This is a genomic window from Bifidobacterium sp. UMB1197, from assembly GCF_030217745.1.
Taxonomy (GTDB): domain Bacteria; phylum Actinomycetota; class Actinomycetes; order Actinomycetales; family Bifidobacteriaceae; genus Bifidobacterium; species Bifidobacterium vaginale_B.
The window spans coordinates 230,687-288,357 of record NZ_JASOOL010000001.1 but is presented as its reverse complement, the minus strand read 5'-3'; the positions used below and the strand labels follow the sequence as shown (position 1 = coordinate 288,357).

Genomic DNA, 57,671 nt, shown 5'->3' with positions numbered 1-57,671 from the left:
GCAAGATAGTTTGCAAACAGGTTTCAAAAACACAATAGACAAAAACACAGTACACAAAAACAAAAGAACAAAAGATTCAAAAGATTCAAAAGAGGGAAGACTCACGCGAACTGAAAGGAGCCAAAATGGAAGAGACATTTAGCAAGCACGAAGACGATGAGATGACAACACTAGACCGCTTATCGCTATTGCAGGCAAGCTCAAACTCCGCTCCAATCGCAGCAAGAAAGCGCTGCGACGAAACAATGGACGCAATCAGGTCGCTTATATTAAGAGAGCGTTTGCAGCCAAAAGATATGCTTCCAACCGAGCCAATGCTATGCAATTTGATTGGCGCATCAAGATCGTCGGTGCGCGAGGCCATTCGCAAGCTAGAAGCGCTTAACATTGTGGAAGTTAAACAAGGAAAAGGCATGTTTGTTGGCTCCTTGTCTTTGGATCCAATGGTGGAAACGCTTGCATTCCGATCTTTAATCTCCATTAATAAGAATTTTGAAGACTTGAGTGACGTTGTGGAAATGCGCAAATTCCTAGACCTTGGATGCGCGGATAAAGTTGTTGAGTCGCTTAAGGGAACGCAGCATCCAGAGCTGGAAGCGCTTTCGGAAACAATGACTAAAGAGGCGCATGCTGGAAAAACGTTCTTGGAACAAGATATTGCTTTCCACACGGGCATTTTGCGCGCGGTAAACAATACGATCGCAGAGCAATTTGTGCGATGCTTGTGGCTTGTGCATATGGCTGTTTTGCCGCAATTGGGGCTGGAAGTTTCGGACGAGCTTGAAAAAACCGCTAGAGCGCACGAACTTATGCTTAAAACGGCTATTGCGGGAGATGCAGACGGATATAGGCAGGCTGTAAACAGCCATTACGAACCAATTCAGTCGATTTTGCTTAATAGACTGCAAAAGCACTGAAGCACATACATTCTATAAAATGGAAGAACCGCTCTAGTTTAAGGAGCGGTTCTTTCATCTTCAATGGTGATGCCTGAGTACTACAGCATCACGATTAATCGCAACGATACGATTTCCGTTACGAAATTTTATGGCCGTCGCACCAAACGTGCTCAACTGCCAAAGTTCCTGGATTAAGCAAAAGCAAATCGGCCGCGTACCCCTTTTCAACCAAGCCCAAAGGAGCGCCAGTTATAGCATTCGGCTTATCTACTCCAAGCACATGAGCAGGAACAACGGTTGCCGCAGCAATGGCCTCTGGCAATCCGATTCCAAGCTCTTTAACAGCGCGCTTAATAGCAACTTCCAGAATCAAAGTAGATCCCGCAATAGCGCCATTAGAAACAAGCCTTGCGTGGCCGCCCGTAACCGTAACGTCTAAAGCGCCAAGCTTATAAGCGCCATCCGCGCATCCTGTTGCAGCCATTGCATCCGTTACAAACGCAATCCTTCCAGCCGCCGCCTTAAACGCCATTCGCAAAACAGGGTTTTCAACGTGGAAGCCGTCGTTAATAAGCTCAATCGTTACTCGCGGGTCTTCCAAAGCTGCAGGAATTGGGCCTGGCTTGCGGTGATGAATGCCGTTCATAGCGTTAAACATGTGAGTCATAAGCGTAGAGCCAGCGTTAAAAGCCGCGCGCGCGGTTTTATAATCTGCGTCGCAATGCCCCACTGCTGGAATTACGCCAGCCTGTACAAAGCGCTTAATAGCCTCCATGCCGTGTTCTCGCTCTGGAGCCAGAGTAATCTGGCGCAAAGTGCCATCCGCCGCCTCAAGCAGCGCCTCAACACGCTCGGGGGTAGGGTCCACTAGGCAATTAGGGTCGTGCGCGCCTTTTCTAGAAAGCGCCAAGAACGGCCCCTCTAAGTGAGATCCAAGCACATCTGGTCGCGTTTGCATAACGCGCTTAACGGTGCGCAAATTCTCTTGCATTACGTCAAGAGGATTTGTAATCAAGCTAAGAACTTGCCTAGTTGTCCCATGAAGCATGTGATACGCGCGCGCAATGGCAATCCCTTCGGCACCGTCGTCAAACGAATGCTCCCAGGCTCCATGAGCGTGCAAATCAATATAGCCTGGCGCAGCAAAATAGCCGCCGCCGTCTACAACATTTAAGTCAGATGCGCGCAAGCCGCAAGCATTAATCGCCAGCGCAAGGTCTTCGTCTAAAATGCCCGTTTCTAAAATTACGCCATCTTTAACCAAAATCCAAGCGTTAGGAACAATTCCGCGCGCGTCTACAACGCTTACGTTGCGCACTACAAAACTGCGCCCCTCGTTTGATTTTAGTGAATCATCAATCTTATTTACGGCATCTAAGTATGCATTTTTTGACATTTAACCCACCTGCGTTTGTGCTTTTGACGTTTGTGCTTTTGAATACGTTACTTAATTTTAGACTTATCTATCAGAGGTATCGGATCCATAAGATGTATCGGATCTATCAGATTCCCTGCCAAGATGGCTTATTTGCGTACACCCAGCGATAGTAGTCTGCCAACTTAAGCTTGCTTGCTGCATCTTCGTCTACAATCACAGTTGCGTGCGGATGCATTTGAAGCGCGGAAGCTGGGCATAGCGAGCTTACTCCGCCTTCTAGCGTTGCCGCCACAGCATCTGCCTTATTTGAGCCAAACGCAAGAAGAACAAGATGCTTAGCGCGCAAAATCGTTCCAATTCCTTGGGTTATGCAGTGAGTTGGAACCTGGTTAATATCTCCGTCGAAGAATCTGCGATTATCTACGCGAGTCTGCTCGGTTAATGTTTTTACGCGCGTTCCAGATGCAAGCGAAGATCCTGGCTCGTTAAATCCAACGTGGCCGTCGGAGCCAATTCCCAAGATTTGCACATCGATTCCGCCAGCGGCCGCAATCGCAGCATCGTAGTCAGCTCCAGCGTGTGCAATCTTGCTGCCCTCGCTTAATGGCGCTCCGTTAAGAACATCTCCCGGAACGTGCACTAAATCTGGGTTTAGGCCGATTAAATCGGTTACGGTTCTGCGAATTGTGCTGTGGTAGGACTGCTCGTGCTCTAATGGCAATCCAATGTACTCGTCAAGCGCAAATCCGCGCACGCGACTAACGTCAACATTATTTTCTTTAACAAGCTTTGCAAGATGCTCGTAGGCCTTTAATGGGCTAGATCCTGTAGCCAAGCCAAGTACTGCGTCTGGCTTGCGTTCAATCAAATCTACAACTGCTTTTGCGTAGAGCTCGCCAGCTTCATCTTGATCTTTTACAATAATAACTTCTGCCATCTTTGCTTCTCCTTTAAAGCTTTAAGCAATTATTAGCATTGCGGCATGCGAATCAACGCACACCGCAACACTATTTACTTACTATGCACCATCAATAAAAGGCTTTATTAGATTATTTATGATTATTTATGATTTTTACTTAAGATACGCACCTAAGATACGCACTTAAGATACGCACTTAAGTCGCTACTTAGTGGAATCGCTCACTTCTTGCGGAGTCTTTGCCAAAGTCAAGCCAACTTCCTTAAGAACGCCAGCCACGGCTTCAACATTTTCTCCCTTAAGTGGGCAAACTGGATCTGGCATCTGATTTGTGTCAAACACACCAAGCAATGCCATTGCGGTCTTAAACGCTCCAACGCCAGCGCCAAAGCCTGCCACTCCGCTAGGAACAGTAACAATTCGCATCAAAGCAGCAAGCCAATCCTGCTCCTTCTTAACCGTTGCCCAATCGCCAGCCTGAGCAGCCTTCCACATACGCACGTAGCCAGTGGCCTCAACGTTTGCAAGACCAGGAACAGAGCCGTCTGCACCAGCCATGTATGCTCCGTCAACAACAACCTCTTGGCCCGTAAGCAAAGTCAATGGGTGGCCAGCCTTATTGTTGTCGTCTACAAGGAACCTAAACGATACGTCGTCGTTGGAAGAATCCTTAACGCCAGCAAGCACGCCATCTTTGCCAAGCTTTACAAGCAAACCGCCTGGAAGCTTTGTGTGCACGCAAACTGGAATATCGTAAGCAAACAGAGGCAAATCTGGAACAGCTTCGTGAATAAGGCGGAAGTGACGCTCAACTTCTGCCATGCCGCCGAGTGCATAGAATGGCGCTGTTGCAACGATTGCAGATGCCCCAAGCTCCTTAGCTTCCTTTGCATGCTCAATAACGCGGTTTGTTTCCGTATCGATGCAGCCAACCAACACTGGCACGCGGCCGTCAACAATGCGCATTACGGTTTCAATGATTTCGCGGCGGCGCTTATCTGTGCTAAATGCCACTTCGCCAGAAGATCCAAGTGTAAACAGGCCATCTACGCCTGCCTCAATCATGCGGTTAAGAGAGCGCTCAAAGCTAACAACGTCTACTTCGCCGTCTGCCGTTAATGGCGTAACTACTGGTGGAATAACGCCGTGGAATTTTTCTGCCATGATTAAACTTCTTTCGTATTTTTTATGACTTTTTATGATTTATGATTTATGATTTATGACTTTAGGTTTTGCAATTAATGGGCGGCCTGCATGGATTTACTGCAGGTCTTAGCAGACCGCCCGCGCATTTAAGCTAGCGACTAGCACCTGCCGCTTACTTGCACTCTTCTTCCGTTGGATGCAGCAGCGAAGGCGCCGCGCCCATCAGAATCTTTGTGTACGCATCCTGCGGATTATTAATCACCTGGTGAGTTTCGCCGCGCTCAACAATCGTTCCGTGATTCATAACAACAACTTCGTCAGATATGTATCGGATTGTTTGAATATCGTGGCTAATAAACACCATGGAAAGATTCAGCCTCTTCTTTAAGTCGGAAAGAAGATTCAAAATCTGAGCACGCACAGAAACATCCAAAGCGGAAGTTGGCTCATCTGCGATTATTGCATCTGGATTAAGCGAAAGCGCACGAGCGATTGCCACACGCTGACGCTGGCCGCCAGAAAGCTGACCTGGCAAAGCGCCAAGAACAGAATGAGGCAAACCAACCATTCGTATTAGCTCCTTGGCTCTAGCATCGCGCTCAGCCTTGCTTCCAATCTTGTGCACAACAAGCGGGTCAATCAGCTGATCAATCACACTCATACGAGCATTCAAAGCCATTGCTGGATCCTGGAACACAACGGAAACCACGCGTCCAATATCCATGCGCTCTTTTGCGGTTCGGTGCGTAACGTCTTGCCCTTTAAACAAAACCTTGCCGCTCGTAACCTGCTGGAGTCCGCACATAATGTTTGCAGTAGTAGACTTTCCGCAGCCAGATTCACCAACAATACCAATCGTCTTGCCTGGCATAAGCTTAAGATTTACCTTGTTTACGGCTGTAATCTTGTTCTTATGGAATAAGCCAGATCCTGCTCGAGTAGTGAACACCACTTCGGCGTCGCGCAGCTCGATGATTGGAACATCGCCATTTTCGTTCTGTACTTTGTTTGTTTCGTTAACATTCATGTTCATCGCACATCTCCTTGATCGGAGGCGGTCAAAATTGCGGAAGGTGCATCCGATTCAGGCTCTGGAGGCGCGGCGTAGAAGTGCCACGTTCCTGGAATGCGCTTCATTACTGGGCGCACGTCTAGTCCTTGATCTGGATGAGAAGAGCGAGGAGCGAATCGATCTCCCTTAGGGAAGTCGGATGGGCTTGGAACCGTTCCTGGAACCTGGTGCAATCTTGGAGCACCAGCCTCAATGGAGGTTACGGAGCCAAGCAAACCACGCGTGTACTCGTGATGCGGGTCGGTGAGGATTTCCTTGGTGGAGCCTTGCTCAACAACCTGGCCTGCGTACATTACGGTAATCGAGTGCGCAACCTTGGCAACAAGAGCCAAATCGTGGCTTACAAACACCATTGCAAATCCAAGCTTTTCGCGCAATTCGTTAAGAAGATCAATCACCTGCTTTTGAACAGTAACGTCCAAAGCGGTTGTTGGCTCATCTGCGATTATCAACTTTGGATCTCGCGTAAGTGCCATTGCAATCAACACGCGCTGACGCTGGCCGCCAGAAAGCTCGTGTGGGTAGGATTCAAGCGTGCGCTTTGGATCCAAGCCTACAAGCTCCAACAACTCTTCGGCGCTACGAGTGCCACCTCTAGAAGTTAGCTGCTTCATCTGCGTTTTAATCAGCATTGATGGGTTTAAGGAAGACAAAGCATCTTGGTAAACCATTGCAATCTCGTGGCCGCGCAAAGCATTGTGCTCCTTTGGGCTAAGCTTTACAAGATCCTTGCCATTAAACAGGATTTGTCCGCTAATCTTAGCTTTTGGATCAAGCAAGCCCATAATCGCCAGCGAAGTGATTGACTTACCGCAGCCAGATTCACCAACCAAGCCCATTGTTTCGCCTGGGCGAACAGAGAAGCTCAAGTGGTCTACAACGTTTACGCTGCCGTAGCGTGGGAACTGAATGCACAAGTCTTTAACCTCAATAACTGGAGGCTCTGTAGACGTTGGCTGCAAACGATCCGTGCGCTTTAATTCGGCCGCGCGAAGCTTTGCCAAAGACTCAACCAAAGCGTCGTGCTGCTCCTCGTAAGCTGCCACTGGGTCGGTAAGAATCCTATCTTCCTTGCGAGCTGCTTCCGCATCTGCAGCAGTCTTAGCTACTGGAGCGGTTGGAGCTGCAACCATTGCATCCGTAATGCCCTCAGAAAGAATGTTAAGGCACAAAACGGTAATCATGATTGCTAAGCCTGGGAACAATGCCTGCCACCAGTAACCAAAGATAACGCCTGCTTTAGCAGAAGACAAAATGTTGCCCCATGTTGGCGTTGGCTCTGGAATACCAGCGTTAATAAAGCTAAGGGAAGCTTCGAACACGATTGCGTCTGCCACAGAAAGCGTTGTGAACACCATAACTGGAGCTGCAATGTTACGCGTTACGTGCTTGAGCAAAATCCAAGGTGCGCGAGCGCCAGAAACGATTACTGCACGCACATAGTCTTTTCCATATTCGCTTATTATGTTTGCGCGCACAATTCTTGCGATTTGTGGAACGTAAAGCACGCCAATGGAAATGATGATGCCAATCATGGATTGTCCAAGAATTGCAAGGCACACAGCCGCTAATGCGATTCCTGGGATTGACATTACTACGTCAATCAATCGCATTATAAGCTCAGATATCCAAGTGCGGCTCACAGCTGCGATTGCGCCGATTATCGAGCCCATCACCAATGCAAAGATAACAGACGACAAGCCGATTACCAGCGAGTAGCGAGCGCCGTACATAACGCGCGAGAACACGTCTCTACCAAGGTTATCGGTGCCAAACCAGTGCGCTCCTGTTGGCGGCTGATAGTTTTGCGTAATCTTTACTGGGTCGCATGGCGCTAAGAAGCGTGCAAAAACAGCGCAGAACGCTAGTATTGCAATAACAACAAGCGAGATTTTAGAGCCTAAGCTCATCTTGCTAAATCTATTAAATTTGATGCCTGGTTTTGATGCGGCATCTACTACCTGATTCTTTCCAAATAGCATGTCACACCGTCCTAATTCTTGGGTTGATTAACACGTAGAGCAAATCAACAATAATGTTTATAAAGATGAATGCGATTGCAACAACCAAAACAACGCCTTGCACAAGCATCGGCTGGTTGCCATTAATGCCGTCGAACATTGCAGTACCCATTCCTGGTAGTGCAAAAATCACCTCAATAACGATTGCGCCACCCATAAGGTAACCAATCTTCATACCAAGAGTGGTGATTGGTGTAATCAAAGCATTGCGGAACACGTTTCTAGCAACCACTACGCTCTTTGGAATACCTGCGCCGATTGCGGTTCGCACATAATCCTTATCCAATTCTTCTACCATCGAGGTTCGTATGATTCGCGTAAGCTGACCTGCTACTGGAAGGCCTAGTGCGAAGCAAGGCATTGCCATTCTGGCCATGTATGCTTCTGGATCTTCAAAGAACGGCACAAAATCGCCAGAACCTGGGAGCCATGCGAGCTTGATTTGCAAAACGTAAATCAAAAGAACGCCGAGCCAGAAGGATGGAGTTGCGATTGCAATAATCGAAAGCACGCGAACCGTTTGGTCAACCCAAGTATCACGGTAAAGCGCTGCAAAAACGCCGAAGATTACTGCAAAGACTATTGCGATTAACAAGCCAATGAAGGTTAACTGCAAGGTGATTGGGAAGGCGTCCGCCACTCGCTGAGCCACGGAATCCTTGTTTACGCCGTAAACACCCATGTTTCCTTGGAAGAGTCCAACTATGTAAGACCCAAACTGCTGCCACCATGGCCTGTCGTAGCCCATTTCGTGGCGGAAGGCTGCCAGAGCTGCTGGAGACGAATTTTCGCCTAATGCTGCAACTGCTGGATCGTATTTAGAAAATGACATAAGGAAGAATACGAGGAACGTAACACCGAATGCCATGAACGGCAGGGCGATTAGTCGCCTACCTAAAAGTCTAAGAAAATTACTCATAAGACATCCACACATCCATTGAAGAAAATTGTTATTTTTGCATAACAAAACCGGCCCATCTGCACAAAGGCGAGAAAGGTAAACAGTTGGGCCGGTTTTGCGGTTAGAGGTTAGGGAAAATGAAGTTTGTTACTTTGACTTGCACCTACTTTGTTAGCTTTGCTTTTACAAGGTTGATGCCAGTGGAGCCGATTGCATTCCACTCAGCCAATGCACCCTTCTTTACAGCGGTCGTAGTCTTACGATGGAAGAGTGGGTACAGAGGCACTTCGTCGCTAATCAAATCGAAGCACTGGTTCCAATACTTCTGACGCTCAGCTGGCTTGCTGGCAGCCAAAGCCTTGTCCATAAGCTCGTGGAGCTTTGCGTATCCTTCGGAGTTCTTCCAGAAGGAGCGCTGACGGGTCCAAGCGTTGTCGCCGTACCACCAGCTCATCAACAAGTCTGGGTCGTTGCCGAACACGGATGGATCGCCTGGAGCAAGAACCATGGAGTAGTTTGCATCGTCGCGGTCGGTAATCTGTGGGTAGAGTGCGGAAGACTTCATAGACTTGATTTCCACATCCATGCCAATCTCAGCAAGATCGTTCTTGATTTGTGGAGCAAGCTGGGTAATCCAAGTGTGATCCGTGGTGTAAAGAGTGAACTTTAGTGGACCATTTACGCCAGCTTCCTTAAGCAAGCTCTTTGCCTTAGCAATGTTCTTGGTGTAAACGTTCTTTGCCTTGTGGTAGTTTGCGTAGTTCTTTGGCAAGAAGCTTGTTGCTGGCTCACCCTGGCCGCTCATCTGATTTGTAATCAGCTTGTTTACGTCAATTGCGTAGAGAGCTGCCTGGCGAACTCGCTTGTCGTCAAATGGCTTCTGCTTTGTGTTGAACATAACAAATGGAAGAGTAAAGCCCTGTGCGGTCTTAAGCTCAGATCCAGATGCCTTCAAAGTGTTGAATGCCTGTGCTGGAACCATTTCCATTACGTCGGTCTTGCCACCCTGCATTGCGGTTACGCGAGCAGTATCGTCAACGGTTACATTCCAAACCATCTTCTTGGCTTGTGCCTTGTACTTGCCGTTGTAAAGATCGTTGCGCTCAAACTTTACCTGGTTATCGGTAATAGAAACATACTTCCATGGGCCAGAGCCGATTGGCATGTTCTTAAGATCTGCATCAGACTTTGCAGTTGGAACAATCTGAATCAAAGCAAGGCGCTGCTTGAACAGTGGGAACGCCTTCTTTAGCTTAAAGATTACGTGACGATTGTCTTTTGCTTCTACAGAGTCAATAAAGTCGAGCATAGAGATGTAAAGGCTGCCCTTTGCGGTTGTGCGCTTAAAGGAAGATACTACGTCTCCTGCGGTTACCTCTGTTCCATCCGAGAACTTAGCGGCATCGCGAATGGTTACTTCGTATTCCGTATCGGAAATCTTCTTTGGCTCACCCTTTGCAAGAGCGTTGAAAACCTTAAAGTTGCTGTAATCAAGAGCGTAAAGTGGCTCCGTAACGTGCCAGTTTGCTGCCATTGGCAACGCGCCAGAGGTTGTAGATGGCGCAAAGTCGCGGCTTGCGTATGCAACCTGTGCTGTAATCGTGTCTTTAACAGCGGTCTTTGCTTTTACGGCCTTGTGGGTTTTTGCTCCACCGCAGCCAGAAAGCATCATTAATGCTGCCACACCAGCGGCGAGCGCCGCGGTTAGCTTCGAGTTAATTCGTGCCATATTTTCTCCTCACCATTGAGTTTGGGTTTTTTGCATTTCATCTTCGAATGCGAAAACATTTTAAATTATAGCGCGTGCATTATTTTCACGTTACTTCAAACATAAGAGGTCTGATGTCTGATGTCAAGTTATGCGTGTGTCGAATTTGTGAAAATTTTGATTATTTTTTAAATCGCGAAAAATTAGAACAAAATCGCACATAATCGACACACATATAACCACTATTTTTATTTATTTGTTACTTACGCACGCGTAGCGAATCTGCGGTTGCTTGCGACTTTTCCTTAACGCTCCCAGCCGCATCCGCCTACCCACTCGCCGCCTACAACTTTGCTGCAAACCAGCGCGTAATCGACGTTGGGTGCGTAATCGCCGTTCCAACAACAGCAGCCCAAGCGCCCATCTGCATAACCTTGTGCAACTGATCTGGAGTGTGAATACGGCCTTCGCAAATAATTGGATAATCTGGGAAAGCCTGCAAAATCTGGCCTAAAAGCTCAAAATCTGGGCCGTCCGTTTTTGGCCTTCCAGGCGAAGTGCCAGCCAAAGTGGTAGATATAATATCCGTTCCACAATCCGCTGCGCGCTTGGCATCATCGAAGTTGCCGCAATCGGCCATAACAACTATGCCTTCGTCGTGCAAAGCGCGAACAGTCTGCTCGTAAGTCAGCCCATCTGGGCGTGGCCTATCGGTTGCATCAATCGCAATAATATCTGCCCCAGCAGCAGCACAGCAACGCGCATGACGCAAAGTCGGAGTTATGTAAACGCCTTCGTGACCATCTTTCCAAATGCCGATTACAGGCACATCTACCTGCCCTTTAATCGCAGAAATATCCGACAACCCCTGGCATCTAATGCCAACAGCTCCACCTTCTACGGCAGCCATTGCCATTTGCGCCATTGTTTCTGGGTGCCTAAGCGGCTCCCCTGGGTATGCCTGGCAGCTAACCACTAGGCCACCCTTGATTTTTTCAATCACAGGATTCATAGCGATTCCTCCTTTTTAAAATGTGACTAAACTAAACAAAATTAAACCCGATTAAACGCGGCTAAACGCAACCAAACGCGATTAAGCGCGATTAAGCGCGATTTGAGTGAACAGCAAAAGCCGCGCCAATAAGCGGAGCAGATCCTCCAAGTTTGCCCTTAACAATCGGCGTACTTTTAATCAGCGTTAATGCCGAGTCTTCAAACCCGCTTCGCATAGCGTTCCACCAAATATCGCCAGCTTCTACAACAGAGCCAGAAAGCACAATCACATCTGGATCTATAAGATTCGCCATTCCCGCAACGCACTGCCCCAAGGCCTTGCCGCTCCTAGCAAGCGTTTCTTTAGCATGCGCATCCTGCCCAGAATTTGCGCGCACACAAACCTCGTAGCCGTTTTGTGCAAGCTCGGTGCCTTGTGGAAGATTGCTGTTGTAAAGAGTTGCCAGCCCAGTTCCAGAGGCCACTGGCTCAATATGCCCCGCATGCGCTCCGCACGAGCAGTCAAAGCCAACTCCCAAATCGCTAACAACATGGCCAGCGTGCCCAGCAACTCCGTGCGCTCCTGTAAATAGCTTGCCGTTTATAATAATCGCGCCGCCGATTCCAGTGCCTATGCCAACGGAAAACACAATCGACTTTCCGCGGCCAGCACCGTAAATCGCCTCTCCAAGGCCATGACCGCCAACGTCGCCAATCATATAAACCGGCAAGTCGGTTACGCTCTTAAACGCGTCGTAAATTCGCTGACCTCGCCAACCTGGAAGAATGTCTGTAGCTGCTACGATTTCGCCAGTTTTGCTATTTGGCACTCCTGCAGCCGCTATTCCAATTCCGCTAATTTTTTTGCCACTTTTCGCCGCATCTTCCAATATTTGCTTTGCGCGCGCTACTAGGCGATTCTTTATGTCTTCTCCGCCTTTTGCAGCTTCCGTTGGCATAGAGCCATAGTCTTCTACTGTTGGAGAAGCACAGTCTGCGCTTTCTTTGCCAAAGCTAGACCCTGCAGATTCTAAAGACCCTGCAGACTCCAAAGACTCTGGCAAAGTCACCAATCCGTATGCGATTTTTGTTCCGCCTATGTCAAAAGCAAGATATGTAGAGCGAGAATCTTTTACTTCGTTCATAACAATTTCCGTTTTCTACTCGCGTTTGAGCTTTCTTTTACTGTTTATCCAGCCTGTTATTCAGCCTGTTACTAAGCCTGCGCTCCAGCCACAGCATCGTGAATGCGCGCCAAATATCCCAAGCGCTCCTCAACGCTCGCATCTTGTGGAACACATACTTTTGCGCCCAAATAGTCGATTGCGTAATCGTCTTTTAGCGCCTCGCGAGTGGTTTCTTGAATTTCTTTAGACGTCATTAACGAAGTCGGCTCATCTGGGTTCATTGGCAAATGGCCATCAATCCACTCATATCCGTATTGCGTTGCGTCTGGACCAGCTCCCGAGAACATTAATCCTTGCAGAACACCCGCTTGCCTTGCCGCGCGCACGTGCTCTACTGCCGCTTGAGCATTGCGCTCTTCTACAACGCTTCTACCCCAGTTGATTGTAATTCCAATTCCCGCTTCTTTTGCAATCTGAATCTCTTCTTCTAGAGGCAGGAATCCCTTTTCTGGATTTTGGCCTTCAATGTATCTATCGCAATGCTCAATCACCAGCTTTGCTCCACACCAATCGAGCTGAGCGAGTTCTTCTAACGACTTCTTCATTGCATCCGCCTGAGCTAAGCGAGTTGGCGCCGTGTGTATTTCTACATGAGATATATCGCAGCTATCTCTAATGTCTACAACGTTTGCGATTGCTTCGCGAATATCCTTAAAGAAAGCCAGCGCACGATGTCTGCCTTCTTCGCTTGGGCTTGCAAGTCCAAATTCTGGATCTGGGTCAAAGTTTATGTGACGCATTGTTCCTGGAATTGCTGTAATCGTGTTTGCATGCCAATGCGCTGGTATTGCGCTTGCTAGCCATGCGCGGTTTTGTGCATCTGCCAAATCACCTGGGTATGGAATCTCTGTTCCAGCAATCCAGCTTTGCTTGCCCAGCAAATCGTAGTATTTTTCTTGATCTTCGCGAGTTTTTGGCAACGATGCGTATGCGCCTACAACGAATTTAGCTTTCAGCATGATATCCTCCTTGAAATCGTCGCTGATTTGTCTTTTGATTTGTAGACTACACCAATCACACTACAATTCGTCAGACGTCTGATAAATCTTTGTACTTGCGACTACACTCGAGCAAAGCTCCTATTCATACTAACAGTGCTCAAATCTGGGGTTTCTTTTTGCACCTACCCCCCCCCCATATTTACATTATTTACATTAAAAAATGTCATTTTGTATACGACGCTTCATTGGAAAATATACACCACTGTTACAAATAACATCATCAATTATATGAGCTGTTTTTAATACTGCTCTATCTCCACGAGAAAGCTGAGATGGTTCCAATGATTTATCAATCATCGCAGCGCGCGAAGAAATAAATAATGCCATATCAATCATTTGTAATCCAAAGTATTGTTTTGAGTCTTCCCAATGGAATGGCATAACAATATGAGAAAGATTTGAATTATAAAAACCCTCTGTATTTCCATTCTTTTGGTATTGCTTAATGCGGCCTTCATGTGCCTCAGGATCAGCCACTTTATCAGCAACAATAGTTATATCAGTTTTATATGATTCAGCAATAAAATTAACTCGTTCAAGACAATATTGAAGCGCAACATCATGAGGTGTATGAGCATGTTCTTTATATCGTTGCTTTAATTCAGCAGCAGCAACACCGCGAATAATAACTTTTGCACACGATTTTGCCAAAATGCGCATTGCAGATCTATAAATACCAGTAGATTGTGCATATAGACCATTCATACATTTCCAATCGCCCTTGAACTGGAACATACAATGACCATGAAATTCAACATCACTTGGAACATTAAATTTTTGTATGACGCTTTCTTTTAATTCTTCAAGACCCTGTTCTATAAATTCTTTTTGCTGCTCGTCAACAATTAACGCGCCGATATAATATATATCTCCGCCAATTTTTCTATCTACAGGAGAATGAGATTCATCAATATAAGCAGTTAACATAGCATTATTATTGCACATGAGTATTTCAATCATCAAACTAGAAAAATAATGTGCATAACCCATATAAATTAAGTCTTTATTTACTACAAATTATTGCGCAAAATAGTAACAATATTAAAAACAACTTCACATTTGTGCTAGAACTCTATAAGTATATTCTTCTAAATTTAATAATTACGTTTAACATGTTTTTATATTGAAAAAATTATTAATGCAACACGTAATCATAAAATTTGTAAAAATAACCAAATTTGTATATGCTTATATGTACGACAAGCTCACTTCACTATAGGAAGTGTTGATTGCTGTTAGCAGGGGGTCACCAATTTGCGTGACCCTCTAGCATATTTACTTTTCCAAAACAATGCACAGCTGAATTATAGATTTTTCTAACACCTTTTATCCACAATGCGTAGAAACTGTTGGGATTATAGGCCAAAACATCCTAGTGGAGAAAGAAAATCAGCCCACACCGAGAAAACCCAGGCGAGCTGAACTATTGTTTAGTACTTTAGCATCCAGACTAAACTAAAGCATTCTCGGGTTATAGGGTTATAGGCCAAAACTGTGTAAAAAATCACACATCACGCATTGCAATACAAGCATTTTGCAGCAATTGAATCTATTTTCTGCACATTCGCCACCTGGACAAAAAGTGTGTAAAAAATAAGCTCATAACCCTTATGAATGAGTTGCCCTCACCAAGAGATTGACTCGTTTGGGGTGGGTATGCTATTATCGCTAGTAACAAGACCGGTTCCGCTGCCCACTTCGGTGGGAGTCCAGGGCCGGTCCCTTTTTATCATGGAGTTTCAGTGAAGGTCAAACCATGGGGTTATAGGCCAAAAAGTGGGGTTATAGGCCAAAACTGTGTAAAAAATCGCGCATCACGCATTGCAATACAAGCATTTTGCAGCAATCGAATCTGCGCTATCCTTTACCTGCAAAATCATTCCAAACAAAGATATCCCAATATTTAGCGCAGCTCCATGTTAATGGTTTTATAAATCACTATTATTCCGATAAATTAAATATGTTATTCCGATACTGTTTATATTATTCCGATAAAACGTTAAAATATAATAAAACGCCACAATGATTAAGGGTATTTTATGTACATAACGGTAAAGCAAGCTGCTGAAAAATGGGGCATATCAGATAGACGAGTAAGAATTCTATGCTCCGAAGGGAAAATTCCAGGAGCATATCGGGAAGGAAGATCCTGGAAAATACCGCATGACGCATCAAAGCCAACCGACGGAAGGTATAAAATTAGCGAATCGCTAATTCCAATCATAAAAACTAAATTAGAAACCCTTAAAACAAGAAGACCTCTAACTGAAGGAGAATTAGAAAGACTTAATGAAGAATTTCTAATAGAATATACATATAACTCAAATGCAATTGAGGGAAACACTTTAACACTGCGCGAAACAGACATGGTTCTTAGAGGGCTTACTGTTGATCAAAAATCATTAAAAGAGCATTTAGAAGTTATTGGCCACAAAGAAGCCTTTGATTACGTAAAACATCTTGTTAGCGAAAATAAGCAAATAAATGAAAAAGTTATAAAAGACATACACTATTTAGTTTTAGCCAATAAGAAAGAAGATAGAGGCGTTTATAGAAGAGTCCCCGTTAGAATTATGGGATCTACACATGAGCCAGCACAACCATATTTAATCGCTTCAAAAATGGAAGAATTATTGACAAAATACAAAAACAGCGATGAAGATATTGTTACTAAACTTGCTCGTTTTCATATAGAATTCGAAAGCATCCACCCTTTTATTGATGGAAATGGAAGAACAGGAAGACTGCTGGTCAATTTGGAGTTGATGAAAGCAGGATACCCACCAATAGATATAAAATTTACTGATCGCTTGAAATATTATGAAGCTTTTGATGAGTATCACACAAAACATAACGTGTCTGCCATGGCAAACATGTTTGCAAGATATTTAAATCAAAGACTTGATTTGTATTTGTCTATTTTATTTGAATTATAGGAGCTATACACAAAAAGGCTTGTTAGATTTCTAACAAGCCTTTAAAACTAAAGAACAGAATTCCGTCCCTAGCGGAAAACCATCTCTAGCAACAAGCATTAAGCACCCGCAAGCAGAATAAAGAATCTACAAGGTAAGAAAAGGAAATTTCGGCAAACCAAGCAAACCCTAAACCCAACATGCAAGCTGCAGCGCGCAAAACACGCGCTGCGGCCTAACGCAAGCCTTAAACAGCGCGCACTCGCGCTCTAAAACACACGAGTGCGCGCGCAGTGCTTAGTGACGAGCCTTGCGAACAGCAGCACCCATACCAGCAAGCATGGTTGCAGCCAAAGCAGTCAAAGTCACACCAACACCAGTGCCTGGCAACTTCTTGCCATCATTCTTCTTCTTCTCAACTTCAGGCTTGCCTGGCTTACCTGGCTGACCTGGCTGACCTGGCTGACCTGGCTTACCTGGCTGGCCTGGAACACCAGGAAGAGTAGTTGGAACCAATGGATCAGTAATCTCTGGAAGATCAGCTGGAAGCTTCACACCATCGCGAATAGCAGCATTGTAAGCAGCCTTATAGGCCTTCAAAGCATCGTTGTAATTACGAGCAGCCTTCTCAGCCTCACCCTGAGCCTTCGCAAGCTCATCAGCAGCCTTCTTTTCAGCCTTAGTAGCAGCATCCAGCTCAGCAGAAGCACGATTCTGAGCATCCAACAAATCGTTGTAAGCAGTTGGGTTAGAATTATTCAAACCAGAAGCCAAAGCATCAGAAACAGCCTTCTGAGCAGCCTTGAAGTTAGCCGTAGCCATCTTCAAATCAGCATCAGCCTTCTGCCAAGCCTCAAACTTCTCGCTGTAAGTCTTCATCTTATCTGCATGATCAGCCTTAGTGGAATCAAGCTTGACCTTAGCACGAGAAACGTTAGCAATGTGATATTCCTTGGTGTGGAAGCTCTTCTCAAGAGCATCAGCTTCACCAGCAGCCTCCTGAGCCTTCTTCAAAGCCTGATCCAAGTCGTAAACCTTAGCCTTAGCATCGGTAAGATTCTTCTTAGCAGTCTCCAAGGCAGTGTTGTTTTCCTTCTGCTTCTTAACAGCGCCAGCATAAGTGTTAACAAGCTCGAGCTTATCTGCAGGAACATTTGCGCCAGCCTTAACGCCATTGTCATCGCAGTAGGTGTTGTAATCAGCGCCGAGCTTGGTCTTAGCGTCATCAACATCCTTCTTCAACTGCTCAACTTTACCATTTGCATCATCAACAGCCTTCTGAGCCTTCTCAATAGCTGCATTGTTAGCCTCAACAGCCTTCTGAGCATCATCAAGAAGCTGAGCAGGAGTCTTCTTAGGAGCATCAGCAGCGAATGCTGGGGTTGCCATTGCGAAGCCGGCAAGCAAAGTTGCGCCAGCAGCGAAAGCGGCGATAGCCTTCTTATTCATCATTTTAATTTCCTTTCTTCTTCTCCTCTGCGTTAGGGGCGCAGAGAAAAATTTGCTCCACAATCCAAAGGGACTATGGCACACGGCCAAACTAGGTGCGGCCATGTTTGCTATTAACATACCTCCCCCCCCCCGTTTAAAAAAGTCAAGCCCCAGCCACACATGCTAAACCGAAAAAAATAATGTTATACACAGAATAATCCACACTAAAATCCAAATTCACCGTAAAATTTGTGGATAAACAATATTTAAACCGTAAAAATACGTGTTTCAAGGTTTTTAAAGAATTTTCCCAGGTTTTTTTAAGGAAAGGATTTTCGGGTGTGTCGCGCTCATATCTTCGCTTGCGCTGAAAGCATACTGTGCTTTCAACTTGAGCAAGCTCAGCGCTCCGAATTGCCTTCGCGCACTACGCTTTAAGCGCTCAGGCAGGTCGTCGCGCCCGAAAATGTAGCTCGAATCAACGTTTTGGACTACATTCTCGGGAAAAACTTACCGAGAATGTAGCTCAAAATGGCAAAATCAACAACAAAAAGCGGAAATAGCGTTCACGCATCACGCATTGCAATACAAGCATTTTGCAGCAATCGAATCTGTTTTCTGCACATAAAAAAAAAACAAAACAGTAAAGCGCTAATTCAATAGAATCTAATTTAACAAAAACTTGTTAATCACAATCTAAATGAATCAGCGCTTTACGTATATAACTAACTACAAAAATTTAGAGTTAGCAATATTGGTTATGCAATCTTATTGCGCATTGCCTTTGCAAAGAATCCAGCAGTACCAAGAAGCATTACAACCGCAAGAACAATCAACATTGAACTTCCCGTTGAAACTTTACTAAATGCATTACGGTTTGAATCCGATTTTTCACTGCGACTATCCTTCTTGTCTGCAACTGGATTGGCGCTAACTGTTACCTCATTCCAGGCAAGCTGTTCGCCTTTCTCGTTTACAAGCACGATTGTGTGCTTTCCAGAATATCCGTCTGGAATATCAACAGAGAATTGTGCATTGTCTGCAGATCCACGAACCGTTATAAACGAATTGCCATCGGCATCCTTTAAAGCTTTAGGCGTGGAATATATAAACGCATAGGCTTTTGCCGAACCGTTCTTTTGCAGCTGTCGCGCAAATTCCTTGTTGGAAATCTTTCCAGAAATCTTTACAGGCTCACCAGCAACAATCTGATTATTGTTTCCAACGGTAATAGCTCCCTTTAGAGATTTATCCAACTGATCAACGCTGGCTGGAGGAGCTGGGGCAACATCGTCTTTTGCCTTAGAATCCTCTTTCTTTTGCTCAGACTTTTGCTCAGACTTTTGCTCATCAGCTTTCTGAGTCTTAGCTTCATTCCTAGATTGATTACTAACCTGTGGTGCTTGCTGCCTTGCAGGCGCTGGATTTTCCGCAGATTCGGTAGGTGTAATTGCTTCCGATGGCGGATTTTGCGAAGGCTTTTCTGCAGAAGGAGTATCCACAGAAGGTTTTACATCAACGGAAGGAGCAGAAGGTTCAGAAGGCACAACATTATGGCTTTCCACTGCCTTTACAACGCGAATATTAATCACAGACTGAATTCCTGGCAAAGAATCTCCCACTGCATATTTTGCAGACGCAAATCGCACTGGAATCGAAACGGTTGTTCCTTCTTTAACATCCTTAGGCATTGCAATACCTAGTTTTACATTTGCGTTAGCAAAAGGCTTTACAGAAATACCAGTCTTATCTTGAATCTTCCAATCTTTATTTGATTCAGATTGTTTACCTAAATCCTTCATAGAAAGCTTTAAGTCGGAATAATCATGGCTTCCAAGATTCTTAATCTTAACTTCAATATTTTTGGCATTTTGCGGAACGTCAATAACGCTATTATCTGCCGTTACAGGAGTATATCCAAGCCAATCTTCAGATATATGAGTGTAAATAATATTGCTATTATCGCCCTCATATAAAAGACCAAATCCGCCACCATGCTGCTTGTTCAAAACTTCAATGCAAGAATAAGCCATAGAGCCAGACTTAAACAATTTGCCTGTATCCCAAGTTGCACCATCATCAAACGATACGCGAATTAAGCCGTCACTACGCCCATGCGCCGAAGAAGAAGAATACACAAGAACCTTGGCTTCTGGAGACCCCATAGGCGCATCTGGATATGCCCTAGTTATCTGAGCATTGTTTGCAGGGTCTGGAAGCTGCATCTCTTCTTTTACTTCGCCATAAGTTTCGCCGCCATCATTTGATATTGCAACAAGACGATGCCTAAAATTCTGAGGCCTAGAATTCAACATAACTCGTCCGTCAGAAAGTTCTACAACCTTGTTTTCGTCCATATGTGATTTTTCACTTCTAAACCCAACAGGCTTGCCAACTTTCCAAGTCTTACCGTGATCGTCGGAGTAAACCGTTACTGCTTGAATATGTCCCGAGTTGTTTATTGTATACTGCTGCAACAAACGACCCTTATACTTGCCATGGCGAAGCTGAATGCCGTGACCAGATGCCGCAAACCTAGAGCTCCAATGCCCCACGTCTGCAGTCACATCTTTAGTAATGATTTTTGGAGTGCTCCAAGTAACGCCATTGTCCTTGGAGCTAGTAACTGAAGCGTGTAAAACGTTCCTGTTTTCTGGATCTACTCCAGCGCTGGACCAAGCCCAGCCGTTTCTGTAAGACTTTACAGAGAACAGGAAGATTTCATTAGTTTCATGGTCTAACACATAAGACGGATCCGAATATCCCCATCTAGTCTTTTCATTGCCATCATGCCCTTGCTTAACAACAGTTTCAGCTTCAAACGTTTTACCACCATCTTTTGAAATTCGCTGAACAATGGAGTTTGGCATAGGTGCATCGGAGCAATTACCAGGCCTCTTATCGTATGCTGCTAAAATCCAACCATTTGCAGTCTGTGTTATTGCTGGAATCCTGTAGCAAACACTATTGGTTCTGTTTGTAAGCTTTACCGTTTTAAGGCCCAAAGATGAGTCAAATTCTGTATTCTTTATACCAGTAACAGGCTTGTCTTCAACAACAATGTTATTTTCGATTACTTGGTTACCGTCCCTATCTTTTGAAGCTTTCCAAACTGTTTTAGGCGTGAATTTACCCGCTTTGGCATCCTCTTCGGTTACAACATGATACCCAAAGCCGCACTGCTGAGTTTCACCTGGATTAAGATTTGCCCAGCGGCAATTTTTTGAATCCCCAACTCTAATATCAGAAATATTACTTTCATACGGATACGCAGTTATTGGTTGTGAACCCTTATTTGTATATGTAACCGTATATGTTAGCCTGCTATTTATTTGAACATTATCTTTAAGGCTATCAGTTCTTTTAAGCGATATTTGCAAAACTGAACTATTGGGTTTACTGGATTTTTCTGAAGTAGCATTAGCTACGCCAGAGCATAAGCCTATTGCAAGAGTAATTCCAACAACAGTACCAACAACGCGCTTTGCATCTTCTATGACACTTCTACGCATACGCACTCCTATTTTTGTAATTGTTTTACATAAATTCCACAGCATTGTGAAAATCATGAACAATACCTACACCAATGTAGGAATCATTACATCAGATGATATGATGTCTGATGGACTAATTCGTAATATTAACGCTTTTTTGATAAATTTTCACAAAAATATTCACATTTTTTTAGAAATATAGCATATTTTTGCAAAATATACCAACAGATAAGAAGATTATAGGCCAAAAACTGTGTAAAAAATCACGCATCACGCATTGCAATACAAGCGTCTTGCAGCAATCGAATCTGCGCTATTCTTTACCTGCAAAATCATTCCAAACAAAGATATCCCAATATTTAGCGCAGCTTCAAGTTGACCGCAGCTCCAAATTGCCCACAGATTCTGCTTGGCCTATAACTCAAATGCATTGCGCTCCCACAGCGCGCTTAACGGTATTGCCCACAAATTATCCGCCCACTGCATAATTTTTTGACCCATATAAACAACATATCCGCGCTTAAATTCAGATTTTTGCGAAAGAGCTACAAGCCCCTTAAAATCGTCACGATTCACCATGCTAGAGCTTTTTACTTCCACGCCAACCAGATTTCCACGGAAGCTTAGCACAAGATCAACTTCTTTAGGACTGCTACCAGTTTCACGCCAGTAGAAGCAATCTGGATGCGTTTTAGACCATTGCACAGCAGGCATAATCTGATTTACAACAAAACTTTCTAACAGATTCCCATACATAACGGGATCTTCCAAAGGATTATGACCCTTACTAATCATTGTTTGAATGCTTAAAGAAGTATCAACCGGATGTATTTTGGCTCTAGTAAAAGTCTGGCGATTGGGCGCAGTTTTTATATTCGGGAGCGCATTTATTAAGAATCTACGCAAGAATACGCTAACGTAACGCTCAATGGTTCGCCTATCTAAAACAAGATCCTGACCTATTGAACTCGTATTAAGAATCCCGCCAGGAGCACATAGCAACTTATTAAGTATGCCAACAGCCATGCTTCTGTCTAATCGTTCTCCTGGAAGAATGGTATCTCCCAACACTGCAAGAATATCGTTTGAAACAAGCTTTTCTTGCTCCCAAGCCTCGTAAGAATCATATGATTGCTGATATTCTGGGAACCCTCCTGCAGCCATCATTTTATATACTTCTTCTCTGTTTAATTCTTTTTCATATTTAAGATTTGGATTACTTTCTATAAGACTATCTACAATATTTCTACTATTTTGAGTAATTTCACACTGAGTAAAAGGACTCATTGTAAAGTGCTGAGCGCGTCTAGCAAGAGGATCTTGACCATCTAGTCCATTGCGATTTATAAGTGCACTACCTGTTAAAACATATTGAAGATTGTTTTCCGTTGAATTATCAACTATTTCTTTTATTGCAAGAGGCAAATTTGGCAGTCTTTGCGCTTCGTCAATAACAACTGGAGTACTAAGATTTTTTAGCCAACCATATAAATCTGTTGATGCGAGCGCAAATGTATTTTCATCCGCAAGGCTCACGTATGAGAATCCTTTAGACACAAGCTGACGCTTTGACATCATAGTTTTTCCCACAGCCCTTGCGCCTTCAAGAATCACGACTTTTCGTTTTGATTGAAGGATGGAATCAGCAATTGGTCTAGGAAAATATGCGCTCATGAAGACAAGTATACACAAAAACGTATTTTTTGTACATCCGATGTACAATTTTTTGTACACGCAATGTACAAAAAATACGATTTATGCGATTTTTCTAGACTTAGCAAAAGTTATAGCGGCAATACTTACAACAAGAACAGCAAGAACAATCAATGGCGCCGTAAAATAATTTGTGTAAAACTCACGCACATCAACATCTACGGAATTGATAGTGGCAGCATAAGTTGCCCAAGACAATACGCCTAATACAACATCAACAATCGCATATGCATATGCGTTTTTATGCAACTCTTTAACTGACTTGCTGCTTTTAACCCAAAGCATTACAGACAAACCCAAGCCTATTAACATTGATACAACAGCAACAAGTGCAAACAACATATCTAACATAAAACCTCCTAAGCCATTAAATCCTCTTCCATAGCGGATTTAATACGATTTTAATTTAGCTAAGATTTTCGTGTCAATATTAAAAAAAAAATCACAGAATTTTACACATTATTTTCACATTTAGCGTACTTTTAAGACATAAAAACAAGCCATAAACGTTGATATATCAACGTTTTCTACATGGAGCGGACAACGGGAATCGAACCCGCCTCTGAAGCTTGGGAAGCTTCCATTCTACCGATGAACTATGTCCGCATGCTCGGTTGCTCCGCGATTAATCCTGCCCAATAATCTGCCTACAAACAAGCAAATAAATGCCAAAGAATCAATCTAAAAAGCAAACCATCTAAGAATATCACGCTCCGCTAACTGCTACAACTCTGCCCGAAACGCCTTTGCTGTATTCTCTGTTGTATTCCTTGCCATACTCTCTGCCGTACTGAAAGCGAAACACATTGTTTCCATCTAACTCAATGCTCTCATCTGCACGCTCAGCCTTGCCTTGCGTAGATTTACGCATCACTTCTTGTACAACATCCTCTTGTATAACGTCTTGCCCCTTAGCCATAAGCGTTAGGCAATCGACTCGCTCCTTAACAGCAGGCTGCCTAGAAAACAGCTTTAAAAGCTTAGAATCGTAGTTTGCAAACGGATTTACAATCATAAGGGAAGCAATAGCTTGCACTCCCGAATGCAAATCCATTTCATGCAGCTTGGCACCGTAGGCAATCTTGTTTAATGCGGAAGCTAAAGCCGCAGGATCGCCAGTAAGCATTCCTGCACTTCGATCTGCGTCCAGCTCACGCGCGCTAGAAATTGCAATATCAACAAAAAGAGAACCAACGGGCGCAAAAATGGCACTTAAAGCCTTGCCCACAATTCTTAGAGCTGGGCAGCGCGTTTTAGCCGATTTTGCACACTTAGCACCTGAATACATAAGCGTATACCCGGTGTATGTAAAAATCGTTGCAATCGCGCTAGCAACCGTGGAATTCAAAATATCGTGGTTATAAACGTGAATCAGCTCGTGGCTTACCACGCCGCGTAATTCACGTTCGTTTAAAATGTTTAAAAGCCCACGAGTGCAGCAAATAGTTGCGTGACGCTCGCTTCTACCAATCGCAAAAATATTTGGACTATCTGTTGGAGCAACATAAAGATGAGGCATAGGCTTTTCGATTTGCGCGGAAATCTCGCGAACAATACCGTATAAAACAGGCTCATCATTCTCGCTGACTTCGCTAGCGCCAATAATACGAATCGCTAATTTTCCAGAAAGCCAATAGGCACACACGCTTAAGACTGTTGCAACGATTGCAAACCAAATCAACATTGATAGGCGCGACCCAGCAACAATCCACATTAAAGCAACAAACAGCCATATTAACGAAAACAATGCCAATGTTTTCAAGTTGTTGCAATAGCGCATCTTTATATTGCCAAACATATTTTTGATTTTAATAATCGCAACTGTAATTTTGCTGAATGAAAACTGTATATTTAGTATGTTTATGATTTAACACGCTTAAAGCAGGTGAATAAATGTTGAAAAGTGGCCATTTTCTGCGCAATTTGGAGCAATTTTGCTACAGTTTAATGGCCACTAACCAACGTTTACTAATCAATGTTTACTAATCGATGCGCTCACTCAATATAAGCTATTGTTTAACTTCCGCTATATCCATAAGCATTTGTTTAGATACAACTTTTTTGCGAGCGCGATTTTCCGCTAGTCCTAATTCAATCTCAAAAGCGTCGATTCTCTTCCATCCTTCAAAATCAACCACTTTGACTCCTCTAGATGCAAGAAGATTTTCAATAGACTTAGGATCTCTATCTGTTGCCAATCTGCCGGGAAGTGCAGGAAGTGCGGGAAGTGCGGTTTCATATTCTTTGGACGAGCTTTTTGCTAAGTCTTCCAGCATATTTTCAACGATTTGCAAAGCGTCCGACTTTGTAGAACCAATCAACCCGACTGGCCCTCGCTTAGCCCAACCAGTTGCATACAATCGTGGGCAAACAACCCCATCTTGCGCCGAAGTTAAAATCCTACCATCGCTGTTTGCAAGAAGCGCGTTATAAGAATCGTAAGCAACGCCACTAACTTGCGCAGGCTTATATCCAATCGCATGATAAACCGCCTGAACTGGGTATTCTTCAAACTCGCCAGTGCAAGTCATTTTGCCATCCGCGCTTGTAACAGTGCGCTCTACGCGAATCGCAACAACCTGACCGTCTTTGCCTAAAATCTCAACTGGATTTGCGTTAAAGTGAATAACGTAACGCTTATTTGCAGGATTGCCTTCAAAGTCAACGTTTCCGCCGTCTTGCATATCTTCGCTTAAATCGCGTATAGCAAAAAGCTCTTCTACCATTTGGCGAGTCAGCTTGTCTTTTCCAGCAACATCAATAGTTTCGTCGTCCAAGTCAAAATCGTTCTCGTTTACAACTATTTGCACGCCAGAAAGCTTTTCCATCTCGCGCAATTCTTGTACCGAAAACTTAGCTTGGGCAACTCCTCGGCGAATAAACAAGTGCAATGTTTGTGCGCGATTTTTACGCAAACCGTTGTAAACATTGTCAGAAATATCTGTGTGCTCTCTAAGATAATCCGCGTCTCGCAAAAGCTCACGCGCAACATCCATTGCCACGTTTCCGCCGCCAATAACAGCCACTTCGCTTGCATCAAGCGGCCACTCGCGCTCAGCGGTAGGGTACCCGTCGTACCATTCCACAAACTTTGCAGCTCCATACACGCCACGCAGCGAGGCGCCTGGAATGTTAAGTGGCTTATCTTCTATGGCACCCGTGGCAAACAGAATTGCGTCGTAGCGTGGAAGCAAATCTTCCAGCGTAATATCCTTGCCAAATTCAACGTTTGCATACAGGTGAATATCTGGATTATCAAGCGTTTTAGCCAAAGCATCTGCAATGAATTTTATACTCGGATGGTCTGGAGCAACTCCGTATCGAACCAGGCCAAATGGCACTGGCAGCTTTTCAAATAAATCGATTCTAGCGGCCGTACCCAAGCCCATATCGTCGCCTAGTTTTTTAAGCTGACGCAAAAAAATGTCGGACGAGTAAATTCCTGCAGGCCCCGCACCAATAACTGCGATTCGCAATTCGGGCGAATCCGCATTGTAATTTGTTTCCATAAATTTTCCCATGCGTTATTCAAATGTGTATTCAAATGTTGTTATTTAAAACATTACATTTTTAGTGTTTCAAGCATCCCTAAGCCCAATCTTTTTGAAGATTTAAATAATCGCCTCTTTGAATGCTCCACTATTTAGACTAGCGCCTTGACTCATTCAAGAAAAGACCAAAGTGAATATTGTCACTTACGCGCGCTTGCTTTTTAACGCTGTTAGCGCCCAAAGAATTGAAACAACGTCAATCATCTCTTGCATCATGGCTCCAAGAACCGCAGGAATCAGCCCAAAAGCCGCTGCAATCATGCTTATAACAGCCAAACCAATTCCTAGCATAACCGCCTGAACCATAACGCGTTTAGTATGCTTTGCAACACTAACAGCGTTTGCTACTGCATAAATGTTGTTGTTCATAACCACAACTTGCGCGCACTCCGAAGCTGCCGTATCTGTGCCATCCGTCAAAGCCACGCCAATGCTTGCTGCAGCCAAAACAGGAGCATCGTTTACGCCGTCTCCAACCATCATTGTTACGCACTGATTTTGCTTATTTTTATTAGCAAAATCACTCTTATTAGCAAACTCACTCTTGTAATGCTTTTTTACATGTTCCAACTTGTCTTGCGGCAGCAAATTGGCATACACACGCTCAATTCCAACGCTTTTTGCTATTGTTTGAGCAGCCTGCAAGCCGTCTCCCGTAAGCATGCTTATTGAGCGCACACCAAGTTCCTTTAACTTTTGAATCGTCAATTTTGCGTTTTCGCGCGGAACATCTTTTAGAACAATTCGCCCAACAAGTTTGCCATCAAAAGAAACATATGTTGCCATTTCGTCGGCAGAAAGCTCTTCAAAAGCCTGCGACTTTCCTTCGGGATTGCCAGCTGGCGCATTCAAAACGTAGCTTTTTCGCCCAACTCTAACGTTTACACCATCCACAACACCGCATATTCCTTGGCCAGCAGTTTCTTTAACACCGCTTATAACTGGATATTCGCGCACGCTTGGAAGTTGCGGAACGGCAGACGGATGCGTGTTTTGCCAAAGATCTGCTCCAGCTTTTGCAATTCCTCCTGCAAGAATGTGCTGCGAGTAGGTTTCCAAAACGCCTGCAAACATTAGTATTCTATTTTGCAAATCGCGCTTTTCTTGATTCCCCTGGCTCCCCTGCTCTACGTCATCTTTACAGTCCGCCAAATCCACTCTAATAACCTGAGGCCGCTTAACTGTAAGCGTTCCTGTTTTATCGAAAAATACGTGGGTTACTCGGCTTAGCTGCTCTAAAACATCCTGACTTTTTACAACAATCCCAAGCTTTGCAAGTCTTCCTGTTCCAGCCATAAACGCCACTGGCACCGCAATCAAAAGCGGGCAAGGCGTAGCAAGTACCAAAACTTGCGCAAATCTTAAAGCCTGACCAGATGCGGCCCAAGCGACTCCAGCAATCACAAACGAAATCACCGTAAAAGGAACGGAAAGCATATCTGCAAATCTAACTACAGCCGCCTTGGAACTTCTTGCAGATTCCACCAACTTCATAATTTTTTGATATTGCGAATTCTCCGATAGCTTCGTTACTCGCATAATCAACACAACGCCGCCATTTACGCATCCAGACAACACTTGCGCGCCAGCAAACACCTCGCGCGGAAGCGACTCGCCATTTATTGCGCTTGTGTCTAGAACAGCAGAACCGCTTAAAAGCTCACCGTCTACAGGAACTGTTTCGCCTGGAAGAACAACTATAACGTTGCCGATTTTTAAATCTTCCACTGGAACGGTTTTGTATCTTTGCAATTGGCTAGAAGACTTTGCAACTTGCAATATTGGGCATTCTTTAGAATTATTGTGGCATTTTTCACATGATTCACAATTTGCAAAATCTTGAGAATATTCCTGCGATACGTCTAGCGAAGATTCATCGCTTACTTTTCTAAAATGACTATGATCAAGAAGCGCACATTGCTCACAAGATTCACCACACACTATTCCAGGAAGTGTCATTAAATGCGCTGTTTGAGGAGACGCATTTACTAAAAGAGATAGATTTTTCTGCGCTGCATCTTGCGCAAAGTCTTCAATTGCTCCACCTGTAAACACCATTACAACAATCAAATAACTTGCCCAAAATTCGCCTATACAAAGCGTTGCAAGCAATGCAACAAACGCAAGCAAGTCAATTCCAAGTGTGCCATGCGCCAAATCATCAATCATACTTAAAAGCGACTTAACACATGTGTATAAAACTAAACATGTTATTATACTTTGCCCGATTGTAAGGCTTATTTGCACATTAAAATCAACGTTTATTAACGAAAATAAGAAAGTAAACGTCTTGCTTATAGCTTTGCAAAAATCGAGTATAAAAGTCAGATTTCTAGAATAAAACGCCGCAATAAACGGAAACAAAACTAAAACTATTACTAATTGAGGAGCACGACGGCAATACGCTAAAAGTTTACGCATACACTTTCCTTACGCTGATCAGGCTAACTGCGATAAACGCTGCTAACACACGATTTCACGCCTTGTTAACCCACTGAGCAGCTATTTATAACAGCAAACTCAATACACGGCGTAAAGATACTTATGTTTATTTGTTAATGAATATATTAACAACAACCATTGATGAGAAGCGTTCTCATATAACAAGACGCGCGCAAACACAAGGAGCACGCACAAAACACAATACGGACCCCATGAATGAAAAAGGGCTTCTAGCGATTGGCTAGAAACCCTGTTTGTGGAGCTAAGGAGACTCGAACTCCTGACCCTCTGCTTGCAAAGCAGATGCGCTACCAGCTGCGCCATAGCCCCATTCGAAAGAATGATGTTCATTCTATCGTGGGCCCGGGAGGACTTGAACCTCCGACCTCATCCTTATCAGGGATGCGCTCTAACCACCTGAGCTACGGGCCCAACTTGTATGTTGAAAACATACAAGTAGTTAGATTAGCACAGACGCAGAAAATGTCAAATAGCAAATCTAAGCGTGTCGCAAAATTATTCTACAAAATTACTCTACAAAATTACTCTAAATGGCTTCGCATAAACCACTGGAACTTTTCAAGCTGCTGAACATGATCTTGAATAATGTTTGAGCTAACAATATCAAGATTATCAAGCTGTGCAATGGCATTTCTATCATCCGCAATCATATCGTTGTAATACTCAATCAACGCCTGCAAATACTCTTTAGTAGACTTTCTACCACTAAGAGCAAAACGCTTCCATGTGCGAGATGCAACAACATCGTCTGCGCGACCCAATGGGAGCCTCCAAGCGTTGCAATTCGCTCAGCTGTTTCATCGGCTTGAGCTAAAACTTCTGCAACCTGCGGGTCAAGCATTTCGTGAACTGCAATAAAATCTGGGCCAGTAACATTCCAGTGCGCATGCTTTAAGACTAAAGCAGCTTCTTGCTCATGGCTTAAACGATTCTGTAAAATCGCAATAGCTTTCTCGCTTGCAGCTTCATCTAGACCTGGCACAATATGCATCAAAGTCATAATATCCTCCATTTGTTCAATTTTTATTCAAATCTTCGCTCTGCTCTGTTTTTCTAACTTCAATCGTAGCAATTCTGCGGCCATCTACCTCTGTAACGGTCATATCGTAGCCATCCGCATCGTGCAAAACAGCGCCAACTTTGCCCATTGAACCCGTGCGGGCAAGAAAATACCCTGCAACGGTTTCGTAAGGTCCATCTTCCAGCTCAATTCCAGTAACGTCTGCAAAGTCTTCAATCGTCATTCCGCCGTCAACAGTGGCCACTCCGTTTACAAACGCCGTAGACTTGCTATCTCGGCTTAAATCAGACTCATCTGGCAAATCGTACTCGTCTCGAATATCTCCAACCAATTCCTCGGTCATGTCTTCAAGCGTTACAATGCCATCTGTGCCGCCATACTCGTCAATAACAACAGCAAGATGTATTCCGCGTTTTCTAAGCAGCTCTAGGCTTGGAAGCAGTTTAGAAGTTCCAGGAAGACTTATTCCTTCTCGAGTAACATCCGCAACAATTTTTGCATCTGGATCTTTAACGTCTAGCAAATCGCGAACATGCACAAATCCAATAACGTCGTCAAAATCCTTGCCCGTTACTGGGTATCTAGAATACGGAAGATCGCGAATCTTTGCAGCAGCATCTTCTAAGCTTAATGAGCCATCTAAAAACTCAACGTCTGCACGAGGGCGCATAACTTCGGCAACAATCGTTTCGGAAGCGTCGAAAACATCGTCTAAAATCGTTCGCTCATCTTGGCTAAGTTTTTTATTTGAGTTAACCAAAACGCGCAACTCTTCGTCGGAAACTTCGCTTTCTTTTTCGTTTGGATCAAACCCAAGAAGACGCACAAAACCGTTGGTATTCTTAGCAATTAGCCATATTAGAGGCTTGCATATTTTAGAGAATACGTCTACTGCAGGAACAACCGCTCTTGCGATTTGCTCCGAGCGCTGCATTGCGATTCTTTTTGGAACAAGCTCAGAAATTACGATTGAAAAATACGATATTATAAGCGTTAAAACAATAGTGGTAAGCGGGCCTGCTACGTGATTTGGAACTCCCCAAGATTTTACTAATGGCACAACATGAGGCGCTATTGCGGATTCACCAAAAGATGCCGAAAGAAAACCCGAAAGCGTAACTCCGATTTGAAGAGTGGAAAGAAAAGTGTTTGGATCGCGGGCGATTTTTGCTACGCGCGCTCCTCGCGCATCCTGCGCTTCCATTCTATCTAGCTGCGATGTTCGCAAATTAACCAGCGCAAGTTCGGTGGCGGCAAACACGGAGCCAAACAGAAGGAACACAACAATGAGTGCAATGTTAAAACCCAACGACATACTTGCTATCTTAGTTGAATTTAGCGCATATAAAAAGTGCATGTAAAAGCAATGTTGCTAATATGCAGATAATATGCGCAAATAAAGCAATACAAGCAATCAACTTCGATAAAAATACCCAGATGGCGCTTTATGCAAAATCTTGGCTGACTGAACCTTAAGAACAATTCCATCGCTTAAATAGCCCTTTAGCCCAACTTTTCCAAGAGCTATTTTGGCTTTAACAACAACCCACTGATGATGCTCAAATCGCATATTTTTTGGCATTTGTGCAACAAAACCAAACGGACTCATGTCTAAAATGCAGCAAGACATAAACTGCCTAGATACGCGAACCTGATTTTTAGAAAGCGTGGCTTCGCGGCTTATAAACCCTTTTACAACAATCGTATAATCTTTGTATTTATCAAAGTTGTGGTCAATTTCGTTGTACCAATTGCCAAAATCGTCGTCAAAAACAACTATTTTTTTATTCGCCGCATCTAATCCTCTTAAAATTTTTTTATTATTTTTATGATTAGACGCGATTGGTATTGCGCGACCAGATGCATATTCGTCAAAACCTGCGGATTTTAAAGAACCGACGCCTAGTGATGACTGTGCCATTTGCAACGGAATTAAAATAATAAGCATTGGCACTGCGATTGAAACCAATATTTTTTTGGAATCTTTTGCACATACAGAAAAAACGCCAAAAAGCGAGCAAATTCCCAGAGCAAAAAGCAAAATCGCAGCAAAAATAAGGTACGCAAACGCGCGAGGCGTAGTCAAAATTGCGTAAGATCCGCTTAAAGCGCTGTGCATTAAAGCGGCAGCAAGGCAAAAAATAAAAAATGCTTGCAAAACGCTTGCAAATGTTATTTTTTTAAACAATTTTGCGGAATTTGCGGAATTTGTATCAATCACGGCATTACTCACAGCATTACTCACAGCATTACTCCCCACGCAAAATGAACAACAAGCGCCGCAAGCAAACAAAACACAACAATCGTTGCAATTAAGCGCAAAACAAACTTAGTTTTGCAATCTTCAACAAGCATAAGCGTGTTTTTTACATCTAACATTGGTCCAAAAATCAAAAACACAAGAACACAAGACATTGGAAGAGAAGCCGCCAAAGAACGCGCGATTACAGCGTCGGAGCTGGAACAAAGTGAACTTGCATACGCTATTAACATCATTGCTGGAATCGCTACAAAAATAGTTGTTGCATTTACTTTTGATGCAGGGTCTGCGCCAAGCCAAACGCGAATAATCGAAGCAACTATTGTTCCAAACAAAATTATTGGCATTAATCGCATAAAATCCGCATAGACGTGATGAGCATAAACTTTTAAATGATCTTTAAAACTTATTAAAGGCTCATCATTATTGTCAAAATCACATGAATCACATGTTGAGCCACATGATTTTATAAAAAATTTTTCCCTTAAAACCTGCGACTTTACAGGAAAAATCACAAAGCTAACGCCAACTAAAAGAGCAACACCAACACCCAAAGCCACTCGAGTTACAGCAACTGCTGGAACGTCTGCAAAAGCATACCAAGTGGCCCAAATAGAAACAGGATTTACCACTGGCACAGCGCATAAAAACGTTACAGCACAAGGCAAAGGCAGCTTTCTAGCAACAAGACGAGAAAAAGTTGGAACAACAACGCAATCGCAAACAGGAACGCACACACCTGCAAGAATCGCAGCCAAAAAGCCGTTAGCAGTGGATTTTGGCGCATGTTTTTCAATAAAATCTTCCGTAACCCATGTTTCTACAGCAGCAGAAACAAGAACACCAATTAACGTAAAGGGAACGGCTTGCAAAAGTAAGCCGCAAACGCCCCTAATAATGGTATTTACAGGCAGCCACGGATTGCGCGCTTGCAACGCAGGGGCCATGGCAATAATAAGAGCTGCAAAAGGCACTCCTGCAATCAAAAAAAGATAGTTTGCAGAATTTGCTTGTTTTGCTTTACTTGCTTTACTCGCTTTTTCTACTTGGCTCGTTGTTTTTGCTTCGGTTTCTGTTTTTAGCATGACAACACTTCCACCAAGCCGTCACTCATTCGATACCTTGCTCCAACAAGCATCAAAGCGTCTTTGAAAACAGCTTCGCGAATTATTTGTGATTTTTCGCAAATTTCAGCCAAAATATTAGACACGTGAATACGTTCAATATCATCTGTATCTAAATTTTCCTCAACACCTGCGAGCGCAGCAGGCCCTAAAGAACGCAGCAATATTGACTCGCTCGACTCAATTATTTCGCTTGTTTTATCTTCGCCGTATTCAGCAACCAGCTTTTGCACGTTCGGCAAAACAGCCTGTACGGCGCCGCAATGCTCATGCCCAAGCACAGCCAACACTTTTACTCCCAAATCACTTGCAGCGTATTCTAGCGAAGCTATTACGGCATCATCCAACACTTCTCCAGCTGTGCGAACAGAAAAAATATCGCCCAAACCGGCGTCGAATATGAATTCTGGAGCAACTCGCGAATCTGCGCACGAAAGCACAACAGCTCCAGGATGCTGACCGTCAATAAGTTTCATGCGCGATTCTGAATTTACGCCTGCAAACGCTGAATTGCCGTCTGCAAATTTGCGATTCCCTGCAAGCATTGCGTTTAATACCGATGTAGCTAAAACTGAATCTTCATTAGCAAAATCTTCGCTGACTTCTTCTTGCATTATTACCTCCTACACTGGCATTGGCAATATTTTCAGTTGCTTAAAGTGTAAAATTTTTGACTCAGAATATATTGTATCTTTCGTAGTAAATAAGAATTTTGTTTAAGAATATAAGCCTATTATCAAAAAAGCTCCCGTATTGCAATTCGCAAATACGAGAGCCTTCTTGATTCAGTAATTTATTAAAATCATCCAGTGTTTTGTAGGCCTGCAGCAACACCAGAAACTGTGCAAAGAATCAAGTAAATAAACTCTGCTTGCTGACTTTCGCTAAGCTCTTCTTTATCTACCTTGTTGCGCAGCTTGTGGAGCGCAAGCGACTGAATCACAGAAAGCGCATCCACGTACGGCGAACGCACGCGAATTGCCTGGCCAAGCACATGGCGGTGTTGCAACGGCCATTTATTTCCAACAATTTGCAAAACCCACTTGCGAGTAAGTTGCATCTCGGAAAGCACTTTATTGCTCAAATCTTCGCGATCTCCAAGGCTTAGATACATGCGAGCAATGCGCTCATCTGTTTTTGCCAAAGACATCTCAATGTTGTCAATAAAAGTGCTGAAAAGTGGCCATTCTTCGTACGCTTTGCGCAAAGTTTGCAAGTCGCCAAACTCTTCGCAGGCCGTACCCAGGCCGTACCACGCTGCCAAATTGATTCGAGCCTGTGCCCAAGAGAACACCCATGGGATTGTACGCAAATCATCCAAAGACTTTGCGCCAAGGCCTCGCTTTGCAGGGCGTGAACCAATTGGGAGCAAACCAATCTCACTAAGCGGTGTAACGGTTGAGAACCACGGTGTAAAGTCGTTGGTTTGCAGCAAATCAATGAATCGATTATGCGCTGCAACATCAAGCTTTTGAGCCATATCCGCATACTTATGCGTCATCTCTGTGTTTGTTTTTTCAACGCTTGGAGCCGACTGAAGCAAAGTTGCCGCAGCCACGGATTCCAAGTGACGAATCGCCAAAATTGGGTTTCCGTAGCGAGCAAAAATCACCTCGCCCTGCTCAGTAAGCTTAAATCGGCAATTTACCGACCCAACTGGCTGAGCCAAAACAGCACGGTTTGCAGGGCCTCCGCCTCGTCCAACAGCGCCACCACGGCCATGGAACAGCGTTAGGTCAATATCGTGCTTTTTAGCCCACTGAGCAATACGCTCTTGAGCGGAGTGCAAAGCAAGTGTTGCAGATGTAGGGCCAGCGTCTTTGGAAGAATCGGAGTAGCCAAGCATAACTTCCATCTTGCGGCCAGTGGCCTTTAAGCGAGCCTGAACTTCTGGAATCTTAATGATTTCTTCCAAAACATTAACCGAGTTCTGCAAATCTTCCAGCTGCTCAAAAAGTGGGATTACGTCGATTGTTGGCGCATCTTGTGGGTGAGCAAACGCAAGGCGATTAAGCTCAAACACATCGCGAACATGCTGAGCAGACTTTGCAAACGAGATAATGTATCGGCGAGCTGCACGCATACCGTTGCGCTTTTGAATAGCTCCAAGCGCGCGGAATGTGTCTAGAACCTCGCGGGTCATTGGCTGAAGCGGGCCACGCTCCCCGTGCAAACCGTGTTCGCGAATATCTTCCAAAGCGCGCGAATGCACGAGCGAATGCTGGCGGAACTCCATTTCCACCATGTGGAAGCCAAATGTTTGTGCCTGCCAAATAAGATCTTGAAGCGGACCATAAGCTGCGCGCGAATCGCCAGCAGCCGCAAGCGACCTCTGCACAATGTGCAAGTCTTCAATAAAATCTTCGCAAGAATGATACATTAAGTCTGTATCTCGGCTAATCGTTCTGTGCAAACGATCTGCCATAACAAGCATAACGGCTCTATGCGGTTCGCTGTTTGAAACGTCGGAAGCGTTTTCGGTTAGCTGCTCGCTCATTTCTCGCTGGCGATTCCAAAGCTCCAAAAGCTCAACGCTAGGAGGAGTTGTACGCGTTTCCATTGTTAAGCATTTTCCAACTTCACGCGTGCGCGCTTCTAGAGCAGCAAGAACGTGGTCGCTAAACTTTCGAGCAACCTGCCTACTAACTTTTGCTGTAACGTTTGGATTTCCGTCTCTATCGGAACCAATCCAGCTTCCTGGGTGGAAGAATGCTGGGCAACGCGGTGGCACCAAGCCTGCCTTCTTGCCTAGCAGCCAATCGTCAAATCGGCGGTAAACCAGCGGAATTGTGTTGAATAAAGTGGCGTCAAAAATGTCTAGAATCGTGTCTGCTTCTTCAACAGGAGTTGGCTTTTTAAGTGCGATTGGAGACGTACGCAGCAATGCGTCAATCTCGTTGTATAGCATACGATAATTTTCGCGCTTATCCGATCCACCTAAAGTATTGTGCTTGCTTAAAAGCTGCGATATTCTGCGGATTTTACCAGCTACAGCCTTGCGCCTAGCTTCGGTTGGATGCGCAGTAAAAACTGGGTGGAACTCAAGCTTTGCAAGCAATTCCTTAGCCTGCGCAGGGCTCATTTCTGTAAGCAACTTATGATATGCGCAAGTTAACTCGTTTACAGGGTCCACTGGGTTGGAGTCCTCAACATCGCATTCACGCTGATGCAGCACAGAAACCCTGTAGTTTTCTTCGCAAAGGTTTGCAAGATGGAAGTATGTAGCAAAGGCACGAGCTAAAAGCTGCATATCTGGCAAATCCATGCCATTGATTTTTTCTACAGCCTTGCTTAAGCCGTTGTCTTCCTCTTCTTGAGCATCAAGCATTTGCGCAAAGTGGGCAGCGCTTGCATTTACAGCATTTAAGCGCACTTCGTCAAATACGGTTAATAATTTTTCATCAAATTCGCCCAAAACATCGCGCAGAATGTGCAAGCACAAATCCATGTCTTGCTTAAGCGATGCTGGCAGTTCGCGCTCCTCTGGGCCTTTTCGCCCTAAACCAGACGTTACAATCGTTGCGTCTGCTGGAGTTACCTGTTGATTTTGAGTTGTCATCAGACCTCCTTGTGCTAGTCATAAGGTTGCTTGGTCATTTGACTTCCGCGGCTCCTCCGCGGTTATTTAGGTCAAAAGTTGCAAGCCCACAGCCTTTGTTTCCAGCGAGATTCCAACATAATTGTGAACCGACCTTAGGACTGATTTTTTATATAAATTTTTTATAGACAATGTGCTGCGTATACTAAAAAATTGTGAGCATAGAAGATAATAACGCGGATAGTGGCAGTAGTAATAGCAGCAATAGTAACGAGCCAAAAATACTTCGGACTGGCCATATTGTTGGAAAGCCTTCTGGACGCTTTCAAACGCACGCGATTCCGCTAGACATGGAAGACGTTGAGCGCGATTGGGATAAACCAGTTACACAGGCTGGCATTGCCGCAAAATCCAGCATTATTATTCGCGTTGGAGCTTTGGGCTTAGGCGCTGGCACTGGAAGCTATCGCGTTCGCGAGCTAATGCACCGCGTTGGCGAGCCTATGGGCGTAAACGTTCGTGCAGACGTTAATTTAACCGACATTGAAGCAACTTGCACAGATAGGCACGAGCGCATTACAGAAGTTGTTGATTTGCCTACTACTGGCGTAAACACAGAGCGAATCTGGCTTCTTGAGCATTTTGCAGATTGGTTTAACGTTAAGCTTGGAAACGATTCCTTATACCATTCAAAAGCCACTGTTTCTAAGGAGCTAGTAGATACTCTTCAAGCTGGCAGCAACGAGAATGCTATTGTTCAAGCCGCTAAGCAGTCGGAGGAGCACGCTGCAAAAATCGAAGAAAAAATGGCCATTCAAGAGGCGATTCGCAAAGAAAAACCTCGTGGAATTTTTGCACTTCAGCCAGAAAAAACATATGTTGAACATTTTTCTCACGTTCAAAATGTCAAAAATAGCCAAAATAATTTAGATTCTGGGCTTAAAAACAATTCCGCCGCTTCATTTAACGAAAATCCTGCTGGCGATTCTTCCGCGCCGCTTACCGTTCGCCAAGTTCACGACCGTCTAGACCTAATCAAAAACCGCAAACCTCTTTATAAACCGTGGTTCGCCGGCCTTGCCTCTGCTGTAGCATGCGCATCCTTCGCATTTTTGCTCGGCGGCGGCGCTTACGACATGCTTGGCGCTTTTATTGGCGCGGGAATCGGCCACTACGTTAGAAGACGCATGTTTATGCATCATCTAAATCAATTTGTTGTAACGTTTATTGCCGTTGCTGTTGGCGCTTTAAGCTGCATCGCTTCTTTGCGCATTGTTGGCTGCTTTGACCCTTCTGCTTTGTATCACAATACAGCTTATATTGGTTCTGTTTTGTTTGTGATTCCAGGCTTCCCGCTTATTACAGGCGGCTTAGATATTGCTAAGATTGATTTTCCTTCTGGAATTCAGCGGCTTTGCTACACAATGGCGATTATTCTAATGGGCACTCTTGCTGGCTGGATGGTTGCAAGCCTTGTTCAGCTAAATCCTCAAGGCTTTACTCCTTTGGGCTTAAATCCTTGGCTTAATACTGTTCTTAGAATGATCACAGCATTTGCAGGTGTGTGGGGATTCTCCGTTCTGTTTAATTCGCCTCAACGAATGTGTTTTGTTGCTGGAGTAATCGGAGCAATTACCGATACTCTGCGCTTAACAATGGCCGATTTTGGTGTTGCTGCAGAAATCGCAGCATTTACTGGCGCTTTGCTTGCTGGTCTTTTGGCTTCTGCTTGGCGCTCAATTGTGCATAGAGGCTGGGCGCCGCAATACTTGGGCTACCCGCGCATTAGTCTTACGGTTCCATCTATTGTGATTATGGTTCCTGGACTTTACATGTATCGCGCAATGTTTTATCTTGGTCAGTTTAATACGCTTCCTGCTTTAGACTGGACATTCCGCGCATTTATGGTGATTATTTGCTTGCCATTAGGCCTTGCGGTTGCGCGCGTTATAACAGATAAAAACTGGCGATACGATATTTAGTAAAAACTGGCGATACGATATTTAGGCTATACGATATTTAGTCATATAGAGAATAATTAAAACGCCCAGCAACTACTGGGCGTTTTATTTGTATGCAATCAAAATATGCAATCAATCAAGAATTAATCAGTACTTCATATTCATCGCTTCGCGCACTTGCTCAAGCGTCTCCTGCGCAATCTCGGCAGCTCGCGCATTTCCGTCGTGCAAAATATCGCGGATTGAATCCATATCTTTGGCCAATTCTTCTCTACGCTGGCGGTGTGGAGCAAGGAAGTTGTTTACAGATTCAATAACGTACGCCTTTAGCGCACCTGCACCAGCATCGCCGATTTCTTGAGCAATATCCTTTGGATCCCTGCCTGTAACCAAGCCCGCAGTAGTCAAAAGTGCAGAAACCTGCGGACGTGCCACTGGGTCAAAAGTAATTGTTCGCTCGGAATCGGTTGGGCTTTTTTTAATCAACTTTGCTGTTTCTTCTGCGGTTGCGCCCAGCATAATCGAGTTTCCGTAAGACTTGCTCATCTTGCGCCCGTCTAATCCTGGAATCTCTGGCGTATCCGAAAGAATCGCAGCTGGCTCTGGGAAAACAGGATTCTTCTTTGCGTATCGCTCGTTAAACCTGCGAGCAATCGTGCGCGTAATCTCAATATGTGGCAAATTATCTTTGCCAATTGGCACAACATTTGCTTTGCAGAACAAAATATCGCAAGCCTGATGCACTGGGTACGTAAGCAAAAGTCCTGTTAAAGCGTGACCCGAAGCTTCCATTTCGGCTTTAACAGTAGGATTTCTATGCAATTCCGCTTCTGTAACTAAAGACAAAAATGGCAGCATAAGCTGATTTTCTGCAGGCACAGCGGAGTGCGTAAAAATCATTGTTTTTTTAGGATCAATTCCAGCAGCCATGTAATCAAGAACAAGATTTAGCACGTTATCTTTTACGTGTTCAACAGTGTCTCTATCTGTAATCACCTGGTAGTCTGCAATAATCACATTTGTGTTTACGCCAAGATTTTGCATTGCGACACGCTCACGAATCGAACCAAAGTAATGACCCAGGTGGAGCCTTCCTGTTGGCCTATCTCCCGTAAGCATTGTAAAGGAGCTAGGATTTGCCTTTAGCTTCTCAAGCGTTGCGTCTGAACGCTTTTGAGCTGCCATAAAGCTTGCGCTTATCTCATTTCCAGCAGCTGTAACCTGTGCTTCTTGCTCCATTTTAAACTCCTTACACACGCAATTTTCCTTGCGATTTTTACGCCTAAAATATGGCTTTTATGGTAAAAGTTCACTCAGACAATATACTCTGTTGCGGCAAAGTGGTACGCTCTTGTGTGATGAATTGATTGTTTTGGTAAATTAGAGGGGGTCAGATGGGCCGCGGACGACAGAAGGCAAAGCAACAGAAAATTGCCCGTAAGCTCAAATACCTGACGACCGATACGGATTACGACGAGCTTGCTAAAGAGCTTAACACTCACGAGCCTGGTCAAGGATCCTTCGATCCGTTTGAATCTGATAACTACAATAACACCGAGGATTATCTAGATAACCAAGATAATTCTGAAAGTTTATCTGTAGAAGATGATTCTAAAGACATCAACACTAATGCTGGTAATGATGATGCCGGCAGCTTGCATGATTCCGTTTCGAGTGGAGATGACGATTTAGACGACTACGCCGAGTGGGCTGCTCAGTCTGCCGCTCAGGCCGCCACTAAAGACAAATCGTCTAGCAATTCTGGCGCTATTCATCATCACATTCCTATGCCTATGCCTAATTTTATGCATAAAGATAAGTAGTTTTGATTATTTAGCTTGTTATTTAACTTGATTATCTAACTTAATTATCTAAAAGAACTTTTGTAAGTTCGGGCAGCAGATTGCTTAAATTATCTCGCTCTCCAACTGCGCTTATATTTCCAATTTGCTGCTCGTAATCCCATTTTGTTATTGCGCAAGAAAGTCGCAGCCAAACATCTGGGTCAAGTTCTATAACATCTGGTGGCGTTAAATTATGCGGATCCGAATGCGGACCTTCCAAAATTTTCACAGCTCCCCAAGGAGCCACTCTCACTTCCACAGCGCAACCAGGCGCTATCTGCTCTAATACATAAAGCGAATATCTAACAGCCATTGCTTCATCGTTTAAACTAACGCCAATCTCATTGGAATTTACGCAGCATAAATCTTTTTTATCTTTTACAGATTTTATATAAGCTTTTGCACTATTTGCCCACGTTTCAAACGATTTTTTAGCACCACTTATATCAGCTTCTCGTATAACAGACATACTTAAATTATCTCATGAATTATCTAACTATTATCTGCGATTTTAACAGTGTTTTACAAAAGTTATATTGTGAATAATTCTTAATAAGGGTTTGGGGTTGTGCTATCATCAACAATGAAAACGTGTGCATTGCCGCGTACCGTCTTGTTAAGTGCAATTTGGCGCGGCTACAACCAACATAATCAAGGGTTGCTATTCGCACATTTTAGGTAAATATATTATTCACGGCACAAGGAGTCAAATATGACTAAACACGTCGCGCCGAAAGCCAAGACTACTGCGGCGGCATTTGCCAAAGAACTTCAAGAACATCTGAAGTACACCCAGGGTGTCACCCCAGAACAGGCCACTACGGCTGATGTGTATGTTGCCGCTGCTACCGCGGTCCGTCGCCATTTGATGGATTCTTGGATGCAGACCCAGCATGACATGATTAACGGAAAAACCAAGGCTGTTGGCTATTTGAGCGCAGAGTTCTTAATGGGCAAGCAGCTTGAAAACGCTTTGCTTAACGCTGGTCTTACCGATCAGTTCAACAAGGCTGTTACAAATCTTGGTTTTGAGCCAAAAGATGTTATCGACGCTGAGTATGAGCCAGGTTTAGGTAACGGCGGTTTGGGTCGTCTCGCAGCCTGCTTTATCGACTCGCTCGCCTCTATTGGCGTGCCAGCATTTGGCTACGGCATCCAATATCGTTATGGTATTTTTAAGCAGCGCTTTGATGAGCAGGGTAAGCAGGTAGAAACTCCTGATTACTGGCTTAGCAACGAAGAGCCATGGGGACATATCGACTATGGTCGCGATCAGCGCGTTAACTTTGGCGGCAAGGTTGTTGAAGAAAACGGCAAGCGCGTATGGAAGCCAGATTGGGCTGTTCGTGCAGTACCAGTTGACTACATGGTCCCAGGCTACAATTCTGGTCGCGTAAACACTCTTCGCTTGTGGACTGCTAAGTCTTACGACGAATTCGATTTGCTCACCTTTAACAAGTCCGAGTACTTGGACGCTGTTAAGCCACAGGTTGAAGCAGAAAATATCTCCAAGATTCTTTATCCAGAAGATTCCACTCCACAGGGCAAGGCTTTGCGTCTTGAGCAGCAGTACTTCTTTGTTGCTGCTTCTATTCACGACGCTATTCGCGTGTTCTACCCAGGCCAAGATAAGCCAGACCTTACAACCTTCCCAAGCAAGATCAACTTCCAGTTGAACGATACTCACCCAGTTATTGGTATTCCAGAGCTTATGCGCGTTCTTATGGACGAGTACGGCTACGATTGGAACACCGCTTGGGGTATTACAACTAAGACCTTTAACTACACTTGCCACACGCTTCTTCCAGAGGCTTTGGAAGTTTGGCCAGCCAAGCTTATTGGCGAACTTTTGCCACGCCACCTTGAGATTATTCAGGGCATTAGCGAGCAGTTCCGCAACGAGCTTCGCAGCAAGGGTGTTTCCGAAGATCAGGTTGAGCGCATGCGCATTGCTACCGACGCCGACGAAAATGGCGAAGGTGCTGTAGTTCGTATGGCCTACTTGGCTACCTACGGCGGTTCTTACGTTAACGGCGTTGCCGAGCTTCACTCTGAGTTGTTGAAGGATGTTACCTTAAAGGACTTCTCCAGCGTTTACCCAGATAAGTTCAAGAACGTTACTAACGGCGTAACTCCTCGTCGCTTTGTGCGTTTGAGCAACCCACGTATGTCTGCTCTTATTACTGAGGGCTTGGGCACCGACGCATGGCAGGGTGATTTGGAGCTTCTCGAAGGCTTAAAGCCATTGGCTGACGACAAGGCATTCGTTAAGAAGTTCGCCGAAGTTAAGAAGCAGAACAAGCTTGCCTTCGTTGATTTTGCAAAGCACAAGTATGGCTTTGAAATCAACCCAGACACAATGTTCAACACCATTGTTAAGCGTTTGCACGAGTACAAGCGCCAGTCCATGAAGATCCTCCAGGTTATCTCCACATACGCTGGAATTAAGAACGGCACAATCGACGTCGACAAGATGCTCCCACGTACCGTGTTCTTTGGCGCTAAGTCCGCTCCAGGTTACGCAATGGCAAAGCTCACCATTCAGCTCATCAACAATGTTGCTCGCGTGGTGAATAACGACCCAGCGTGCAAGGGCAAGCTCGCTGTGTTCTTCCCAGCAAACTACAACATTGAACTTGCTATGAACTTGATTCCTGCCACCGATTTGGACGAGCAGATTTCTCAGGCTGGTAAGGAAGCGTCTGGTACTGGCAACATGAAGTTCGCTTTGAACGGCGCTTTGACCGTTGGTACTCTCGACGGCGCAAACGTTGAGATTCGCGAGCGCGTTGGCGCTGAGAACTTCTTCCTCTTCGGCATGACCGTTGATGAGGTTGAGAAGCTCTACGCTGAAGGCTACGATCACGGCGGCTCCCGCAAGTACTACGAGTCTGATCCTCGTTTGAAGACCGCTGTAGACATGGTTGCCGATGGCACCTTCTCTAACGGCGACAAGAGCGTGTATGAGCCACTCGTTAATGATTGGCTTACTCACGATTACTTCATGGCAATGGCTGATTTCAGCTCTTACATGGACATTCAGGCTCAGATTGAGGAAACTTACCGCGACCCAATGAAGTGGGCTCGCATGGCGGTTTTGAACGTAGCCAACTCTGGTTACTTCTCTTCTGATCGCTCTATCGAAGATTACCTCGATCGCATTTGGCACACTGGTGCTCTTCCAACTGCCGAGTGAGTATTTAAAAGCGTTTAACGCTTGATTTAATAAAAGGCGATAATTGGCATTTGCTGATTATCGCCTTTTGTTTATCTACATGTTTATATACTTATCTATCTATGATTTTGTTTTGCATTATAAAAAGCAGCGTCTTGCAAAAATCACAAAACGCTGCCTAATAATGTTTAAGTTTTAATGCAGAAAAGTTTATTTTATCTAAGCTTCAACTGGTTTAGCTTCTTCAGCTTCTTCTTTATTTTCCTTTTCTACACCCAAATTAATTGGCGAAGAGCTGTTCTCCCATGGCTGCTCCCATGGATCGTAATCAGGATTATGCTGCTTGTACACATACAATGCTGCAATACCTGCGAGCAGTGCTCCAAAGAGCAGTGCAAAGAACTTCCAACCGCCAGAGGACCTGTTCTCCATGATGGCTCCTTTCGTTAAGCTGACCTGCTCGTCCAAGTCAACGTTTTATACCGAGTTTACTCGTGTATTCACTATAATAGTGATTTTTTTTAATACTTGCATCTTTTTGCTATTTTTTTACTACATTTTTACTATTAAGTCGTATAAAATTTTTTACCTTATTTTAGACTGTGATTATTAGACTGTGATTATTTGTGTATGCGATTAGATAATGTTATTTTATGAACAATTTTGATGTAAATAATATTGTTAAACGCTTTAAGACTAATTGCAAAAGCGCAACGTATTCAATTATCTACATTTGCGTGTTTGTATGGATTATTGAGATTATTCTTCACACTTTTTTGCCAAACGCGTATCAATTGTTTATTGAAAACACAGCTTTTGCGCCATTTTTAATCACAAAAGCAAGTTGGACTTGGTTTACATCTATGTTTGTGCATTCTCCAGGATTTACGCACATACTTTTTAATATGTTATGCCTATATTCGCTTGGAATAGAACTTGAAAGATTCTTTGGAAGGTGGAAATTCTTCTTCTTATACGCTATTAGCGGACTCGGTGGATGCGTTGCCACTTTGCTTTACTGCAAACTTACAGAAAACTGGATACTCGCCGCCTATGGAGCATCTGGAGCCATTATGGGACTTATTGGCGCTCTTTTGGTTGCACAATGGCGACTTGGCGAAAGCGTTAATGGAACTTTAATTTGGATTGGTTTAACTATTGCTATGCCTTTATTGGTTCCAAATATTGCCTGGCAAGCACATATTGGCGGCCTTGTTACGGGAATAGTGCTGTCTACTTTGCTTGGTGTTAATAATCCGCTTCTTAAAAAAGCATCTTTTAATGAGCGTTTTGCTGTTTATTCTTTGCTAACTCTTATAGCTCTTTTGGCAATATGCGCATTTTGCTTGATTTAAAACTAATTGATATGCATCTAAATTACACGCGTGTAGTTCTCCACAATTGTGGACATAAAAGTGGATAACCTGGGTATAACGTGGGTATATCTCAATAAGTTATCCACATTGTTATGCACAATCGTTGATAACTCTACTTTTTTAGCCCTGTTGATAAGTGCATAACAGTTATCCACATTTTTGGAAAATTGTGACTTTCTCTAAACCTTAATCAAAAATAGAATTATGCAATCTAACAACACTTGTCCAAGCCAATTACAAAAGCAAAACCAGCAGACGATTGATTTTATTAATCAAAATCAAAACACTAACCCAAAAGATGCTGCTCTAAAAGCGTCTAATAACCCAAACGTTAATGTTGCTTTTGCTGTTAATCAAATAAGCGGCAAGCAGATTGCAAAAACAAAGTTGCCAATATGGTATAAAAACGAGCGCGTAATATATCCAGCTCATATTTCTATGGAACAGTGCTCATCGCAAGCAACCGCACAGTATAAAGCACGCCTTGCAAATCGTCTTATAAAAAACAACAATATTGATAAATGCAAAACAACTCTAATCGATTTAACAGGTGGATTTGGAGTGGACTGCGCAATTATGAGCCAAGAATTCAACAAGGCCATTTGCGTAGAAAAACAAGAAGAATTATCGGCCATAAGCCAACACAACATGATTGCTATGGGCCTAAATAATGTTCAATGCATAAATTCAACAAGCGTAGAAGCTCTAGAAAAAATAGACCAAGCAACGCTTATTTACATTGACCCCGCAAGACGAGATAAGAGCGGAGCTAGAACGTACGCAATCGAAGACTGCACGCCTAATGTTCTTGAACTAAAATCGCATATACTACGCGTTGCGCAATTTTTGCTTATAAAACTATCGCCTATGCTTGATTGGAAAAAAGCTGTTTGCGACTTTAGCGGAAACGTTAGCCAGATACACATTGTTTCGCACAATAACGAGTGCAAAGAGCTGCTTTTAGTGTTGGACTCAAACATGCATTCAAACGTTGATGTTTACTGCGTAAATAACGATTCAGTAACCGTTTTTAACGCAAAATACAATCCAGACTTAAATAAAGTAGAAGAAGAATCGCAAGAACTACACGAATCGCAAGAACCAGATACAAAAAACCAACAAAGCTCAAACGTCTTAAGTATAAATAATTGGGCTAATTGGGCTAAATATGTTTATGAACCAAACGCTTCAATTATGAAGTCGGGCTGTTTTAGGCTTTTAAGCTCCAAATACAACGTCTTGCAAATCGCAAGCAACAGCCACGTTTTTATATCTTGCGAATATGAATCTAACTTCCCTGGAAACATTTGGAAAATAGATAATATTTTTAGTTTAAACAAAAAAGAAATTAGCAAAGCACTTTTAAATGTGACTTACGCAAATATTGCAACATATAATTTTCCACTAAGCGTAAATGATCTAAAGAAAAGACTTAAGCTAAAAGACGGCGGAAAAACTAGGATTATTGCAACTACCGATTCTAAAAATAACCACGTAATTATTCGCGCAAGCAGCACGCAATCAAAATAACAAAAAATGGCTGCACGCTTTACATGCAGCCATCAGGAATTAACTAAGTTGTATAACAACTATCTCCAGCACATTGTCATTAAGAATCCAGCCATAACCAAGCATGCTGCGATTAAAAGATTAAATGCTCCAATTCCAGGAATTGGGAGCGAAGGATTCAAGTAATAAACAACAGCCCAGAACAATCCAACAATCATAAGCGTGCAGAAGAGTGGAACAAACCATCCAGCATTAGCTTTAGTGCCCTTAATGGCCTCTTCAACCCTGCGAGTATTTTCTTCTTGACGCTTCATCATGCGCTGTATTTGCGGAGATAAAGACTCTTTATCTGCAGTTGCGTTCAAAACAGCTTCAACCTGCTCCATAGGAACGCCATACACGTCTTCTTTAGAAGAGTTTTGAGCCTCATCCACATCGGCAGATGAAGTGGTGTTCAATTTATTCAATTCTTCGTCAGCCATAACAGTAACACTCCAATCAATCGGCTACACGCTATAATAATAGTTACACTCGAACGCAAGAAGAAGAATGAGCATTATGGCAAAACAAACAGGTAGGCACGGCGCTAAAAAATCGCTATTAGGTAGCGTTGCCGTAGCATTAGCGATTTGTTTTACAGGGTACTTATTCATCACTAATCTGCGCATAAATCGTACGGCATTTGTTACTTCCGATACGGGCCAGATGGTGGAAAGAAATTCTCAAAGAGCAAAAGATTTGCGAGAAGATGTTAAAGAGCTAGATTCTAAGGTTAATCTTTTAAACAAAACGCTAACAAGCACATCTAATGGTTCTGAATCTTCAGACGATACTGGAACAAGCACAATGCTCCCAGCAATACAGGGTCCAGGCATTACGGTTACGCTAAACGATTCACCACTTTGGAAAACGGCCGTAAACGGGTCTGGAAGCTCCTCAAATATAAATGACTATGTAATTCACCAACAAGACATAGAAGCTGTTGTAAATGCCCTTTGGAGGGGCGGAGCAGAGGCAATGACGATTCAGGGTCAACGAGTGTTGTTTAATTCCGCTGTTGTTTGCATTGGAAACGTGCTTATGCTGCAGGGCCATCAGTACTCGCCACCGTATAGAATATCTGCTATTGGCTCAGTTGAAAACATGCTAGAAGCGCTGGATGATTCTCCAGCAATTCAAACATATAAAGACTATGTCAGCACTTTTGGGCTGGGATGGAAAGTGGAAAAGCGGGGAAACTTAAAGTTCTTAGAATCGTCTGCATTACTGCAACCTCTAAGATTTGCCTCTGTTCCAAAAGATGCCGATTTTATTGGCAATATTCCTCAACACCATTCCACCAGGCAATAAAGGAGTAAAATGAAGCGTTCTAACTACATGCACGAACGTAACGAAACCAAAAGCTCAGGAACCAGCTTAATTTGGACAATAGCTGGTGTTATTGGAGAAATTCTTATAGCTTTCGCAATTGTTTGTGCATTGTACATTGTCTGGCAAATGTGGTGGACTGGTGCGCAATCTGAACACGTACAGTTTGAAACTCGCGAAGCCGTTTCCTGGAAGAATCCTGCTGCTGGAAAGAAAACAAAGATTGCTCTTCCGCAGGTAGACGATCCTCCTAAATTACAAAAAGTAAAGTACGGAGATCTTGTTGCTAGAGTCTATATTCCTAGGTTTGGAGATCAATGGGAACGCAATCTTGTTGAAGGTGTTAGCCTAGAAATATTAAATAGACGAGGCCTTGCACGCTTCCCTAAAACAGAAATGCCAGGAGAAGTTGGAAACTTTGGTATTAGTGGACACCGCAACGGCTACGGTCAGCCTTTAGCAGATGTTGACCGATTCCAAAAAGGTGATCCTATTATTGTTCGCACAAAAGATTACTGGTTTGTTTACAAGTACGTTACTCACAAGATTGTTAAGCCAGAACAGAGTGAAGTTCTTGACAAAGACCCATTAAACCACAGCAAAAATCCTAAAAAGCGCCTAATTACGCTTGTTACTTGCGAACCAAAGTATTCTACGCCTAAGTTCCGTTTTGTTAGCTTTGGCGAGCTAGAGTATTGGGCTAAAGTTTCTGACGGTATTCCTAAAGAACTTTCTACCGTAGATGCAAATGGCCAAGTTAAGTTTGTAAACAACGAGCAGCAATCTTTGGCTTCTCGCCTTGATTCTCTTGTGCCAATCATGCTTATTGCTCTAGTTTCGTACATAATTATCTTCGCCGCTGCTGGCATTGCTTGGCAGTGGCCTTTAAGGCGTCAAATCCGCGCTGGATTAAAGCCAAAGCCAGAGTTCAGCATTTTCGGTGGACTTATGAGGCTACAGCCTGGAATCCTACCTGTACGAATAGTTCTTTCTGCGCTCATATACGTAATTTTAATTTCAATTCTTATGCAATGGGTATATCCGTTTGCGTCTGCAACGATTCCGTTCTTAAGAGAGATGTCTGCGTATACAGCAACGGTTTACTAGCAAACAATTTGCTGATTTGCTATACATATTTGATAAGCCGTTTGATAAGACTATTTAGTAGCTAAATACAAAAACAACTAAATACAAAACGCCGCCTAGATGCCGTTAAAACAACGTGCAAAACTAGGCGGCGTTTTAGTTATTTAGATAGCTTAGATAGTGCTTAAATAGTTTAGACTACTTAGAATCCACTATCGCTTGAATCCACTATCGTTAGAATCCACTATCGCTTGTTGTTGTAGAAGTAGACGAAGAGTCGGAGCTAGAAGTTCTTCCAGGATCTGTTCTTCTTCCATATCTTAAATTGCTATCTAAGGAAGATTGCAAAGTCCTTACAGTAAGCGTTATTGTAGAGCCTTTGTCTATCTTAGATCCTTCTTTTTCCGACATGCTTTCAACAAGATCATCATCTTTAGCAGAAGCGTCGGCAACAACCTTAAAGCCCTTTGCTTCCAATATTTGCTTGGCCTGCTTTAACGTTGTTACGCCAAGAGCAACATGTGGAACCTCTACCTTAGGCTTGCCTTTAGAAACATACAGCGTTATAGCGCTATGCGGCTTTACAGCAGCCCCAGCAGACGGATTCATCTTAGTAACAGTTCCTTCTGCAGCTGTTTCAGATTCTTCTTCTACAGTGTTAACGGTAAAACCAAGATTTTGCAATTCGCTAGTAACAACATCTTTAGATTGGCCAACCATTCCATCAGGAATCTTTGTTAAACCAGAAGAGATGTACAAAGTAACCATTGAACCTTTATCTGCAAACGAATCTGCAACTGGGTCCGTTCGTGTAACATGATTCTTTTTAACGTCTGTACTGTCTTCCACTCTAACGTTAGAAATCTTAAATCCTGCCCTTTCAAGAGCCTTTCTAGCAGCTTCTTGCGATTTTCCAGTAACATCTGGAATCTTAGTTGACTGAGGGCCAACAGAGAACCAAACACTAACTCTAGAACCAGATGCAACTTTATCCCCACCTTTAGGAGACTGCCTGGTAAAAGTACCTTCTGGCTTAGTAGACTTATCGTCTTCCAAAATATCTGGAATGAGACCAAGAGCACGAAGCTTTTCTTTAGCAGCATCTTGAGTAGTTGTTTCTGTAAACGTTGGAACAACAATATCTCCAGCAATCTTACTGCGATTTAACATAAACAAGATTCCGCCAACAACAATCGCGCAAACAATCGCAGATATAACAGAAGCAATAACAATACGCTTGCTTCTTTTTGCCTGGCTTGCAGCACGCTGAGCTGCTCTAGTGTTGTATCCCGAATTTTGGTACGCATCAAACTGCCCTGTAATGGCACCAAAGCTTTGCGTAGAGGCGGTGTCTGCAGCACCCATAGCCTGCGTTGCAGCGTTCTGCTCCGCCTGCTTTCTTGCACGCATATTAGCCAAATCGGTTAAAGGATTAAAGGCTGCTGCAACAGGAACACCGCCATTCATAAACGCTAATATGTCGTTTTTAAACTCTGCAGCTGTTGCGTACCTGTTCTGCCTATCTTTTGCCATTGCTTTAGCGCAAATCTTATCCCACATTGCAGGCAAGCCAGGAACAAGTGTGCTTAGAGGCGTGGCCACTTCCGAAACGTGCTGATATGCGATTGCAACAGCGGAATCGCCAGTAAAAGGCGGCCTTCCAGTTAGCATCTCGTATAAAACGCATCCTGCAGAATACAAGTCGGATCGCATGTCAACCTGCTCGCCGCGAGCCTGCTCTGGAGACAAGTATTGCGCGGTTCCAACAACACCCTGCGATTGCGTCATTGTTGTTGCAGAATCGTCTAGCGCCCTGGCAATTCCAAAATCCATAACCTTAACAATGCCCTGCTCGGAAATCATAATGTTTCCAGGCTTAATGTCTCGGTGAATTACGCCCATTCTATGCGAATATTCCAATGCGTTTAAAACGCCAAGCATAACCTGCTCAGAATCACGCTGGCTTAAAGCACCGTTCATCTTAAGAATGTCGCGAAGTGTTTTGCCTTTAACGTATTCCATAACAAGATACGGCAAATGCTCTTCTACGCCATTGTCGTCTACAACAGATTCTTCTCCAGAATCATAGATATTTACTATGTTTGGATTGTTCATCTGCGCGATTGAATGCGCTTCTCGGCGGAAGCGAGACAAAAAGATCTCGTCATTTGCCAAATCAGAACGCATGATTTTAACAGCAACGGTACGACCCAAGCGCTTATCTTCTGCGACTCGCACTTCGGCCATTCCACCGCGGCCAATCAATTCACCTAATTGGTACCGTCCATTCGCTAATGAGGTAGGCATTGTGTTACTCATTGCTGCTCCTTGCGGTCGTTATTATTCAAAATGTTAATAATATTCACTTGAGTTTTTGGAACACTTCTAACGCTGCGTCTAATGCGATTTGCGCTGGAAGAATCTATTGGATTTTTATTGTTGAATGCTGTTTGCTGATCCAAAAGTCTTCTTTCGATTTTTGCAAGCACTTTCGAAACAACAAGAGCATCTTTAGGTCTGTCTTTTGGATTCTTAGAAAGCATTGACATTACAAACTGTCTTAGCTGAACATCAACGCTATCTGGAAGAGGCGGAACAGGGTCATTAACGTGTGCTGCCGCAATATCTACAGGCGTGGCACCAGTAAATGGCCTATGGCCACAAAGCCCTTCGTACGCAACAACGCCAAGAGAATAAATATCGGACTGTGCTGTTGCCTGCTCTCCTTGAGCCTGCTCTGGGGAAATGTATTGAGCCGTTCCAACAACCATTCCATCTTGAGTAATCTGCTCTTGGTCGTTAGAGTACGAAACGCCAAAATCTGTAATCTTTACGTTTCCCGTTTCGGAAACCATAATATTTGCTGGCTTAACGTCCCTATGAATTACTCCATGCGAATGAGCAACAAAAAGACCTCTAGCGGTTTGAATAAGAATAGGCAGCAAGCGCGTTGGCTCTACAGTTTTTTCTTTATGATACAAATCTGCCAAAGACTTGCTAGGAACATATTCCATAATCAAAAAACCAATGCCATCATGCTCGTAGTAGTCAAATAGCGCTGCAATGTTTGGGTGAGCAAGATTAGCCGAATTATGTGCTTCTGCTCTAAGTCTGCGCAATTTAGCTTCAACATTATTAGTGTCTGTTCTAAGCGCTTTAATGGCCACTATTCTGCCCAGCTGTATATCGAAGCCCTTCCAGACTTCTCCCATACCGCCTTGTGCAAGCCTTCTATCTAGCCTGTATCGATGATGAACTAACTGTCCTTCAACAAGTTTCATTGCTTAAGCGCCTCCTTCATCACCTGTCGCATAATAGGTCCTGCCGTAAGTGTTCCGTATGTACTTGCATTGTGAATAACAACTGCTACAGCTATTTTAGGGTCTTCTGCTGGTGCAAATCCAATAACCCAACCATTAATAGCCTGATTTCTAAACCCAATTTGTGCTGTTCCTGATTTTGCAGCAACATGAACATTTGGCAAAGAAAGATTTGGGTTACTTTTTACAACCACACTTTGCATCATAGCATTAAGTTTTGCAGCACTTTGCGCACTTAAAGCTTGACTCATAACAGTAGGGGTTGTTTGAGATATAACAGACAAATCGCTAGATCTTACACAGTCAACAAGAGTTGGCTTCATAAGAGTGCCATTATTTGCAATAGCAGCCGCAATCATAGCGTTTTGAAGAGGTGTAACCCTGGCATCTCCCTGACCAATCGACTGAAGAGCAAGCTTATCTTGCGTAGGCTTTTGATTAAGCAAAGACGCAACAACTCTCATTGGGAAGCCAGTTGAATCAGAACCATCTAAAGTAAACGAGCTAAACAATCCAAACTTTTTAGCCTGCTTTACAATTGCATCGGATCCTAAAGACACTCCTAGTTGAGCAAACGCCGTATTTGAAGAATACGCTAATGCGTCTTCAAACGATATTTGCCCATTTGTTCCACTTGCGCTTGGAACAACGTTTGTAAGATGAGTTTGAGTTCCCGGAAGAGTGTAAACCGATCCAGCTGGAATCGAAGTGTTTAAATCATATTTTCCAGTTTCTAAAGCGGTTGCCGCAACAACAGTCTTAAAGGTAGATCCAGGAGCATAAAGTTCAGATATTGAACGATTTAGCATTGGATTATATATGTTAGACACAAGATCTTTATAAGCCCTGTTGGCGTTCGCAGCATTGTGAGATGCAAGAGAAGAAGGATCATAGCTAGGAGTGCTAACCATTGCAAGTATTCTTCCCGTTTTTGGCTCTATTGCAACTAAAGCGCCATTCTTGTCTTTTAAAAGATTGTATGCAAGAGTTTGAAGCTTAGTGTTAATAGATGTTTCTATAGAAGCACCCCTATTTTCTACACCTGTAAATAGCGACTTAAACTTTTGAAGGAATAACGCATCAGATTCACCGCTTAAAAGCTGATTTCTAGAAGCCTCTATGCCTCTATCTGCTCTCTGACTTATTGAATAATACCCCGTTATTGGAGCATAAACAGCGCCATTAGAATATGATCTTTGGTATACAAACGCATCTTTAGAAGGATCCGACTTTGCTAAAACAGTTCCATCAGAAGCAAGAATCGCCCCTCTTGGAGATCCAAATTCATGATATAGCGCGCGCCTGTTTCTAGGATCAGAATTTAATTCGTTTGCTTTTATAGAAGTTATGTAGGTACTAGAAATACACAAAATCACAAACAGTACGACTACAGCAGTAAAAAGCTGTTTTAAGCATTTATTCATTAAATTCACCCCCATCTTCTTTAAGATTAGAGGAGTTATTTTCCCTTTCCTTAAGCTCCCTTTCTCTAAGAGCAGCTAAGGCTTCGTATTGGAAAGTATCGGATGTTACAACAGCCTCAGGCTTATTGGCCGCATTAGAAATAACAATCAAAATAGCTGCAAGCAAATAGTTTGCAACCAAAGACGATCCTCCAGCAGCCATATATGGCATTGTTAAGCCAGTAAGAGGAATAACAAGAGTAATACCACCAACAACAGTAAACACTTGGAATGCCATTGTAAAAACTAATCCAGATGCAAGAAGCTTTCCAAAACCGTCTTTAATCTTCATAGCCGTAATCATGCCAGACGCAATAATAATCATGTAAAGCATTAAGACTATAAATAATCCAGTTAATCCTAGTTCTTCTCCCACGGATGCATAAATAAAATCAGAATTAGCAAGAGGTGTTAAAGACGGATGCCCCTGCCCCAATCCAGTTCCTGTTATGCCTCCTGCTGCAAGGCCAAATAATCCAGTAACAATTTGAGCAGAACCACCTGGGAATCTGTTGTAAATAACGGGGTCGTACGGATTAAGCCAAGCGTCAACTCTGTACTGAACGTGTGCAAAAAGCTTAACCGCAACCAGGCATCCAATCATAAATGCTATAAAGCCTATTGCAAGCCAACCTTTTCTTCCAGTTGAAACGTAGAGCATAGAAACAAACATTGCAAAGAACATTAATGATGTTCCTAAGTCGTGTTGTACAACAAGAACACACATTGATGCAACCCAAACAATAGCAATAGGAGCCATGTCTTTAAATCGCGGAAGATGAATCCCCAAAATCTTAGTTCCACCAACCGCAAGCCTGTCTCTATGATCAAACAAATATGCTGCAAAGAAGAAGGCTAAGAATAGTTTTGCAAATTCTCCAGGCTGAATAGTGTGATTTCCAAACCCAATCCAAATTCTAGCTCCGCCAATCTCTTTGCCTACTATTGGAAGCATTGGAGATAAAAGAAGAACAAGACCAATCACCATGCTAACGTACGAGAATCTTCTAAGAATCCTATAGTCTTCCAGAACCATTACAAAAATTATGGATAGCACAAGAGCAACACAAACCCAAATAAGTTGCTTCATAGCAACATTAGTGTTGTGCTGCTTGTCTATTCTTGCAATCATAACAGTTCCAATAGCTGTAAGAAGAAGAATGCAAGGTAATATTACCTGGCTAGAATAAGGCTTTTTTACAATCAAAACGCCCCACAAAACCAGGTACAATGCTGTTGTTAGAGCAAACATACCAACATAGTCTGCTGGAATAAAGCCATTAACTCTTAGAAACATTTGCAAAAATGCCACTGAAGATATAATCACAGAAAACAGCAACAAGGAGATTTGCTTAATTCGCATACTAAACATGTTCACGAGGTTTTACCTCCTGAATCACTGCTAGAGTCTACAACTCCACTATTGTTTCCATCCTTATTATCTGAATTAGAAACAACGCTTTTTTGCTTATTTCCGCGCTTTTCACTCTCTCGAGCACGAACTTCTCTACCAATCAGCCTTGCATGCCCTCTTGCTTCTTTAAGACTGCTAAAACTAATACCTTCGTCAAGCTGATCTTGCCAAGACTTATCAAGATTTTTTACTTTAATATCTGTTTCTTCAATCTGGTGAGAAAGCTCTAAACCAAATATGTTAGTAGGAACGCCTTGGTAAATAACTACTCGATCATTTCCTTTACCAATGTAGTACTGCTTTTGAGTCCAAGAGTAAACAAGATACGCTCCAGAAGCAACAATAGAGCAAACCACAAGTATTGCAAACGCAACACCTATTCTCATCCACCTTTTTCTAATCCTATTTGCCTTATGAGCCTCGGCTTGCTCTCTTTTTACAGCGCGCTGAACGTCTGGATCTCTAGGATCTGTTGATACTCTACCGTTCTTCTTTTTTACAATCGGAATCTCGTTTGTGTCGGTAGATCTAAGTTCCTCTTCATTTCTTAAATGAGAAGGCTGCACTAATCGAGTGGTTTCTGCAATTTTCTCAGATTTTTCTGTTGATTTTGAATCCGTTTGCATAAGAGCAGCAGCCCTTTGCGCAGGCGAATCCTTGCCTTCTCTTAAGACTGGTGTAGAAGAAACAGCTTTATTAACAATATCTGCTATAGACTCTAAATCTTTGCTTGCGGCACCGCCGATTAATGGCGTTTGATGTGGTAAATCAAAAGCATCCGCATCCAAAGCTAATGTGGCGTCTGCTATAACAGCAGTAGCATTATCTGTGCTTCCCGCTTTAAGTGCCATTGAAACAAGTTTTTGAGCGCACTCTTCTTGGTTGGATATTGTGCTCATTATTTCTTGAATTGTGGAATCTTCTAACACTCCACAAACACCATCTGAGCAAAGAAGCCAACGATCCGAAGGGTGAGCCTGCCTAATGGCAATATCTGGCCTTGGGTCAATATCAAAATCACCTAAAACGCGCATAACAACATTACGCTGCGGATGATTCCTTGCTTCTTCTGGAGTGATATGACCAGTATCTATTAAATGCTGAACGTAACTGTGATCACAAGTCATTCTTATAAGACGATTATCGCGCAACAAGTATGCTCTAGAATCACCTAAATGTGCAAGAACCCAGTAACCGCTTACAAGAGAGACGGCTGTTACTGTTGTTCCCATGCCAGCAAGCCTGCGTTCTCTTTTTGCTTTTCCAACTATTGCATCGTGAGCTGCCATAATTGAAGTTTCTAACATTGAAGAAACAGCTTTTACATCGTTCGGTCTTGAATCCTGCTCAATATGAGCTAAAGACCTAATGGCAATCGTGGATGCAGTATCTCCACCAGCGTGGCCGCCCATTCCATCGCAAATAGCAGCTAATCGTTCTCCTGCAAAGGCAGAATCCTGATTATTGCTCCTAACTGTACCAACGTCGCTAACAGCCGTGGAGTACATAAATAATGCTTTATCTATAAACGAAGCCTTATTTAAACTATTTTCTTTACTATTTGCAGCATTATCTACAGCATTATCTACAGATTTATCTTGATTTTGCTCTTTTTTACTATTTCTTTCATCTTCAATGTTTGAATCGAATTGTTTCATAACTCACCTCAATTCAAACATTGTTGCTCCAATTCGCACAGACGTACGCGGAGACAAAACAACAGGCTCATTAACACGACTATGACCTATCATAGTTCCGTTAGTAGAACCTAAATCTTCAAGAACCCAAGATTTTACCGACTGATTAAAATACACGCGAGCGTGATGAGAAGAAACAAACTCATCGTTTAAAACAACAGTATTGTTTGCAGACCTTCCCAAAGTAACTCCAGAAGGATCCAAAGGGAAAGATGATCCAGCTAAAGGACCGTCAATAATAACAAGCAAAGTTGGTGTTTCAGACTGATTCTTTGACTCTACGCTTGGAGAAACAATCTTATTATTTTTTAAATCTTCACTATTAGAGGCATTACTTTTGCGATGAGATTTGTTTTTCCAAGATCTGGACTTTTTAGGACTAAAAATCTCAATATCTTTGCGTAGAGAACTAACAGCAAGCCATACGAATACCCACAAAAGTACTAAAAAACTGTACTTAAGTATAGTAAAAGTTAACTCGGTTAATATCATGCGCGTACTCGTATCTCTTTACGTATTCGTCTACTACTCCTGATCTTGATCCGAAGCCCAGTAAAGAATACGGGTGCGTCCAATAGTAATAGTGTTTCCATCTAAGAGCGTTGCTGCTGGAGTTTGATGACCCTCAACATAAGTTCCGTTAGTAGAACCTAAATCTCGAGCAATAACACCATCTGGCGTAACGTCTATACCAAGATGCCTACGGGAAATACCTGGATCATC

Annotated in this window: 44 protein-coding genes, 3 tRNA genes and 1 pseudogene (2 of these 48 running past the window's edge); 10 read left to right on the top strand and 38 right to left on the bottom strand. The window is 43.4% G+C overall.

Annotated features, from left to right (window positions below):
- Both QP420_RS01225 and QP420_RS01220 read left to right on the top strand, forming a co-directional pair.
- Positions 1–142 carry the 3' portion of a sialidase family protein gene (locus tag QP420_RS01225; protein WP_481616336.1) on the top strand. 2,537 nt of this gene lie to the left of the window's left edge, so 142 of the gene's 2,679 nt are visible here — the last part of the coding sequence; its start codon lies beyond the left edge, outside the window; its stop codon occupies positions 140–142.
- Entirely contained in the window at positions 126–917 is a 792-nt protein-coding gene (locus QP420_RS01220; RefSeq protein ID WP_060786609.1) for a FadR/GntR family transcriptional regulator, read from the top strand. The genes QP420_RS01225 and QP420_RS01220 overlap by 17 nt, the downstream gene beginning before the upstream one ends.
- A 118-nt stretch (positions 918–1,035) precedes the next feature.
- On the opposite strand, the gene nagA is transcribed toward QP420_RS01220, so the two are convergent.
- The 11 genes from nagA to QP420_RS01165 all read right to left on the bottom strand — a co-directional run bounded on the left by nagA (position 1,036) and on the right by QP420_RS01165 (position 14,215).
- Complete coding sequence (nagA, locus tag QP420_RS01215) at positions 1,036–2,295, bottom strand: N-acetylglucosamine-6-phosphate deacetylase (RefSeq protein WP_481616335.1); 1,260 nt, start codon at positions 2,293–2,295, stop codon at positions 1,036–1,038.
- A 106-nt stretch (positions 2,296–2,401) separates the two neighbouring features.
- Positions 2,402–3,214: a glucosamine-6-phosphate deaminase gene (gene nagB / locus QP420_RS01210; RefSeq protein ID WP_415695838.1), complete on the bottom strand. Its 813-nt coding sequence runs from the start codon at positions 3,212–3,214 to the stop codon at positions 2,402–2,404.
- Between the two features lie 186 nt (positions 3,215–3,400).
- Entirely contained in the window at positions 3,401–4,360 is a 960-nt protein-coding gene (locus tag QP420_RS01205) for a dihydrodipicolinate synthase family protein (RefSeq protein ID WP_016635892.1), read from the bottom strand.
- A gap of 154 nt (positions 4,361–4,514) precedes the next feature.
- Complete coding sequence (locus tag QP420_RS01200) at positions 4,515–5,375, bottom strand: ABC transporter ATP-binding protein (protein ID WP_060786611.1); 861 nt, start codon at positions 5,373–5,375, stop codon at positions 4,515–4,517.
- Positions 5,372–7,396 carry a dipeptide/oligopeptide/nickel ABC transporter permease/ATP-binding protein gene (locus QP420_RS01195; RefSeq protein ID WP_060786612.1) on the bottom strand — a complete coding sequence of 675 codons (2,025 nt, stop codon included), beginning with the start codon at positions 7,394–7,396 and terminating at the stop codon, positions 5,372–5,374. Before QP420_RS01195 ends, QP420_RS01200 begins: the two co-directional genes overlap by 4 nt.
- A gap of 1 nt (position 7,397) precedes the next feature.
- Positions 7,398–8,303 carry an ABC transporter permease gene (locus QP420_RS01190; protein ID WP_060786613.1) on the bottom strand — a complete coding sequence of 302 codons (906 nt, stop codon included), beginning with the start codon at positions 8,301–8,303 and terminating at the stop codon, positions 7,398–7,400.
- Between the two features lie 196 nt (positions 8,304–8,499).
- Positions 8,500–10,065, bottom strand: a complete 1,566-nt coding sequence (locus QP420_RS01185; protein ID WP_481616334.1) for an ABC transporter substrate-binding protein — start codon at positions 10,063–10,065, stop codon at positions 8,500–8,502.
- A gap of 322 nt (positions 10,066–10,387) precedes the next feature.
- Positions 10,388–11,056: an N-acetylmannosamine-6-phosphate 2-epimerase gene (locus tag QP420_RS01180; RefSeq protein WP_004131256.1), complete on the bottom strand. Its 669-nt coding sequence runs from the start codon at positions 11,054–11,056 to the stop codon at positions 10,388–10,390.
- A gap of 91 nt (positions 11,057–11,147) precedes the next feature.
- Positions 11,148–12,182, bottom strand: coding sequence for an ROK family protein (locus tag QP420_RS01175; protein ID WP_481616333.1), 1,035 nt, complete (start codon positions 12,180–12,182; stop codon positions 11,148–11,150).
- Between the two features lie 71 nt (positions 12,183–12,253).
- Entirely contained in the window at positions 12,254–13,183 is a 930-nt protein-coding gene (locus QP420_RS01170; RefSeq protein WP_481616332.1) for a DUF4862 family protein, read from the bottom strand.
- Positions 13,184–13,378: 195 nt separating this feature from the next.
- On the bottom strand, positions 13,379–14,215 hold the full coding sequence (locus tag QP420_RS01165) for a DUF3800 domain-containing protein (protein ID WP_481616331.1): 837 nt from the start codon (positions 14,213–14,215) through the stop codon (positions 13,379–13,381).
- A gap of 1,049 nt (positions 14,216–15,264) precedes the next feature.
- Between QP420_RS01165 and QP420_RS01160 the strand changes: the two genes are divergently transcribed.
- Positions 15,265–16,161: a Fic family protein gene (locus QP420_RS01160; protein ID WP_481616330.1), complete on the top strand. Its 897-nt coding sequence runs from the start codon at positions 15,265–15,267 to the stop codon at positions 16,159–16,161.
- A 276-nt stretch (positions 16,162–16,437) separates the two neighbouring features.
- Here QP420_RS01160 and QP420_RS01155 read toward each other — a convergent pair whose 3' ends face one another.
- From QP420_RS01155 to QP420_RS01080, 16 genes and pseudogenes are all read right to left on the bottom strand, one after another.
- Entirely contained in the window at positions 16,438–17,592 is a 1,155-nt protein-coding gene (locus QP420_RS01155) for a hypothetical protein (protein ID WP_481616329.1), read from the bottom strand.
- A gap of 737 nt (positions 17,593–18,329) precedes the next feature.
- Positions 18,330–21,083: an exo-alpha-sialidase gene (locus tag QP420_RS01150; protein ID WP_481616328.1), complete on the bottom strand. Its 2,754-nt coding sequence runs from the start codon at positions 21,081–21,083 to the stop codon at positions 18,330–18,332.
- 396 nt (positions 21,084–21,479) lie between these two features.
- Positions 21,480–22,739: an ATP-binding protein gene (locus tag QP420_RS01145; RefSeq protein WP_481616327.1), complete on the bottom strand. Its 1,260-nt coding sequence runs from the start codon at positions 22,737–22,739 to the stop codon at positions 21,480–21,482.
- Positions 22,740–22,820: 81 nt separating this feature from the next.
- On the bottom strand, positions 22,821–23,129 hold the full coding sequence (locus QP420_RS01140) for a peptidase A8 (RefSeq protein ID WP_481616326.1): 309 nt from the start codon (positions 23,127–23,129) through the stop codon (positions 22,821–22,823).
- A 181-nt stretch (positions 23,130–23,310) separates the two neighbouring features.
- Positions 23,311–23,384, bottom strand: a tRNA-Gly gene (locus tag QP420_RS01135).
- A 100-nt stretch (positions 23,385–23,484) separates the two neighbouring features.
- The gene (locus tag QP420_RS01130) at positions 23,485–24,576 is read right to left on the bottom strand and encodes a M48 family metalloprotease (protein ID WP_481616325.1); all 1,092 of its coding nucleotides are present in this window, start codon (positions 24,574–24,576) and stop codon (positions 23,485–23,487) included.
- Positions 24,577–24,787: 211 nt separating this feature from the next.
- The gene (locus tag QP420_RS01125) at positions 24,788–26,287 is read right to left on the bottom strand and encodes an FAD-dependent oxidoreductase (protein ID WP_481616324.1); all 1,500 of its coding nucleotides are present in this window, start codon (positions 26,285–26,287) and stop codon (positions 24,788–24,790) included.
- Between the two features lie 186 nt (positions 26,288–26,473).
- Positions 26,474–28,750 (bottom strand): heavy metal translocating P-type ATPase, encoded by a 2,277-nt coding sequence (locus tag QP420_RS01120; protein WP_481616323.1) that lies wholly within the window; start codon positions 28,748–28,750, stop codon positions 26,474–26,476.
- Positions 28,751–29,028: 278 nt separating this feature from the next.
- Positions 29,029–29,101, bottom strand: a tRNA-Ala gene (locus QP420_RS01115).
- Between the two features lie 28 nt (positions 29,102–29,129).
- Positions 29,130–29,203: transfer RNA gene (locus QP420_RS01110), tRNA-Ile, on the bottom strand.
- A 110-nt stretch (positions 29,204–29,313) separates the two neighbouring features.
- A pseudogene (locus QP420_RS01105) lies at positions 29,314–29,792 on the bottom strand (Dps family protein).
- A 16-nt stretch (positions 29,793–29,808) separates the two neighbouring features.
- Positions 29,809–31,128: a hemolysin family protein gene (locus QP420_RS01100; protein WP_060786977.1), complete on the bottom strand. Its 1,320-nt coding sequence runs from the start codon at positions 31,126–31,128 to the stop codon at positions 29,809–29,811.
- 99 nt (positions 31,129–31,227) lie between these two features.
- Positions 31,228–32,046 (bottom strand): TIGR03943 family putative permease subunit, encoded by an 819-nt coding sequence (locus QP420_RS01095; protein WP_481616348.1) that lies wholly within the window; start codon positions 32,044–32,046, stop codon positions 31,228–31,230.
- Positions 32,047–32,054: 8 nt separating this feature from the next.
- Positions 32,055–33,158, bottom strand: coding sequence for a permease (locus QP420_RS01090; RefSeq protein WP_481616322.1), 1,104 nt, complete (start codon positions 33,156–33,158; stop codon positions 32,055–32,057).
- Positions 33,152–33,811 (bottom strand): carbonic anhydrase, encoded by a 660-nt coding sequence (locus QP420_RS01085; RefSeq protein WP_481616321.1) that lies wholly within the window; start codon positions 33,809–33,811, stop codon positions 33,152–33,154. The genes QP420_RS01090 and QP420_RS01085 overlap by 7 nt, the downstream gene beginning before the upstream one ends.
- Before the next feature lie 188 nt (positions 33,812–33,999).
- Positions 34,000–36,756: a phosphoenolpyruvate carboxylase gene (locus QP420_RS01080; RefSeq protein ID WP_481616320.1), complete on the bottom strand. Its 2,757-nt coding sequence runs from the start codon at positions 36,754–36,756 to the stop codon at positions 34,000–34,002.
- 194 nt (positions 36,757–36,950) lie between these two features.
- On the opposite strand from QP420_RS01080, the gene QP420_RS01075 reads away from it, so the two are divergent.
- A complete protein-coding gene (locus tag QP420_RS01075; protein WP_481616319.1) occupies positions 36,951–38,717 on the top strand; it encodes a threonine/serine exporter family protein in 1,767 nt (588 codons plus the stop codon).
- Positions 38,718–38,843: 126 nt separating this feature from the next.
- Here QP420_RS01075 and trpS read toward each other — a convergent pair whose 3' ends face one another.
- Entirely contained in the window at positions 38,844–39,935 is a 1,092-nt protein-coding gene (gene trpS / locus QP420_RS01070; RefSeq protein ID WP_060786982.1) for a tryptophan--tRNA ligase, read from the bottom strand.
- A gap of 155 nt (positions 39,936–40,090) precedes the next feature.
- Here trpS and QP420_RS01065 point away from each other — a divergent pair, with 155 nt between their 5' ends.
- Positions 40,091–40,519, top strand: coding sequence for a DUF3073 domain-containing protein (locus QP420_RS01065; protein ID WP_060786983.1), 429 nt, complete (start codon positions 40,091–40,093; stop codon positions 40,517–40,519).
- Between the two features lie 40 nt (positions 40,520–40,559).
- On the opposite strand, the gene QP420_RS01060 is transcribed toward QP420_RS01065, so the two are convergent.
- Positions 40,560–41,009: a sterol carrier family protein gene (locus tag QP420_RS01060; protein ID WP_060786984.1), complete on the bottom strand. Its 450-nt coding sequence runs from the start codon at positions 41,007–41,009 to the stop codon at positions 40,560–40,562.
- A 243-nt stretch (positions 41,010–41,252) separates the two neighbouring features.
- Here QP420_RS01060 and QP420_RS01055 point away from each other — a divergent pair, with 243 nt between their 5' ends.
- Positions 41,253–43,736: a glycogen/starch/alpha-glucan phosphorylase gene (locus QP420_RS01055; RefSeq protein WP_481616318.1), complete on the top strand. Its 2,484-nt coding sequence runs from the start codon at positions 41,253–41,255 to the stop codon at positions 43,734–43,736.
- A gap of 198 nt (positions 43,737–43,934) precedes the next feature.
- On the opposite strand, the gene QP420_RS01050 is transcribed toward QP420_RS01055, so the two are convergent.
- Positions 43,935–44,147, bottom strand: a complete 213-nt coding sequence (locus QP420_RS01050) for a hypothetical protein (protein WP_060786986.1) — start codon at positions 44,145–44,147, stop codon at positions 43,935–43,937.
- Between the two features lie 221 nt (positions 44,148–44,368).
- On the opposite strand from QP420_RS01050, the gene QP420_RS01045 reads away from it, so the two are divergent.
- Both QP420_RS01045 and QP420_RS01040 read left to right on the top strand, forming a co-directional pair.
- On the top strand, positions 44,369–45,070 hold the full coding sequence (locus QP420_RS01045) for a rhomboid family intramembrane serine protease (RefSeq protein ID WP_060786987.1): 702 nt from the start codon (positions 44,369–44,371) through the stop codon (positions 45,068–45,070).
- A 225-nt stretch (positions 45,071–45,295) separates the two neighbouring features.
- The gene (locus tag QP420_RS01040) at positions 45,296–46,621 is read left to right on the top strand and encodes a THUMP-like domain-containing protein (protein WP_481616317.1); all 1,326 of its coding nucleotides are present in this window, start codon (positions 45,296–45,298) and stop codon (positions 46,619–46,621) included.
- A 59-nt stretch (positions 46,622–46,680) separates the two neighbouring features.
- Here the strand turns inward: QP420_RS01040 and crgA are convergent, their stop codons facing one another.
- Complete coding sequence (crgA, locus tag QP420_RS01035) at positions 46,681–47,082, bottom strand: cell division protein CrgA (protein WP_060786989.1); 402 nt, start codon at positions 47,080–47,082, stop codon at positions 46,681–46,683.
- A 76-nt stretch (positions 47,083–47,158) separates the two neighbouring features.
- Between crgA and QP420_RS01030 the strand changes: the two genes are divergently transcribed.
- Both QP420_RS01030 and QP420_RS01025 read left to right on the top strand, forming a co-directional pair.
- Positions 47,159–47,950: a DUF881 domain-containing protein gene (locus tag QP420_RS01030; protein WP_481616316.1), complete on the top strand. Its 792-nt coding sequence runs from the start codon at positions 47,159–47,161 to the stop codon at positions 47,948–47,950.
- A 9-nt stretch (positions 47,951–47,959) separates the two neighbouring features.
- Positions 47,960–49,075, top strand: a complete 1,116-nt coding sequence (locus tag QP420_RS01025; protein WP_415695854.1) for a class E sortase — start codon at positions 47,960–47,962, stop codon at positions 49,073–49,075.
- Between the two features lie 213 nt (positions 49,076–49,288).
- Here QP420_RS01025 and pknB read toward each other — a convergent pair whose 3' ends face one another.
- The 7 genes in view from pknB to QP420_RS00990 are tightly spaced (at most 33 nt apart) and all read right to left on the bottom strand, a layout consistent with a single transcriptional unit that may run on beyond the window.
- Positions 49,289–51,373: a Stk1 family PASTA domain-containing Ser/Thr kinase gene (gene pknB / locus QP420_RS01020; RefSeq protein ID WP_415688636.1), complete on the bottom strand. Its 2,085-nt coding sequence runs from the start codon at positions 51,371–51,373 to the stop codon at positions 49,289–49,291.
- Positions 51,370–52,335 (bottom strand): serine/threonine-protein kinase, encoded by a 966-nt coding sequence (locus QP420_RS01015; protein ID WP_060786992.1) that lies wholly within the window; start codon positions 52,333–52,335, stop codon positions 51,370–51,372. The genes pknB and QP420_RS01015 overlap by 4 nt, the downstream gene beginning before the upstream one ends.
- Positions 52,332–53,798: a peptidoglycan D,D-transpeptidase FtsI family protein gene (locus QP420_RS01010; protein WP_060786993.1), complete on the bottom strand. Its 1,467-nt coding sequence runs from the start codon at positions 53,796–53,798 to the stop codon at positions 52,332–52,334. The genes QP420_RS01015 and QP420_RS01010 overlap by 4 nt, the downstream gene beginning before the upstream one ends.
- The gene (locus QP420_RS01005; protein ID WP_060786994.1) at positions 53,791–55,215 is read right to left on the bottom strand and encodes an FtsW/RodA/SpoVE family cell cycle protein; all 1,425 of its coding nucleotides are present in this window, start codon (positions 55,213–55,215) and stop codon (positions 53,791–53,793) included. Before QP420_RS01005 ends, QP420_RS01010 begins: the two co-directional genes overlap by 8 nt.
- Entirely contained in the window at positions 55,212–56,909 is a 1,698-nt protein-coding gene (locus QP420_RS01000) for a PP2C family protein-serine/threonine phosphatase (protein ID WP_415688632.1), read from the bottom strand. Before QP420_RS01000 ends, QP420_RS01005 begins: the two co-directional genes overlap by 4 nt.
- A 3-nt stretch (positions 56,910–56,912) precedes the next feature.
- Positions 56,913–57,440, bottom strand: a complete 528-nt coding sequence (locus QP420_RS00995; protein ID WP_060786996.1) for an FHA domain-containing protein FhaB/FipA — start codon at positions 57,438–57,440, stop codon at positions 56,913–56,915.
- A gap of 33 nt (positions 57,441–57,473) precedes the next feature.
- Positions 57,474–57,671, bottom strand: the final stretch of a protein-coding gene (locus tag QP420_RS00990) for an FhaA domain-containing protein (RefSeq protein WP_060786997.1). Its footprint extends 495 nt past the window's final position; the window shows 198 of its 693 coding nt (coding positions 496–693); its start codon lies beyond the right edge, outside the window; it ends in the stop codon at positions 57,474–57,476.

Coding starts and splice junctions, on each gene's coding strand:
- QP420_RS01220 (WP_060786609.1), top strand. CDS start 126: ATGGAAGAGACATTTAGCAAGCACGAAGACGATGAGATGACAACACTA.
- nagA (WP_481616335.1), bottom strand. CDS start 2,295: ATGTCAAAAAATGCATACTTAGATGCCGTAAATAAGATTGATGATTCA.
- nagB (WP_415695838.1), bottom strand. CDS start 3,214: ATGGCAGAAGTTATTATTGTAAAAGATCAAGATGAAGCTGGCGAGCTC.
- QP420_RS01205 (WP_016635892.1), bottom strand. CDS start 4,360: ATGGCAGAAAAATTCCACGGCGTTATTCCACCAGTAGTTACGCCATTA.
- QP420_RS01200 (WP_060786611.1), bottom strand. CDS start 5,375: ATGAACATGAATGTTAACGAAACAAACAAAGTACAGAACGAAAATGGC.
- QP420_RS01195 (WP_060786612.1), bottom strand. CDS start 7,396: ATGCTATTTGGAAAGAATCAGGTAGTAGATGCCGCATCAAAACCAGGC.
- QP420_RS01190 (WP_060786613.1), bottom strand. CDS start 8,303: ATGGCATTCGGTGTTACGTTCCTCGTATTCTTCCTTATGTCATTTTCT.
- QP420_RS01185 (WP_481616334.1), bottom strand. CDS start 10,065: ATGGCACGAATTAACTCGAAGCTAACCGCGGCGCTCGCCGCTGGTGTG.
- QP420_RS01180 (WP_004131256.1), bottom strand. CDS start 11,056: ATGAATCCTGTGATTGAAAAAATCAAGGGTGGCCTAGTGGTTAGCTGC.
- QP420_RS01175 (WP_481616333.1), bottom strand. CDS start 12,182: ATGAACGAAGTAAAAGATTCTCGCTCTACATATCTTGCTTTTGACATA.
- QP420_RS01170 (WP_481616332.1), bottom strand. CDS start 13,183: ATGCTGAAAGCTAAATTCGTTGTAGGCGCATACGCATCGTTGCCAAAA.
- QP420_RS01165 (WP_481616331.1), bottom strand. CDS start 14,215: ATGGGTTATGCACATTATTTTTCTAGTTTGATGATTGAAATACTCATG.
- QP420_RS01160 (WP_481616330.1), top strand. CDS start 15,265: ATGTACATAACGGTAAAGCAAGCTGCTGAAAAATGGGGCATATCAGAT.
- QP420_RS01155 (WP_481616329.1), bottom strand. CDS start 17,592: ATGATGAATAAGAAGGCTATCGCCGCTTTCGCTGCTGGCGCAACTTTG.
- QP420_RS01150 (WP_481616328.1), bottom strand. CDS start 21,083: ATGCGTAGAAGTGTCATAGAAGATGCAAAGCGCGTTGTTGGTACTGTT.
- QP420_RS01145 (WP_481616327.1), bottom strand. CDS start 22,739: ATGAGCGCATATTTTCCTAGACCAATTGCTGATTCCATCCTTCAATCA.
- QP420_RS01140 (WP_481616326.1), bottom strand. CDS start 23,129: ATGTTAGATATGTTGTTTGCACTTGTTGCTGTTGTATCAATGTTAATA.
- QP420_RS01130 (WP_481616325.1), bottom strand. CDS start 24,576: ATGTTTGGCAATATAAAGATGCGCTATTGCAACAACTTGAAAACATTG.
- QP420_RS01125 (WP_481616324.1), bottom strand. CDS start 26,287: ATGGAAACAAATTACAATGCGGATTCGCCCGAATTGCGAATCGCAGTT.
- QP420_RS01120 (WP_481616323.1), bottom strand. CDS start 28,750: ATGCGTAAACTTTTAGCGTATTGCCGTCGTGCTCCTCAATTAGTAATA.
- QP420_RS01100 (WP_060786977.1), bottom strand. CDS start 31,128: ATGTCGTTGGGTTTTAACATTGCACTCATTGTTGTGTTCCTTCTGTTT.
- QP420_RS01090 (WP_481616322.1), bottom strand. CDS start 33,158: ATGCTAAAAACAGAAACCGAAGCAAAAACAACGAGCCAAGTAGAAAAA.
- QP420_RS01085 (WP_481616321.1), bottom strand. CDS start 33,811: ATGCAAGAAGAAGTCAGCGAAGATTTTGCTAATGAAGATTCAGTTTTA.
- QP420_RS01080 (WP_481616320.1), bottom strand. CDS start 36,756: ATGACAACTCAAAATCAACAGGTAACTCCAGCAGACGCAACGATTGTA.
- trpS (WP_060786982.1), bottom strand. CDS start 39,935: ATGGAGCAAGAAGCACAGGTTACAGCTGCTGGAAATGAGATAAGCGCA.
- QP420_RS01065 (WP_060786983.1), top strand. CDS start 40,091: ATGGGCCGCGGACGACAGAAGGCAAAGCAACAGAAAATTGCCCGTAAG.
- QP420_RS01060 (WP_060786984.1), bottom strand. CDS start 41,009: ATGTCTGTTATACGAGAAGCTGATATAAGTGGTGCTAAAAAATCGTTT.
- QP420_RS01055 (WP_481616318.1), top strand. CDS start 41,253: ATGACTAAACACGTCGCGCCGAAAGCCAAGACTACTGCGGCGGCATTT.
- QP420_RS01050 (WP_060786986.1), bottom strand. CDS start 44,147: ATGGAGAACAGGTCCTCTGGCGGTTGGAAGTTCTTTGCACTGCTCTTT.
- QP420_RS01045 (WP_060786987.1), top strand. CDS start 44,369: ATGAACAATTTTGATGTAAATAATATTGTTAAACGCTTTAAGACTAAT.
- QP420_RS01040 (WP_481616317.1), top strand. CDS start 45,296: ATGCAATCTAACAACACTTGTCCAAGCCAATTACAAAAGCAAAACCAG.
- crgA (WP_060786989.1), bottom strand. CDS start 47,082: ATGGCTGACGAAGAATTGAATAAATTGAACACCACTTCATCTGCCGAT.
- QP420_RS01030 (WP_481616316.1), top strand. CDS start 47,159: ATGGCAAAACAAACAGGTAGGCACGGCGCTAAAAAATCGCTATTAGGT.
- QP420_RS01025 (WP_415695854.1), top strand. CDS start 47,960: ATGAAGCGTTCTAACTACATGCACGAACGTAACGAAACCAAAAGCTCA.
- pknB (WP_415688636.1), bottom strand. CDS start 51,373: ATGAGTAACACAATGCCTACCTCATTAGCGAATGGACGGTACCAATTA.
- QP420_RS01015 (WP_060786992.1), bottom strand. CDS start 52,335: ATGAAACTTGTTGAAGGACAGTTAGTTCATCATCGATACAGGCTAGAT.
- QP420_RS01010 (WP_060786993.1), bottom strand. CDS start 53,798: ATGAATAAATGCTTAAAACAGCTTTTTACTGCTGTAGTCGTACTGTTT.
- QP420_RS01000 (WP_415688632.1), bottom strand. CDS start 56,909: ATGAAACAATTCGATTCAAACATTGAAGATGAAAGAAATAGTAAAAAA.
- QP420_RS00995 (WP_060786996.1), bottom strand. CDS start 57,440: ATGATATTAACCGAGTTAACTTTTACTATACTTAAGTACAGTTTTTTA.